This is a genomic window from Hyalangium gracile, from assembly GCF_020103725.1.
Lineage (GTDB): Bacteria > Myxococcota > Myxococcia > Myxococcales > Myxococcaceae > Hyalangium > Hyalangium gracile.
The window spans coordinates 113,246-170,916 of record NZ_JAHXBG010000008.1; the positions used below are offsets into that span (position 1 = coordinate 113,246).

General features: G+C 69.4%; 47 protein-coding genes (2 of these 47 running past the window's edge). 21 read left to right on the forward strand and 26 right to left on the reverse strand.

Annotated features, from left to right (window positions below; genetic code table 11):
• From pilM to KY572_RS17875, 15 genes are all read left to right on the forward strand, one after another.
• A protein-coding gene (gene pilM / locus KY572_RS17805; protein WP_224243978.1) for a type IV pilus assembly protein PilM crosses the window boundary here: on the forward strand, positions 1-1,053 show its 3' portion. 30 nt of this gene lie to the left of the window's left edge; 1,053 of the gene's 1,083 nt are visible here — the last part of the coding sequence; its start codon lies beyond the left edge, outside the window; it ends in the stop codon at positions 1,051-1,053.
• 38 nt (positions 1,054-1,091) lie between these two features.
• Complete coding sequence (locus tag KY572_RS17810) at positions 1,092-1,778, forward strand: PilN domain-containing protein (protein ID WP_224243979.1); 687 nt, start codon at positions 1,092-1,094, stop codon at positions 1,776-1,778.
• Between the two features lie 15 nt (positions 1,779-1,793).
• The gene (locus KY572_RS17815; protein WP_224243980.1) at positions 1,794-2,417 is read left to right on the forward strand and encodes a type IV pilus inner membrane component PilO; all 624 of its coding nucleotides are present in this window, start codon (positions 1,794-1,796) and stop codon (positions 2,415-2,417) included.
• A 21-nt stretch (positions 2,418-2,438) separates the two neighbouring features.
• Complete coding sequence (locus KY572_RS17820; protein ID WP_224243981.1) at positions 2,439-2,990, forward strand: pilus assembly protein PilP; 552 nt, start codon at positions 2,439-2,441, stop codon at positions 2,988-2,990.
• Between the two features lie 49 nt (positions 2,991-3,039).
• Entirely contained in the window at positions 3,040-5,898 is a 2,859-nt protein-coding gene (gene pilQ / locus KY572_RS17825) for a type IV pilus secretin PilQ (protein ID WP_224243982.1), read from the forward strand.
• A 32-nt stretch (positions 5,899-5,930) separates the two neighbouring features.
• On the forward strand, positions 5,931-6,551 hold the full coding sequence (locus tag KY572_RS17830) for a hypothetical protein (protein ID WP_224243983.1): 621 nt from the start codon (positions 5,931-5,933) through the stop codon (positions 6,549-6,551).
• 40 nt (positions 6,552-6,591) lie between these two features.
• Positions 6,592-6,954: a roadblock/LC7 domain-containing protein gene (locus KY572_RS17835; protein WP_224243984.1), complete on the forward strand. Its 363-nt coding sequence runs from the start codon at positions 6,592-6,594 to the stop codon at positions 6,952-6,954.
• A gap of 107 nt (positions 6,955-7,061) precedes the next feature.
• Complete coding sequence (gene efp / locus KY572_RS17840) at positions 7,062-7,640, forward strand: elongation factor P (protein ID WP_224243985.1); 579 nt, start codon at positions 7,062-7,064, stop codon at positions 7,638-7,640.
• Between the two features lie 32 nt (positions 7,641-7,672).
• On the forward strand, positions 7,673-8,269 hold the full coding sequence (accB, locus tag KY572_RS17845) for an acetyl-CoA carboxylase biotin carboxyl carrier protein (protein WP_224243986.1): 597 nt from the start codon (positions 7,673-7,675) through the stop codon (positions 8,267-8,269).
• Between the two features lie 51 nt (positions 8,270-8,320).
• Positions 8,321-9,706, forward strand: a complete 1,386-nt coding sequence (accC, locus tag KY572_RS17850) for an acetyl-CoA carboxylase biotin carboxylase subunit (protein ID WP_224243988.1) — start codon at positions 8,321-8,323, stop codon at positions 9,704-9,706.
• A 177-nt stretch (positions 9,707-9,883) separates the two neighbouring features.
• On the forward strand, positions 9,884-13,039 hold the full coding sequence (locus KY572_RS17855; RefSeq protein WP_224243989.1) for a tetratricopeptide repeat protein: 3,156 nt from the start codon (positions 9,884-9,886) through the stop codon (positions 13,037-13,039).
• Between the two features lie 18 nt (positions 13,040-13,057).
• On the forward strand, positions 13,058-14,002 hold the full coding sequence (locus KY572_RS17860; RefSeq protein ID WP_224243990.1) for an ExeA family protein: 945 nt from the start codon (positions 13,058-13,060) through the stop codon (positions 14,000-14,002).
• 50 nt (positions 14,003-14,052) lie between these two features.
• Positions 14,053-17,928, forward strand: a complete 3,876-nt coding sequence (locus KY572_RS17865; RefSeq protein ID WP_224243991.1) for a translocation/assembly module TamB domain-containing protein — start codon at positions 14,053-14,055, stop codon at positions 17,926-17,928.
• An 8-nt stretch (positions 17,929-17,936) separates the two neighbouring features.
• A complete protein-coding gene (locus KY572_RS17870) occupies positions 17,937-21,002 on the forward strand; it encodes a POTRA domain-containing protein (RefSeq protein WP_407659969.1) in 3,066 nt (1,021 codons plus the stop codon).
• Between the two features lie 10 nt (positions 21,003-21,012).
• On the forward strand, positions 21,013-21,555 hold the full coding sequence (locus tag KY572_RS17875; protein WP_224243992.1) for a hypothetical protein: 543 nt from the start codon (positions 21,013-21,015) through the stop codon (positions 21,553-21,555).
• 5 nt (positions 21,556-21,560) lie between these two features.
• Here KY572_RS17875 and KY572_RS17880 read toward each other — a convergent pair whose 3' ends face one another.
• Both KY572_RS17880 and KY572_RS17885 read right to left on the reverse strand, forming a co-directional pair.
• A complete protein-coding gene (locus KY572_RS17880; RefSeq protein WP_224243993.1) occupies positions 21,561-22,568 on the reverse strand; it encodes a TolB family protein in 1,008 nt (335 codons plus the stop codon).
• A complete protein-coding gene (locus tag KY572_RS17885; RefSeq protein WP_224243994.1) occupies positions 22,565-23,488 on the reverse strand; it encodes an arginase family protein in 924 nt (307 codons plus the stop codon). Before KY572_RS17885 ends, KY572_RS17880 begins: the two co-directional genes overlap by 4 nt.
• A gap of 196 nt (positions 23,489-23,684) precedes the next feature.
• Here KY572_RS17885 and KY572_RS17890 point away from each other — a divergent pair, with 196 nt between their 5' ends.
• A complete protein-coding gene (locus KY572_RS17890) occupies positions 23,685-24,473 on the forward strand; it encodes a helix-turn-helix domain-containing protein (protein ID WP_224243995.1) in 789 nt (262 codons plus the stop codon).
• Positions 24,474-24,659: 186 nt separating this feature from the next.
• Here the strand turns inward: KY572_RS17890 and KY572_RS17895 are convergent, their stop codons facing one another.
• The 3 genes from KY572_RS17895 to KY572_RS17905 are packed head-to-tail and all read right to left on the reverse strand — an operon-like array spanning position 24,660 to position 26,593.
• Entirely contained in the window at positions 24,660-24,944 is a 285-nt protein-coding gene (locus tag KY572_RS17895; protein WP_224243996.1) for an AzlD domain-containing protein, read from the reverse strand.
• Complete coding sequence (locus tag KY572_RS17900) at positions 24,941-25,654, reverse strand: AzlC family ABC transporter permease (protein WP_224243998.1); 714 nt, start codon at positions 25,652-25,654, stop codon at positions 24,941-24,943. The genes KY572_RS17895 and KY572_RS17900 overlap by 4 nt, the downstream gene beginning before the upstream one ends.
• 9 nt (positions 25,655-25,663) lie before the next feature.
• Positions 25,664-26,593: an AraC family transcriptional regulator gene (locus tag KY572_RS17905; protein WP_224244000.1), complete on the reverse strand. Its 930-nt coding sequence runs from the start codon at positions 26,591-26,593 to the stop codon at positions 25,664-25,666.
• Positions 26,594-26,702: 109 nt separating this feature from the next.
• Between KY572_RS17905 and KY572_RS17910 the strand changes: the two genes are divergently transcribed.
• Positions 26,703-28,028: a lysophospholipid acyltransferase family protein gene (locus KY572_RS17910; RefSeq protein ID WP_224244001.1), complete on the forward strand. Its 1,326-nt coding sequence runs from the start codon at positions 26,703-26,705 to the stop codon at positions 28,026-28,028.
• Positions 28,029-28,035: 7 nt separating this feature from the next.
• On the opposite strand, the gene KY572_RS17915 is transcribed toward KY572_RS17910, so the two are convergent.
• On the reverse strand, positions 28,036-29,472 hold the full coding sequence (locus KY572_RS17915; protein WP_224244002.1) for a sugar porter family MFS transporter: 1,437 nt from the start codon (positions 29,470-29,472) through the stop codon (positions 28,036-28,038).
• A 261-nt stretch (positions 29,473-29,733) separates the two neighbouring features.
• On the opposite strand from KY572_RS17915, the gene KY572_RS17920 reads away from it, so the two are divergent.
• Positions 29,734-30,633, forward strand: a complete 900-nt coding sequence (locus tag KY572_RS17920; RefSeq protein ID WP_224244004.1) for a serine/threonine-protein kinase — start codon at positions 29,734-29,736, stop codon at positions 30,631-30,633.
• A 62-nt stretch (positions 30,634-30,695) separates the two neighbouring features.
• On the opposite strand, the gene KY572_RS17925 is transcribed toward KY572_RS17920, so the two are convergent.
• From KY572_RS17925 to KY572_RS17965, 9 genes are all read right to left on the reverse strand, one after another.
• Entirely contained in the window at positions 30,696-31,619 is a 924-nt protein-coding gene (locus KY572_RS17925; RefSeq protein ID WP_224244005.1) for a trypsin-like serine peptidase, read from the reverse strand.
• 35 nt (positions 31,620-31,654) lie between these two features.
• Positions 31,655-32,611 (reverse strand): trypsin-like serine protease, encoded by a 957-nt coding sequence (locus KY572_RS17930; RefSeq protein WP_224244007.1) that lies wholly within the window; start codon positions 32,609-32,611, stop codon positions 31,655-31,657.
• Between the two features lie 81 nt (positions 32,612-32,692).
• Positions 32,693-33,955 carry a spinster family MFS transporter gene (locus tag KY572_RS17935; protein ID WP_224244009.1) on the reverse strand — a complete coding sequence of 421 codons (1,263 nt, stop codon included), beginning with the start codon at positions 33,953-33,955 and terminating at the stop codon, positions 32,693-32,695.
• The gene (locus KY572_RS17940; RefSeq protein WP_224244011.1) at positions 33,952-34,881 is read right to left on the reverse strand and encodes a Ppx/GppA phosphatase family protein; all 930 of its coding nucleotides are present in this window, start codon (positions 34,879-34,881) and stop codon (positions 33,952-33,954) included. Before KY572_RS17940 ends, KY572_RS17935 begins: the two co-directional genes overlap by 4 nt.
• A 15-nt stretch (positions 34,882-34,896) precedes the next feature.
• Complete coding sequence (locus tag KY572_RS17945; protein WP_224244013.1) at positions 34,897-36,084, reverse strand: aminotransferase class V-fold PLP-dependent enzyme; 1,188 nt, start codon at positions 36,082-36,084, stop codon at positions 34,897-34,899.
• Positions 36,081-37,355 (reverse strand): DPP IV N-terminal domain-containing protein, encoded by a 1,275-nt coding sequence (locus KY572_RS17950; protein ID WP_224244015.1) that lies wholly within the window; start codon positions 37,353-37,355, stop codon positions 36,081-36,083. Before KY572_RS17950 ends, KY572_RS17945 begins: the two co-directional genes overlap by 4 nt.
• Positions 37,352-38,122, reverse strand: a complete 771-nt coding sequence (locus KY572_RS17955) for a TonB family protein (RefSeq protein ID WP_224244016.1) — start codon at positions 38,120-38,122, stop codon at positions 37,352-37,354. The genes KY572_RS17950 and KY572_RS17955 overlap by 4 nt, the downstream gene beginning before the upstream one ends.
• A gap of 3 nt (positions 38,123-38,125) precedes the next feature.
• Positions 38,126-38,584, reverse strand: a complete 459-nt coding sequence (gene tolR, locus KY572_RS17960) for a protein TolR (protein ID WP_224244018.1) — start codon at positions 38,582-38,584, stop codon at positions 38,126-38,128.
• Between the two features lie 11 nt (positions 38,585-38,595).
• On the reverse strand, positions 38,596-39,303 hold the full coding sequence (locus tag KY572_RS17965; protein ID WP_224244020.1) for a MotA/TolQ/ExbB proton channel family protein: 708 nt from the start codon (positions 39,301-39,303) through the stop codon (positions 38,596-38,598).
• A 175-nt stretch (positions 39,304-39,478) separates the two neighbouring features.
• Here KY572_RS17965 and KY572_RS17970 point away from each other — a divergent pair, with 175 nt between their 5' ends.
• Together KY572_RS17970 and murI are read left to right on the forward strand one after the other, a co-directional pair.
• Entirely contained in the window at positions 39,479-40,477 is a 999-nt protein-coding gene (locus KY572_RS17970; protein ID WP_224244021.1) for a hypothetical protein, read from the forward strand.
• 114 nt (positions 40,478-40,591) lie between these two features.
• A complete protein-coding gene (gene murI, locus KY572_RS17975) occupies positions 40,592-41,404 on the forward strand; it encodes a glutamate racemase (RefSeq protein WP_224244022.1) in 813 nt (270 codons plus the stop codon).
• Positions 41,405-41,441: 37 nt separating this feature from the next.
• On the opposite strand, the gene carF is transcribed toward murI, so the two are convergent.
• Complete coding sequence (carF, locus tag KY572_RS17980; protein ID WP_224244023.1) at positions 41,442-42,284, reverse strand: plasmanylethanolamine desaturase; 843 nt, start codon at positions 42,282-42,284, stop codon at positions 41,442-41,444.
• A gap of 232 nt (positions 42,285-42,516) precedes the next feature.
• Here carF and KY572_RS17985 point away from each other — a divergent pair, with 232 nt between their 5' ends.
• Positions 42,517-43,059, forward strand: a complete 543-nt coding sequence (locus KY572_RS17985) for a hypothetical protein (protein WP_224244024.1) — start codon at positions 42,517-42,519, stop codon at positions 43,057-43,059.
• Between the two features lie 69 nt (positions 43,060-43,128).
• Here KY572_RS17985 and mxcL read toward each other — a convergent pair whose 3' ends face one another.
• The 10 genes from mxcL to KY572_RS18035 form a co-directional block, all read right to left on the reverse strand.
• Positions 43,129-44,394 carry a myxochelin B biosynthesis transaminase MxcL gene (gene mxcL, locus KY572_RS17990; RefSeq protein ID WP_224244025.1) on the reverse strand — a complete coding sequence of 422 codons (1,266 nt, stop codon included), beginning with the start codon at positions 44,392-44,394 and terminating at the stop codon, positions 43,129-43,131.
• A 77-nt stretch (positions 44,395-44,471) separates the two neighbouring features.
• Positions 44,472-45,695, reverse strand: a complete 1,224-nt coding sequence (gene mxcK / locus KY572_RS17995) for a myxochelin export MFS transporter MxcK (protein WP_224244026.1) — start codon at positions 45,693-45,695, stop codon at positions 44,472-44,474.
• Positions 45,696-45,745: 50 nt separating this feature from the next.
• Positions 45,746-46,471, reverse strand: a complete 726-nt coding sequence (locus tag KY572_RS18000) for an energy transducer TonB family protein (protein ID WP_224244027.1) — start codon at positions 46,469-46,471, stop codon at positions 45,746-45,748.
• A gap of 94 nt (positions 46,472-46,565) precedes the next feature.
• Positions 46,566-47,027, reverse strand: coding sequence for an ExbD/TolR family protein (locus tag KY572_RS18005; protein ID WP_224244028.1), 462 nt, complete (start codon positions 47,025-47,027; stop codon positions 46,566-46,568).
• A 2-nt stretch (positions 47,028-47,029) separates the two neighbouring features.
• Positions 47,030-47,785: a MotA/TolQ/ExbB proton channel family protein gene (locus KY572_RS18010; RefSeq protein WP_224244030.1), complete on the reverse strand. Its 756-nt coding sequence runs from the start codon at positions 47,783-47,785 to the stop codon at positions 47,030-47,032.
• A 100-nt stretch (positions 47,786-47,885) separates the two neighbouring features.
• The gene (locus KY572_RS18015) at positions 47,886-49,115 is read right to left on the reverse strand and encodes a hypothetical protein (protein ID WP_224244031.1); all 1,230 of its coding nucleotides are present in this window, start codon (positions 49,113-49,115) and stop codon (positions 47,886-47,888) included.
• Positions 49,116-49,198: 83 nt separating this feature from the next.
• Positions 49,199-51,733 (reverse strand): TonB-dependent siderophore myxochelin receptor MxcH, encoded by a 2,535-nt coding sequence (mxcH, locus tag KY572_RS18020; RefSeq protein ID WP_224244033.1) that lies wholly within the window; start codon positions 51,731-51,733, stop codon positions 49,199-49,201.
• Positions 51,734-51,735: 2 nt separating this feature from the next.
• Positions 51,736-53,109, reverse strand: coding sequence for a class II 3-deoxy-7-phosphoheptulonate synthase (locus KY572_RS18025; protein WP_224244034.1), 1,374 nt, complete (start codon positions 53,107-53,109; stop codon positions 51,736-51,738).
• Entirely contained in the window at positions 53,109-57,500 is a 4,392-nt protein-coding gene (gene mxcG / locus KY572_RS18030) for a myxochelin non-ribosomal peptide synthetase MxcG (protein WP_224244035.1), read from the reverse strand. Before mxcG ends, KY572_RS18025 begins: the two co-directional genes overlap by 1 nt.
• A 13-nt stretch (positions 57,501-57,513) precedes the next feature.
• Positions 57,514-57,671, reverse strand: partial view of an isochorismatase family protein gene (locus KY572_RS18035; RefSeq protein WP_224244037.1) — the final stretch only. The gene runs 724 nt beyond the window's last position; the window shows 158 of its 882 coding nt (coding positions 725-882); its start codon lies off the right edge, out of view; it ends in the stop codon at positions 57,514-57,516.

The following is a 57,671-nucleotide window of genomic DNA, read 5'->3' on the forward strand; positions in this document are numbered from 1 at the left end:
GATATCGGATCGACCTCTGTGAAGATGATCCTCCTCAAGGAACAGCGCAAGCGCGGCGAGGTCGGCTACGCGCTGCAGAGCTTCGGCATGAAGCCGCTGCCTCCGGAGGCCATCGTCGACGGCGCGCTGATGAACTCCACCGCCATCGTTCAGGCGGTGCAGGAGCTGATGAACGAGCTGAAGGTGAAGAACAAGGAGGTCGCCATCGGCGTCTCCGGCCACTCGGTCATCATCAAGAAGATCCAGATGCCCCGCATGAGCCAGGAAGAGCTCGAGGAGAGCATCCAGTGGGAGGCGGAGCAGTACATCCCCTTCGACGTCAAGGACGTGAACATCGACACGCAGATCCTCGACGCGGGCGCCAATGACGCCACCGGCCAGATGGATGTGCTGCTGGTGGCCGCCAAGAAGGACATGATCAACGACTACACCACCGTGGTCTCCGAGGCGGGACTTGCCCCGGTGGTGGTGGACGTGGACGCCTTCGCCGTCCAGAACATGTTCGCCGCCAACTACGACATCCCCGAGAAGGAGACCGTGGTCCTCATCAACGCGGGCGCCTCGGTGGTGAACATCAACATCATCGCCAACGGCATCACCGTCTTCACCCGCGACGTGACGATCGGCGGCAATCAGTTCACCGAGGAGATCCAGAAGCAGCTCAACGTCTCCTACGAGGAGGCCGAGGCGCTGAAGATCGGCGGCAACCGCAACGACGCGGACGCCGTGGTGCCTCAGGACGTGGAGCGCGTGCTGACCAGCGTCGCCGAGCAGGTGGCCGGTGAGATCCAGCGCTCGCTGGACTTCTACGCGGGCACCGCCGCCGACGCCAACTTCAGCAAGGTGTTCCTGTCCGGCGGCACCGCGAAGATCCCCGCGCTGTTCAAGACCATCGAGGCGCGCGTGGGCGTTCCGGTCGAGATCCTCAACCCGTTCCGGAAGATCGAAGTCGACAACCGCAAGTTCGATCCGGCCTTCATCATGGACGTGGCTCCCATGGCGGCCGTGGCGGTGGGCCTGGCGCTGCGCCGTCCGGGCGACAAGCTGAACTGAGACCCCTCTCTCCCTGATTATCGAAGGAACCGACGCATATGATGATCCGCATCAATCTGTTGCCCGTCCGGGTGACGAAGAAGCGAGAGATGGGCAGGCAGATCCTGGTCCTCTTCGCCATCATTCTGGTGGGCGCGTTCGTGGGTAACTACATGTGGTACGCGGACCGCAAGGCGGAGTTCGACCAGAACGCCCAGGGCATCGCCCAGGTCAAGGCGAAGATCACCGAGCTCGAGAAGGTCATCGGCGAGGTGAGCAAGATCAACGACCGCAAGGCCGAGGTGGAGAAGAAGCTCGGCGTGCTGGACAACCTGCGCAAGGGCCGCGCCGGCCCGGTGAAGATGATGGACGCGCTGGCCTCGTCCATTCCCAAGAAGCTGTGGCTCAAGGGCTTCACCGAGGAGAAGGGCGGCGTGAAGATCTCCGGAGCGGCCATCAGCCATGACGAGGTCGCCGAGTTCATGAGCAACCTGGGCCACATGGTGTGGACGCCCAAGGGCATGGGCCGCCTGGTGGAGTCTCGCAAGGACTCGCCCACCTCGCGCGTGGAGCTGCTCACCCCCGACGCCGCCATCGAGGAGTTCCCGGTGTCCGCGGTGAAGACGTTCTTCACCAACATCGAGCTGAAGGACGCGGTGCAGAAGACGTCCGGCAGCAGCAGCGACCCGAACTCGTTCCCCACGGTCGAGTTCAACATCAACCTTTCGGCCAACTACGCCATCTGAGAGGACCTGGCATTCATGGAACAGTACCTGGACAAGATTGCCAAGGCTCCGGCCGGCGTGAAGTACGGCGGCCTGGCCGCGGCGGTGGTGTTGCTCACGGCCGCCAACTTCTTCGCCCTCATCCAGCCGACCGAGGCGCAGATCAAGCAGCAGGTGGAGCAGCGCCGCAAGCTGGACACCGACCTGGCCGAGAAGAGCGAGATCGCCCAGAACCTCAACGAGCGCCGGCGCGAGATGGACGTGCTGGAGCAGAAGCTCGCCGAGGCGCTCACCGAGCTGCCCGAGAAGAAGGAGATCGACGAGCTGCTCGCGCAGATCAACGACATCGGCAAGAAGTCCGGTCTCGAGATCGCTCGCGTGGAGCCGGGCAAGGAGGCGCCGGGCGAGTTCTTCGCGCGCATCCCCATCAAGATGACGGTGAGCGGCAACTACCATGAGATCGCCATGTTCATGCAGGAGATCGCGAACATGCGCCGCATCGTGAACGTGAACGGGATCGACCTCGGCAAGCCGACGGTGAAGAACGAGAAGGTCATCCTGCAGAGCTCCTTCGTGGCGACGACGTTCCGGTTCGTGGAGCAACCGAAGACCGTTGATCCGAAGCAAAAAGGCCAGAAAGTTGCGCCGCCCAAGAAATAGGGTGACAAGAGGAACCAGAGGATGAAGACGCTCAAGTTCAAGATGACTACGGTTGCGCTGGCCTTGACGCTGGCCGCCTGCGGGGGCAAGCAGTCCGCCGCCCCCAGGCCGCCGCCGCCCAAGCCGCCCGCGACGACCGCGGCCGCGCCGAAGGACGCGCAGGCCGAATCCTCCGTCAATTACTCGTACAACCCGGTGGGCAAGCGCGACCCGTTCCGCAGCCCGCTGGAGGAGCTGGGTCGCTCGCGTAACGAGGGGCAGGTGCAGCAGTGCGGCGAGCCGCTGTGCGCGTGGGACCTCGATCAGCTCAAGCTGGTGGCCGTCGTCACGGGCGACGCCAACCCGATCGCGATGGTGGAGGACCCGCTCGGACGCGGGCATGTCGTGCGCCGCAATGCACGCATGGGAAGGCAAGGGGGCAGGGTGACCCAGATCCTTCGGGACTCGGTGACGGTGACCGAGTACATCCCGACGGAGGGAAAGGTCATCCCCAATCCCGTGAGCCTCCAGCTCAAGCAGGATAACAAGCGGGACCCGATGTACGACTTGTCCACGGGCAAGAACTGGGAGTAGCGCCGACGGGCCGGCAGCTCAGCCCGATTCCAACTTGTAGAGGGGTAGCATGCTCGGGAAGAGCGATGTGACGAGGGGCAAGTGGATGATTGCGGCCGCGTTTGCGGTCGCAATCTTGGGCGCCAGGGCCGAAGGCGCCGAACTCAACACGCTGAAGGACCTGAAGGTCATCCCGACAGGTTCTGGCGCTCAAGTGGTCGTCGCGGGGACCCGCCCGCCGACCTTCACCGTGTTCCGGCTCAGTGGGCCGGAGCGGCTGGTGGTCGACCTCTCGTCGACGGACGCCACGGGAATCAAGGGGCACCACGATGGAGCCGGCCCTGTGTCGGGCATCGTGGCCTCCCAGTTCTCGGACGAGCGCGCGAGCGTGGGCCGGGTGCTGGTGGCGCTCGACAAGGCCTCCCAGTACGACGTGCGCGCCGACGGCAACCGGGTGATCATCTCGGTGGACGGCGCCACGGTGGAGGCCATCACCGCCAAGGCGGACAAGCTCGAGGCCAGCCCGCAGGCGCCTCAGGCCCAGCCCGCCCCGGCCATCGCCCAGGCGCCGGCCGAGAAGGCTCCGGCTCCGCTGGCCGAGAAGGCTCCGGAGAAGGCGCCGGTGGCCGAGAAGGCTCCGGCCGTCGCTCAGGCGCCCGCGCCCGCGCCCGCCACGCCGGCTCCGGTGGTGGCGCAGGCCTCCGCGCCCCAGGCCGCCCCGGTGGTGGTGGAGGCCGGTGAGCCGCAGTCGGCTCCCGCGGCCGCGCTGCCCGAGAACGTGGTGGCGGCCGAGGCCGACGAGCGCGAGGTGGCGCACCCGGCCAGGCGCATCACGGGCATCACCTTCGCTCGCGACACGCTGGCCGTCCGCACCGACGGCGAGGTCGCCCGCTACGAGGTGCTCGAGCTGGCGGATCCGCCGCGCCTGGCGGTGGACGTCTACGGCGTGGATCTGTCCGCCAAGACGCCGCGCGTCCACGGCAAGACGCTGAAGGGCCTGCGCGTCGGCGCCCACGCGGAGAAGGTCCGCCTGGTGCTGGACGTGCCGGGCGGCATGCCCACCTACCGCGTGGATCGCGCCAGGCGCGGCCTGGAGATCCTCCTGGGCGCCGCGGTGGCCCGCAAGGCTCCGCCCGCGTCCGCTCCCGCCGAGGAGCCTCGCGAGCTGGTGGCCGAGAGCGCTCCGCTGCGCCCGGCGACCGCCTCCGCCGAGCCCGCGTCGTCCGCGGTGGTGGACGTCAAGGAGCTCACCTTCGACGAGAGCGACGGCGGCGGCCGCGTGCAGCTCAAGATGTCCGGCCCGGCCACATGGAAGGTGGACCGTCCGGATCCCCGCAGCGCGGTGCTGACGCTGGACAATGCCCGCCTGCCGCGCAAGCTGGAGCGCAGCCTGGACACCAGCGCGCTGAGCACCCCGGTGAAGATGATCAGCGCCTTCACGGTGCCCGGCGAGGGCAACCGCGTGCGCGTGGTGGTGGCGGCTGACGGCGCCATCGAGGAGTCGGTCATCCAGAGCGGCGGAGCGCTGAGCTGGAACCTGTCGGTGCAGGGCGTGAAGACGGAGCAGGTGGCCGTCACGCAGCGCACCGCCGGCTTCACCGCCGAGGCGCCGGCCTACGCCGCCGAGGGCGCGCCCCAGCAGGCCCGCTACCGCGGCAAGCGCGTGTCCTTCGAGTTCAAGGACATCGACATCCAGAACCTGCTGCGCGTCATCGCGGAGATCTCGAAGAAGAACATCGTGGTCGCCGACGACGTGAGCGGCAAGGTGACGATCCGCCTGCGCAACGTGCCCTGGGACCAGGCGCTGGACCTCATCCTGCGCACCAAGAACCTGGGCAAGGAGGAGGTGGGCAACATCATCCGCATCGCCCCGCTGAAGACCCTGGAGGAGGAGGCGCGCCTGCGCCACGAGCGCAAGAAGTCCCTGCAGCAGCAGGAGGACCTGCTCGTCAACCTCATCCCGGTCAACTACGCGGTGGCCAACGAGATGTCCCAGCGCGTGAAGGACATCCTGTCCGAGCGTGGTTCGGTGTCGGTGGACACGCGCACCAACGTCCTCATCGTGAAGGACGTGCGCGCCAACATCGAGAAGGTGCGCGCCCTGGTGCGCAACCTGGACACCCAGACGCCGCAGGTGCTCATCGAGAGCCGCATCGTCGAGGCGACGACTTCCTTCACCCGCCAGATCGGTGTGCAGTGGGGCGGTCGTGGCCAGGCCAACGCGGCCACCGGCAACACCACGGGCCTCATCTTCCCGAACTCGGTGAACGTGTTCGGTTCCGCGCCGGGCCAGGAGCCCCAGGGCTTCGACGTCGACCCGAACTTCGCCGTCAACCTGCCGGCGGCGACCAACCTCGGTATCGGTGGCGCGCTCGGCATGACGTTCGGCTCGGCCGGCGGCGCGCTGCAGCTCAACCTGCGTCTGTCCGCCGCGGAGAACGAGGGCTACGTGAAGACGATCTCCGCGCCCAAGGTGACCACGCTGGACAACAACACGGCGCGCATCAGCCAGGGCGTGTCCATCCCGTTCAGCCAGACGTCGGCCCAGGGTACCAACACCATCTTCGTCGAGGCGCGTCTGTCGCTCGAGGTGACGCCGCACATCACCCAGGACGGCAGCATCCTCATGAACATCACCGCCCAGAACAACCAGCCGGACCCGGCGAACACGGGCGCCAACGGTCAGCCCGCCATCCAGCGCAAGGAGGCCCAGACGCAGGTGCTCGTCAAGGACGGCGACACCACGGTCATCGGCGGCATCTACGTGCGCCGTGGCAGCACCGCGACCGCGGCCATCCCGTTCCTGTCGAAGATTCCGGTGCTGGGCTACTTCTTCCGTCAGGAAACGGAGCGTGACGATCGGCAGGAGTTGCTGATCTTCATCACTCCTCGCATCCTCAACCGGCAGACCATCGCGCAGTCCCTGTGAGCCGGGGCCCGCACACAATGGAGTCGATTCCTATGAAGCGCCTGTTGGTCATCGCGATCCTCTCGGCCGCCGCGACGGCCTGTGTCGAAGGCAACAACCCGGTCCAGCTCATCGGGGCCAGGCCGCTCAGCGCCACCGAGTGCGGCACGCGGGCGGGCGACATCGACCAGTACCGCGGCTCGTTGGACTTCGCCCTCAGCAAGCACTACTACATGACCTTTGGTCTGTACTCTCCGCTGAACCAGGAGCAGTCCACGGTCGGTACGGGCTTCATCGGTGAGGAGATCGTCTACAACTACGAGTCGCTGGGCGTGAAGGGCAGCTTCAAGGAAGAGACGCTGCCCATCTACTTCGTGGTGGGCGCGGGCGCGGACCCGGATGAGTCCTTCATCGCCGTGGATCTGATCGGCGCGGATGCGCGCACCAAGCTGGAGTCGCTGGTGCCCGCCGAGCCGGACGTCATGACGCTGCTGGCGACCATCAAGATCAAGGGCAAGCTGGCCTCCGGCCGGGGCGTGGAGACCAACGAGGTGACCTACCCCATCGAGCTCACTCGGGGGGTGGGGTGCCTGGAGAACCAGACCGCCAGGCCGACGGCGGACTTCCCGTGCGCCAACCCCGGTCAGGACGGCGCCCCGTACGTGTGCCAGTAGGCTTGACGGGCTCCTCTTCTTTGCCTAAGCGCACCCCGCCATGTCCTTCCGCGCACACCTAGAGTCGGTGGTCAATCAGGTCGACGGTGCCCTTGCGTGCAGTGTGATGGGCTTCGACGGCATCTCCGTGGAGACGTACCAGAAGGACGAGGCGGGGGAGCTGGAGCTCAACGGCGCCTGGGTCGAGTATGCCAACCTGCTCACCCAGCTGAAGAACGCCGCGGACGTGCTCAAGACGGGCGCCGTCACCGAGCTGAGTGTCAACAGCGAGAAAGTGTTGACCATCATCCGCATGGTGTCGCCCGAGTACTTCCTGGTGCTGGCGCTCAAGGCGGAGGGCAACTACGGCAAGGGCCGCTACGTGCTGCGGGTCACCGCGCCGAAGGTCCGCGCCGAGCTGTAAGGCGGGCAGGCGCTCGACGCGCCGCCCCACCGCTTTCCCCTTTCCAAAGGGGAGTTCCATCGGCTAGACACCCCGGACTTTTTCAGCAGTCCGAAGGAGCTGTTCCCATGGCCGGTGTCATTGATACCTCCGAGTTCCGCAAGGGCCTCAAGATCGAGATCGACGGCGAGCCGTTCGAGATCGTCGACTTCCAGCACGTCAAGCCGGGCAAGGGCGCCGCCATCGTGCGCACCTCCATCCGCAGCCTCATCTCGGGCCGCCTGCTGACACCGACGATGAAGTCGGGCGACAAGGTGGGCCGGCCGGACATCGAGGAGAAGGAGATGCAGTACCTCTATGTCCAGGGAGAGGACTTCTACTTCATGGACACCCGCAACTACGAGCAGACCTTCCTCAGTGAGAAGGAGCTCGGGGATGCGAAGAACTACCTGAAGGAGAACATCAACGTCTCGGTGCTCTTCTACAACGGGAAGGCCATCGGCGTGACGCTGCCCAACTCGGTGGACCTGAAGGTCACCAAGTGCGATCCGGGCGTGCGCGGCGACACGGTGTCCGGCGCGCTGAAGCCGGCCACGCTCGAGACGGGCTACACGGTCAACGTCCCGCTCTTCATCAACGAGGGGGACATCCTGAAGATCGACACGCGCGACGGGAAGTACCTCACGCGCGTGGCCACCGGGGGATAGTCCGGGCAGCTGCCCGGGTCGGGAGGGGACGCATGGCGACGAAGCGCAAGGCAACGCGGCCCGAGGGCGAGCCCACGCCGGCCGGTGGTAGCGGCCGCGAGCCGGGGGCGACGTCCCTGGACGTGGAGGCGCTGCGGCAGATCGTGGAGATGCTGGAGGCCTCGGACGTGACGAGGCTGGTGTGGCAGCGAGGCGAGGAGCGGCTGTACATCCGCCGCGGCCACGGGCCCGCGCCCACCATCGTCCACCAGGCCGCTCCGGTGAGCCCGTCGGTGAGCCCGGTGACGGTGCCGGCGGTGGAGTACGCGGCGCCTGCTCGGGCGGCGGCTCCCGCGGCGGCCCCGGCGGCGGCTCCCGCGGCGGCTCCGGCCAAGCCGGCCGAGAAGCCCGGCCACCTGGTGACGAGCCCCTTCGTGGGCACGTTCTACCGGACGCCCGCCCCGGACCAGCCTCCCTTCGTGGAGGTGGGCTCGGTGGTGAAGAAGGGCCAGGTGCTCTGCATCATCGAGGCGATGAAGCTGATGAACGAGATCGAGGCCGACGTGCCCGGGCGCGTGGCCGAGATTCTGCTGGAGAACGGCCACCCGACGGAGTTCGGTCAGGCGCTGTTCCGCATCGAGCCGGCGTAGTCCGTCAGGCCGGCCACGCGCCGGCCGCGGGGCCCACGAGGAGGGCAGGGCGTGTTCAAGAAGGTGCTGATTGCCAACCGCGGGGAGATTGCCCTGCGGGTCATCCGCGCCTGCCGGGAGCTGGGCATCGCCACGGTGGCGGTGCACTCCACGGCGGATGCCAACGCGCTGCACGTGCGCTTCGCCGACGAGGCGGTGTGCATCGGCCCTCCGCCGTCCAAGGAGAGCTACCTCAACATCCCGCAGCTGCTGTCCGCCGCGGAGATTACTCGCGCGGACGCCATCCACCCCGGCTACGGCTTCCTCTCGGAGAACGCCGAGTTCGCCGAGGTGTGCGAGAACTGCAAGATCCGCTTCATCGGCCCGCGCCCGGAGATGCTGCGGCTGATGGGCAACAAGGTGCGCGCCAAGCAGGCCGCGCGCGAGGCGGGCATCCCGCTGCTGCCCGGCAGCACCGGCGTGGTGAAGGATCCGAAGGAAGCGGAGGCCATTGCCCGCGAGATCGGCTTCCCCGTCATCATCAAGGCGGCGGCGGGCGGCGGCGGCAAGGGGATGAAGATCGTCCGCGAGCCCGGCGCCCTGGTGCAGGCGTTCTCCACGGCGGCGGCCGAGGCGGTGGCCAGCTTCAACAACGGCGACCTCTACATCGAGCGGTACGTGGAGAAGCCGCGCCACATCGAGATCCAGATCGCCGCGGACGAGCACGGCAACGTCATCCACCTGGGTGAGCGCGAGTGCTCGGTGCAGCGGCGGCACCAGAAGCTGATTGAGGAGAGCCCGTCGCCGGCGCTCACCCCGGAGCTGCGCGAGAAGATGGGGCGCACCTCCGTCGAGGCGATGCAGAAGCTGCGCTACAACAACGTGGGCACCATCGAGTACCTGCTGGACGAGCGCGGCCAGTTCTACTTCATGGAGATGAACACCCGCATCCAGGTGGAGCACCCCGTGACGGAGCTCGTCACCGGCGTGGACCTGGTGCGCGAGCAGATCCGCATGGCCTATGGCCACCCGCTGCGCTTCAAGCAGTCGGACATCCAGATGCGCGGCGCCGCCATCGAGTGCCGCGTCAACGCCGAGGATCCCGTCACCTTCGCGCCCTGGCCCGGCCGCATCACCGGCTACAGCGTGCCGGGCGGGTATGGCGTGCGTGTGGACTCCGCTGCGTATGAGAACTACACCGTGCTCCCGTACTACGACAGCCTGCTGGCCAAGCTGATCGTCCACGCGGAGGACCGGGAGACGGCCATCAAGCGGATGCAGCGGGCGCTCGGGGAGTACGTGGTGGAGGGCATCCGCACCAACATTCCCTTCCACCGGGCCGCCCTGGCGGACGAGAACTTCCAGGAAGGCCAGTACGACACCCGCTTCGTGGAGCGCCTGCTGGCCAGTGAGACGGGCACCCACCGCCTCAAGAAGGCCATCGAAGAGACGCCCTGAGCCCGCCTGCCCGGCGTCCGCTCGCGCAACCCCCTGATCCGCCTTGGGGCCGGGGGTGGCGATTTCTTGACCCGCGAGAGCGGATTCCGTTAGCCTCCAGTTTCCCTCGCTGGATCCCTGAAGGACGCAGGAAACCCCGAAGTTCCAAGGGGTTAGCCCAGTCGGAAGCCCTGCTCGATGGACAAGAACAAGATCATCGAAGCCGCCGCGAAGCTCGTCGCGAAGGGCGCCTACGACAAGGCCATCAAGGAGTACCAGAAGGTCCTCGAGGTGGACGCGAAGGATGTGCGCGTCCTGCAGAAGATGGGGGAGCTGTACCAGAAGAAGAACGACAACCCCCAGGCGGCGCACTACTTCACCAAGGTTGCCGAGAGCTACTCCTCGGACGGCTTCTTCCTGAAGGCCGTCGCGCTCTACAAGCAGGTCCTCAAGCTCAACCCGAACCTGCTGGACGTGAACCTGAAGCTGGCGGAGCTCCACCAGCAGCTCGGGCTGATGTCCGAGGCGATGGCGTACTTCCAGATCGTCGCCAACCACTACGACAAGCAGGGCGACACCAAGCAGCTGCTCGACACGCTCAAGCGGATGGTCGACCTCGACCCCGAGAACGTGGCGTCGAAGATCAAGCTGGGCGAGCTGTACGCCAAGGAGAACATGCAGAAGGAGGCGGTGGCCGAGTTCAAGCGCGCCGCCGAGTACCTCAAGCGCAACGCCCGCACGGATGACTACGTGCGCGTGGCCGAGCGCCTCGCCGCGCTGGAGCCGGAGAACATCGCGCTCTCCAAGGAGCTGGCGAGCACCTACCTGAGCAAGGGCGACCAGAAGCGCGCCCTGGCCCGGCTCCAGGTGGCCTTCAAGGCGGATGGCCGCGACGTCGAGACGCTGAACATGCTGGCCCAGGCGTTCCAGGGGCTGGGCCAGACGTCCAAGACGGTCTCCGTCTACAAGGAGCTGGCCAAGGTCTACCAGGACTCCGGCCGGACCCAGGATGCCAACGGCGTCTGGGACAGGATCGCCGAGATCGATCCGCAGGACGCGGACCTGCTCGCGCGCAGTGCTCCGGCCGCCGCGCCCGCGCGCGGTCCCGCTCCGGCCCGGGCGCCTGCTCGCGCCCCTGAGCCAGCGCCCGCTCCCGCGCGTGCCCCGGCCCCCGCGCCCGCGCCTGCTCCCGCCGCCGCTGCGCCCGCGCGTGCTCCTGCCCCTGCCGCGCGTGCGCCCGAGCCTGTCCGCGCGCCCGAGCCTGCTCGCCCGGCCGCGGTGGCGGCTCCCACGCGCCCGGCCATCGCCGCGCCGGTGACGGCCACGCCCGCGCCGGTGGGCCCGCTCACGCGCGAGCAGCTGGCCAAGCTGCTCACGGAGACCGACGTCTACGTCAAGTACGGCCTCCACGACAAAGCGCTCGAGCACCTGCGGAAGATCTTCGCCGTCGATCCCGAGAACCTCGACGCGCACGAGAAGGCCTACAACATCTACGTCGCCGCCGGGAACACGGTGCAGGCGTCCGAGCAGCTGCTCAACGTGCTGCGCCTGTGCACCCGCCGCGAGGAGGTGCGGCGCGCGCAGCCGTACCTGGCCACCATCCTCCAGCAGAACCCCGCCCACCCCGAGGTGCCCGCCTTCCTCGCCGTGCTGCGCTCGGATCAGGCCGAGGCGCCCGCGGCGCAGGTGGAGTCGCTCAGCGAGGACGAGATCCTCGTGGAGTCCAACGACGAGGAGATCGTCGTCGCCGAGGCCCCCGAGGATGCGCTCGCGCAGCCGCCCGGAGACGACCTGGCGCTGGCCACGCTCGGCGCGCCCGAGTCCGAGGAGATCGTCGAGGAGGGCTCCTCCGAGACGGTCATCAGCGACGAGGCGCTGGTGGGCGAGACGATCGTCTCCGGCGAGAGCGAGTTCTACGGCGCCGACGCCAACGCCGGGGCCGATGAGGCGCTGGTGGCCGACGAGACCACGTCCACCAACCTGATGGACGAGCCGCTCGTCGCGGGCGCCGCGGACGACGAGATGTCCTTCGCCGACGTGGCGACGGCGACGTCCTCCGAGTACGTGGTGGACGAGCCTGGCGTCGCCGTGGAGGACGAGCCCATCGTCGACGATCCGGCGCTGATGGGCACGGCGCTCGGCGACGACGAGCCGCCTCCCACCCGTCCGTCCATGCCCTCCGCGGAGCTGCTCCAGAGCTCCACCAACACCGGCAGACGGCACGCGCTGGGGGACGAGCAGGAGGTCCCCACTCGCGTCACGCGCCGCGTGGAGCCCGTGGAGGACGACTTCACCGACTCCGAGGTCACCTCGTCCGGCGCCGTGGCGTTCGAGCCCGAGGAGGCCACCGTCGTCGGCGCGGTGCTGGGCGTGGAGGCCGAGCCCGAGGCCCCGGTGGACGAGTCCTTCGCGACGGACTACTCCGAGCCCGAGGCCGTCACCCATCCCACCGAGGCGGTGGCGTCCTCCGCGCCCGAGGAGGAGCCGGCGTCCGAGGAGTGCGACGAGGCGAGCTTCTTCCTCGATCAGGGGCTGACCGAGGAGGCGCGCGAGATCCTCGAGACCGTGATGATCGCCTTCCCGGGCCACGCGCGCGCCAGCGAGCTGATGGCTCGGCTGGAGGCGCTCGAAGCCGGCGGCGGGGCCACGTCCACGACGGAGGAGACCGAGGCCGAGCCGGCGTCGGTGCCCTCCGTGGAGCCGATGGGAGAGGCGCCCGCGGAGAGCAGCGCGTTCGACCTGGCGGCGGAGCTGGCCGAGGACTTCGGCGGGCTGGCCGACGAGACGCCCGCGCCGACCTCGTCCGACGACGACTTCCAGTACTCGGTCGAGGAGGTGTTCGCCGAGTTCAAGAAGGGCCTGGAGAAGGTCGTCAAGCCCGAGGACGTGGACACGCACTACGATCTGGGCATCGCGTACAAGGAGATGGGCCTGTCCGACGACGCGCTGGGCGAGTTCGCCGTGGCGCGCAAGGGCTGTGCCGGCACCAAGCGCGAGCTGGACTGCATCACGATGATTGGCATGCTCCACGGCATGCGCGGCGAGCACGCGGAGGCCGTCAAGGTCTTCAAGGAGGGCCTGTCCAGCGAGCACGCCAAGGACGAGGCCGCCAAGGCGCTCGGCTTCGAGCTGGCCACGGCCTACGAGGCCATGGGCGAGCAGGGCAAGGCGCTCTACCACTACCAGCGCGTGGCCAAGCTGGACCCGAAGTACCGGGATGTGTCCGCGCAGGTGGCGCGGCTGGCGGGGGTCGAGCCCGAGGATGACCCGCCCAATCCCCCCGTGGCCGCTCCTCCGCCTCGGGCCGCCGCTTCCGCGGGCGCTCCGAAGGCGCGCAAAGTAGGTTACGTGTAGTCTCCCTCCGGCGAGCCCATGACGACCTACCTGGACTTTTTCGAGCTCTCGACGGAGCCCTTCTCCAACGCCCCGGTCAGCCGGTTCTATTACAACTCCACCCAGCACTCGCAGGCGCTGACGCGGCTGATGCACGCAGTGGGGTACATGAAGGGCCTGTCCATCCTGGTGGGGGACATCGGCGCGGGGAAGACGACGCTGGCGCGGCGCATGCTCGACTCGCTGCCCGAGTCCGAGTACGAGGCCGCGCTGCTCGTCATCATCCACTCGGGCATCACCGCCAACTGGCTGCTGCGGCGCATCGCCCTGCAGCTGGGCGTGGAGAACCCGGCCCAGGAGAAGCTGGCGCTCCTGTCCCAGCTCTACCAGCGGCTCCTGCAGATCTACGAGTCCGGCAAGAAGGCCGTCGTCCTCATCGACGAGGCCCAGATGCTGGAGACGCGCGAGCTGATGGAGGAGTTCCGCGGCCTGCTGAACCTGGAGGTCCCGGAGCGCAAGCTCATCTCCTTCGTCTTCTTCGGGCTGCCGGAGATCGAGAAGAACCTCAAGCTGGACCCGCCGCTCGCCCAGCGCGTGGCGTTCCGCTACAAGCTCGAGCCCTTCACCGCCGAGTCCACCGAGGCCTACGTCAAGCACCGCCTGCGGCTGGCCGGCTCGCCCCGGCTGCCCTTCACGCCCGAGGCGCTGCTGGCCATCCACAAGGCCTCCGGTGGCACCCCGCGCGTCATCAACACCCTGTGCGACAACGCCCTCTTCGAGGCGTTCCTGGCCCGCCAGGAGACCATCGGCGAGGACCTCATCCGTCGCGTCGCCGACAACCTGGGCCTGGTGGGCTCGGCGCTGCCGGCCGGTGAGGGCGCGGCGCCCGCGAAGCCTGCTCCCCAGGCAGCCAGCCGAGCAGCCGGCTCGAAGGTGGATCTCGCGGAGATCGACCGCTACCTCGAGGGGCTCGGTAAGCTGTAGCGGCTTTGGCCACGCAGAGCCGTCAGGGAGCGCTTCGGGCGCTTGCCGTCATGGGTGTCCTCCTGGTGGGGGCCATCCTGGCGCTTCGTACGACCGTGGCCTGGGACACTGCCTGCACGCTGGCGCGCAGGAACCTGCCGGCGCTGCTCGGGCTGGACGTGGGCATCGGCCACTGCGAGCTGGATCCGCTGGGGCAGAAGATCATCATCCGCGGCCTGTCCCTGTTCACGCCCGGCGCGGAGACGCCGCTGCTGGCCGCGGACCTGGCCGAGGTGCAGTTCGGACTGACGAGCCCCTTCTCCGGCAAGGTGGCGCTGGATCTGCTGCGCGTGCAGCGGCCGCGCGTGTCGGTGGATCTGTCCAGGCCGTCCAAGGGCACCCCGAGCGAGCCAGGGCCGTGCGCGCTGGAGCCGCTGGAGCGGCTGAAGATCTCCCGGCTGGCGCTCACCGGCGCGCAGGTGCGGCTGGTGCTGCCCGGCGGGCGGCGCGTCGAGGTGTCCGAGCTGGACGTGGGGTGGAAGGAGCGCTGGGGCGTCGCCGAGCTCGACGTGGAGGCCCGGCGGGGCGTGGTGGGGCTGGGGCCCGGCGGCGCGGAGCTGCTGATGGGGCGGCTGGTGCTCACTGGCGGCCTGGATGTGGACGCGCGCTCGCTGGAGCTCAACCGCGCGGAGGTGGCGCTGGACGACGCCACCGTGAGCGTCTCCGGGCGCGTGGAGCAGCTGTGCCAGCCCACGCTCGCGCTGGACGCGCAGCTGTTCTTCCCGCTGCGGACGCTGACGCAGGCCGGAGTGCTGTCCAAGCCGGCCTCGGGGCACGTCTGGTCCCGCTTCACGGTGAACGGCCCGCCCGCCGCGCCGAGCGTGTCGGTGGAGGTCACCGCCAACAACCTGGCCTATGAGAACTACGGCCCCACCTCGTTGACGGCGCGGCTGCACTACACGGGCGATCGGGTGCGCGTGGAGAAGCTGGCGGTGCCCGTGGGCAGCGGGCGCGTGGAGGCGCGGGGCACGGTGCGGCTCGTCCCCGGCCTGCCCGTGGAGGTGGAGGTGGAGACGCATGAGGCGTCCTTCGGGCGAATCATGGCGCAGGCGGGAGTGAAGGGCTCCTGGGTGGACTTCCCCGCGACGCTGACGGCGAGCCTGGACGGGACGATCCTCCCGCGGCCGCAGCTCTCAGGCGAGGCGGACCTGCGCACCGGCCACTTCGTGCTGGCCACGCGCGCCTTCGACGCGCCGGAGAAGGAGGGGCTCACGCTGCTGAGCTTCGAGCGGGGACGGGCGCAGACGGAGGTGAAGATCCTCGGGGATCGGGTGAGCTTCACGGGCGCGCAGGTGGAGTCGGGGCGCTCGAAGGTGGGCGCGGAGGTGACGCTCTTCTACGATCCGGCGCGCGGACTGGAGGTGCGTGGCCAGGGGGAGATGGAGCTCTCCGACTATGGCGCCGTGGCCGAGCTGCCGTGGGAGGGCCGCGGCTCGGCGACCTTCTCCGTGGTGGGGCCCTACGCCGACGTGCGCGTGGACGCGAACATGTCCATGCGCGACTTCACCTTCTGGGGCTTCGGGCTGGGCGTGGTGCAGGGCAAGGTGGCGTACGAGGACATGGTGCTGTCCTTCCCGTCCATCACCGGGCAGAAGGGCCGCACGCAGTACTTCGGCAAGGCCGCGCTCACCTTCGGCGCGTCGCTGCACGCCAAGGCCGAGGTGAACGTGCCGCAGGGCCGCACCGAGGATCTGCTGGACGTCATCGCCGGCCTCCACCCGAACATCGCGGTGATGCAGGGGACGATCGCGGGCCTGGCCTCGGGCCGGGTGGAGATCGACAGCCCGGTGGATCGCTTCGAGGGCCTGGCGGCGTTCGACTTCAAGGACACCACCTACTACGGGCGCCGCATGGGCGACGGCTCCAGCCGCCTGCGCTTCGTGGACGGCAAGGAGATGGTGCTGGAGCGCACCACGCTGGTGGGGCCGCTCGGCAAGAGCTGGGTCGACGGCACCTTCACCTTCGCGGGTGGGCTGGACTACCGCTTCGGCGGCGAGAACCTCTCGCTGGCGGAGATGATGGGGCCGGAGCTCGCCGAGCGCATGGGCATGCAGGGGAAGCTCGCGCTGGAGGGCTCCGTGAGCGGCAACTCCACGCTGCCCATCGTCGACGCGACGCTGACGAGCCCTCGCGTCACCTTCGCGGAGCGCGACCTGGGCGCGATGCACCTGGTGGGCAAGATGACGGGCCGGGAGCTGGAGATCACCGGCAAGCCCTTCCAGGACGGCAACGGCTTCCTCGAGATGACGGTGAAGGAGCCGTACCCCTTCGAGCTCTCCGTGGTGCTGGCGCTGCCGGAGATTCGTCCGCTGCTGCCCGTGAACGCGGTGACGCAGGGCATGTCCGGCGCGTTGTCCGGCACCCTCAGCGTCCAGGGCAACCTGCGCAACCTGGAGGGCGTGCAGGTGACGGCCCTGGTGGACCAGCTCGCCCTGGCGCGGGGCAGCTTCCGCGGCAGCAACGAAGGTCCCATCACCCTGAAATACGCGGGTGGCCGGCTGGGCGTGGAGCCCTTCACCTTCCGCGGGCCGGACACGGAGCTGTCCGCCTCTGGCTGGCTGGGGCCGAAGGCCGTGGACCTGGACGTGCGCGGCTCGCTGGACCTGCGCGTGGCGGAGACGCTGGTGCCGGAGGTGGAGCGCACCGGCGGCAAGGTGGAGTTCCAGGGACAGGCCACCGGCACCCTGGAGAAGCCCGCGCTGGTGGGCGAGGCCGCCGTGTCGGACCTCCGGCTCTCCTGGCGGGGCCGTCCCGTCACGCTGCGCGCCGTGTCCGGGGTGGCCATCTTCACGGAGCAGGGCGTGCTGCTGAAGGGCTTCCGTGGCCTGCTCAACGAGGGGCGCGTCACCGCCAGCGGCGAGGTCGTCCTCAAGCACTTCCTGCCGGACAAGCTGTCCCTGGTGGCCGAGCTGGAGGACGTCACCTACCGATACACGGACGACCTGCCCATCACCGCCTCCGGAGGCTTGCAGCTCACCGGCACTCCGGACGCCATGCTGCTCGCCGGCGACGTGGACATCCTCCGGCTGCGCTACCAGAAGGGCCTGGAGCTGGACTCCATGCTCAAGAACCTGGTGAAGCGCACCAGCGGCGGCATGGTGCTGCCCACCACCGCGGACAAGCCTCGCGAGTTCCTCACGTATGACGTGCGCGTACACCTCAAGGACGTGCGGGTGGACAACAACCTGGCCCGTGCCCGGCTGCTGGGAGACCTGCGGCTGACGGGGACCAACGTGCGCCCGGGTCTGCTCGGCCGGGTGGAGGCGGACGAGGGCAGCCAGGCCTTCTTCCGCAACAACCAGTTCGCCATCAGCCAGGCGCAGATCGACTTCCGGGACCGCTACGGCATCGACCTCGTCTTCGACGTGCGCGGCCAGACGCAGGTACGCGAATATACGGTGAAGGTGCACGCCACGGGCCGGCCGGAGGATCCGCAGGTCATCTTCTCCTCCGAGCCTTCCCTGGCGGAGGGTGACGTGCTCTCCCTGCTCACCCTGGGTGTGACGAGCACGGACAAGGACACGGCGGCCTCGGCCAGCGCGGGCCTGGCCGCCGAGGCGCTCTTCAACGTCTCGGGACTGGATCGGCAGGTGAAGCGGTTCCTGCCCAGCAACCCGGTGCTTCGGGACTTGTCCTTTCAGATCTCCACCACGTACAACGATGCGACCAGGCAAGCGGAGCCGACCGCTCAACTGGAGTCGAAGATCCTCAGCGATCAGCTTAAGATCGGCATGACGCAGCCAGTCAGCGGGCGTGGGACACGCGCCCGGGCCGAGTACCGCTTCGACAACCGCCTCTCCGCGCAGGCCCAGTGGGACAACGAGAACAGCGAAGCCTCGTTCGGCAACCTCGGACTCGAGCTCAAGCTGAGCTGGGAGGTCGAGTAACGCTCGTCGTGTGTCTGCTGGTGGCGGGCGTGGCGCTGGCGCGTCCGGGCGCCCAGGAGCCACCCATGGCCGCCGAGGAGCGCGGGGAGCCCCGGGCGCAGGCTGCTCCGGAGGTGGTGGCGGTGGAGCTCGTCCTCCCGCCCGGCTCGGACACGCAGGGCCTGTCCGCGCTGGTGACGGTCCGCCGAGGGCAGGTGCTGTCCCCGCTCGCGGTGCGCCGCAGCGTGGAGGGGCTGTGGAGCACCGGCCGCTTCACCAACGTGGAGGCCCGCGTGGTGGACGTGCCCGGCGGCGTGCGGCTGGTGTTCCACCTCACGCCTGTGCAGCAGCTGGTGCGGCTGGTCATCGAGGGCAACGTCGCCCTGTCCGACGAGGAGATCCGCCAGGCCAGCGGCCTGCAGGAGTACGCCCCGCTGGATCCGGACAGCGTGGACACGGCCCGCACCGCCATCGAGGAGGCCTACAGCCACAAGGGCTACGACCAGGCGCGGGTGATGGTGTCCTACGAGCCGTCTCCGGGCGGGGTGGTGCTGGTGCTCACGATGGACGAGGGCGAGCCCACCCGGCTGGGGCGCATGACGCTCACGGGGAGCCCCGGGCTGCCGCTGTCCCGGCTGCTGGAGACGCTGGGGCTGAAGCCGGGCGTGGTGTTCGATCAGGCGCGGCTGGACGCGGGCCTCGAGCGGCTGCGGGAGCTGCTGCGCAAGGAGCGCTTCTACCGGGCGCGGGTGGGGGCTCCCACGGTGACGCTGGAGGCGGGCCGCGCGACGGTGGCGCTGCCGGTGTCCGCCGGGCCTCGCTACAGCTTCCGCTTCCACGGCAACTACCACTTCCCGAGCTCCATCCTGGAGCGCGTGATGGCCTACGACGGCACGGAGCCGCTGGATCCGGGAGTGATGTGGAACCTCGTGCGGCGGGTGACGAACTTCTACCGCTACCGCGGCTTCCACGACGTGCGCGTCACGCCTCGCGAGGTGCGCAAGCCCGACCACTCGGAGGCGGTGCTCGTCTTCGACATCGAGGAGGGCCACCCGCTCACCGTGACGGAGGTGCGCTTCCAGGGCAACCGGGCGCTGCCCAGCGGCGTGCTCCGCGAGGTGCTCGCCGAGCGCATCCGCTCCAGCGAGCCGCTGCCCGACGCGCAGCTGCCGCTGAGGGACGATCCGCTCCAGCTCGACGGCCGTGAGAAGCTGGGCCCGCGCTCCCTGCCGCTGCCGCCGGACCCGCACACCGTCTTCGTGGAGGAGGCCTATGTGGAGGCCGCCGAGGTGCTGACGGAGGCCTACCGCGAGCGCGGCTTCCCCAACGCCCAGGTGCGCTTCCGCCGGCTGGAGCTGGACGTGAACGGCCGCACGGCCGTGGCGGAGTTCGAGGTGGAGGAGGGCTCGGAGGCGCGCGTCGGCGAGGTGGCCGTCGAGGGCCTGCCGCCCGGGACGAGCCAGCCGGACCTGGAGCTGAGCGAGGGAGACTCGCTGAGCGAGGAGGCGGTGGAGCGGGCGCGCCAGAACCTGGAGCGGGCGCTCGCGCGGGCCGGGTACATGTTCTCCCGCGTGGAGGTGGAGGCGCTGCCGGGAGGCGAGGACCCGCGCTACATGAAGGTCGTCCTGCGCGTGGAGCCGGGGCCCCAGGTGCGCGTGGGCCGCATCGTCGTCCAGGGACTGGGCCGCACGGACGAGAAGACGGTGCGAGCCATCCTGAACCTGGAGGTGGGCAAGACGCTGGATCCGGAGCAGCTGGCCGAGGGGCGGCGCAGGCTGGCGCGCCTCAACATCTTCCGGCAGGTGGAGGTGCAGCTGCGCGAGCCCAACCGCCGCGAGGAGATCAAGGACATCCTGGTGACGGTGCAGGAGCGGCCGCGCATCGACGGCGAGGTGTCCGGCGGCTACTTCCTGGTGGACGGTCCGCGCATCACGCTGGACACGGTGTTCCCGAACGTGGACGGACGCGGGCTCAACCTGCTGGCGCGCGGCAAGGTCAACTACGTGGGCTGGAGCCAGGAGGCGTTCTCCGGGCGGTACTCAGGCGTCCAGGACAGCTCGCTCCAGGGTTGGCAGGGCCTGGGTGGGCGCGGCAGCGTGGCGCTGACGCAGCCTCGCCTGAGCCTCTTCCTGCCGCAGGAAGTCGGCGCGCGGGCGGACCTCATCGTCGAGCGCGTCCACCGGCCCTCCTACCTGTCCACGCGGTTCGCGACGGTGGCGGGCCTGGACTGGGCGGTGACGCGGTGGCTGAACCTGTCGCTCCAGGGCGAGGTGGAGCACAACCGGCTGCGCTCGCGGGCTGGCGTGCTCAGCGTGCCGAGCCGCGCCGACCAGGAGCGCCTGCGCTTCCCGTACGGCAGCTTCACCCTGGTCTCGCTGCGGCCGTCGGCCACGCTCGACTTCCGGGATGAGCCGACCAACCCGCGCAAGGGCGTGCTGGTCTCCACCAGCGCCGAGTTCACGAGGGATCTGTCGGTGGCGCCCACGGATGCGCAGGGGAACTCCGCGCCGGACTTCCCCATCAACGGGGTGAAGCTGTCCGGCAACCTGAGCGTGTATGCCCCGCTGGGGCGGCGCGCGAGCGTGGCGATCTCGGCGCGGGCGGGCACCATCGTCCCGCTGGAGGCGGACGCCCAGTCCATCGGCTCCAAGCTCTTCTACCTGGGAGGCTCCTCGAGCCTGCGCGGCTTCCGGGAGGACGGCGTGCTGCCCGAGGACCAGCGCGCGGAGGTGCGCCGGCAGCTCCAGGACTGCCGCGCGGTGATCAACCCGGCGGGCTGCTCGTCGGAGCTGTCGGCGGTGATCGCGGGGCAGGCGCCGCTGAGCCAGGGCGGCGAGCTGTTCACGCTGGGGAAGGCGGAGCTGCGCCTGCCGGCCTTCTCCTCGCTGGACCTGGGCCTGTTCTTCGAGGCCGGCAACCTCTGGGGCGACCGGACGAACTTCGAGCCGACGGTGCTGCGCTACACGGCGGGAGCGGGCCTGCGCTACCTCACGCCGGTGGGGCCGCTGTCCTTCGACATGGGCTTCAACCTGGATCCGGACGAGACGTTCAACGAGCCGACCACCCAGTTCCACTTCAGCATCGGAGTCTTCTGAGGAGGTGCGTGTGTCCGAGGCTCGGAGCCTGCAGCAGATCCTCGTCGGGGCGCTCGTGGCGTGCCTGGGCGCCGGGTGCGTCAGCGATCCGGCCCCGGTGGTGACGACGCTGCGCCCCCAGTGGATGCCGCCGGTGATGACGTGCCCGGCGGATGCCCTCGAGCAGATGCAGCGGATGGGGCTGAAGGTGGGAGACCGCATCCCCGTGGTGGTGGACGAGACGCAGAACCGGCCGGGCTCGGCGCACTACAAGAGCCGGTTCGTCATGTCGCTGCCCAAGGTGGAGGAGGGCGAGCTCAAGGACATGAGCATCGCGGGCTACCTGTACGTGGCCAACCACCGCGTCTTCGGCCGGTACGACCGGGCCTACGTGCGCTACTACGAGGGCGGCAAGCTGCGCGACTTCTATGAGGTGCCCTTCTGCGGCGTCCTGGTGGACCCCCGGTGGGACAAGGACGGGGAGGGGATCATCGCCTATCCCGGGCCGGAGCGAGGCACGGCGGTGGTGCAGGACTCCAAGGGCATCATCCAGGTGGTGGACAGCTTCCCGTGAGCTGATCACAGGCCCAGGGTGCTCATCGGCACTCGATAGATGTCACCCGTGCCGTTGCCGATGCCTTGGAGCTTGCTGTCGTCCCTGGGGAGGTCGAACCGCTCGCCTGGCGAGCCCGTGAAGGGTCTGGTGCTGCTGAAGTAGAGCCACTTCCCATCCGGAGAGACGCTCTGGTTGTAGTCGCTGGCTCGCGAGTTGATGCCTCCTCCGAGGAGCTGCGCCTTTCCCCATCCGCCTTGAACCCTGCGACTGAGGAACAGGTCATATCCACCCACGCCGTCCGCACGCCTCAGCGCGCTGAAGAGGAGGTAGCTCTCGTCTGGCGCGATCCAGGGCTCGAGCTCATGCGCGCCGGTGTTGATGGCGTCTCCCAGGTTCTCTGGAGGCTGGTAGACGCCGTCCACGAGGCGGGAGACCCAGAGATCGCTCCCGCCGTGGGTGCCGGGGCGCTCGGCCCCGAAATAGAGGTTTCCGTTGGCGGCCACCGCCGGACACCACTCATCCAGGCTCGCATCGTTCACGGGGGCGGGCAGGCGCCAGGCCTCGCCCCACTCGCCGTCCTGCCCCAGCGACGCCGCCCAGATGTCGTAGCTCTCGCGGGGTGCGGTCTCTCCCGGGGCGGGACGGTTGGAGATGAAGAAGACGGTGCGACCATCCGGCGAGATGTGGGGGTCGGCGTTGCTCCACTCGGAGGCGAAGCGGGGCTTGAGGGGCTGGGACCAGGAGCCGTCGTCCTGGAGACGCGTCTCGTAGAGCTCGTAGTGTTGGAAGCGGTCATCCGCCCGGCCGAAGAGAACGCGGCGCTGGTCTGGCGAGAACGCCAGGAAGAAGTCCCACGCCCCCGTGGTGAAGAGCCCGGCTCCGTAGAGCTCTGGAGCCCCCGGTGCCTGCGCTCGCGCTCCGGAGCTGTCCACCTGTCCGACAGGTGCACGACACCCGGCCAGCAAGGCGCTCATCAGCAGCAGCAGGCTCCATGAGGCGGGGCCTGGAGTCCTCCGCGACAGCGTCCTCATCGGGCCGTTCCTCCGAGTCCCTCCAGCGCGGAGGCGAGGCACGCGACGATGCCGGAGGCATGCGTGCCCTTGGGGTCGAGGTCCGGGTCGTAGATCGCCACGTTGAGCCCCGCGATGCGCCCCGAGCGCAGCAGCGTGCCGACGAGGGTTGCCAGCTCCGGATAGGTGAGGCCGGGGCTGCCCGGAGAGTCCACCGCCGGCATCACCTTCTGGTCCAGGATGTCCAGGTCCAGGTGCAGCCACCCCCGAGTGATGTCGCGCTCGCGCAGGCGATGGAGGGTCCGTTCGATCGTCGCGCTCAGCCCTTCCGCCTGGAGCGTCTGCACGGTGATCTGCTCGATCTCGGTCTGCTCGATCTCCTGGTACGTGTAGTCCGCATCTCCGGCCTCGCGCTCTCCCACGTGGACCACGTCCGCGTCGGCCGCGAGGGTGCCCTCCACTCCGGGCCACTGCGTGAGGAGCGACTCCCCACGTCCGGTGGCGAGCGCGAGAGCCATCCCCGCGGCGTTCCCGAGGTGCGTCTGGAGGTCGAAGTTGCCGGCATGGGAGAAGTCGCTGTGCCCGTCGAGGTGCACCAGCCCTCGGCCACCGGTTCTTCGGAGCGCGAGCAGGCATCCCAGGAGGATGCTGCAGTCGCCGCCGACGACCAGGGGAATCGAGCCCCTGCGCAGGGACTGCTCGACCTCCGAGGACAGCTTCAGGTTGAAGTCTCGCAGGGAGACACCGTTGCGGATGCGCGTTCCGGCCTGGGCTTCCACGGAGTAGGGAGGCCTCGGAAGCCGGACGTGACGACTCGGGCGCAGCCGCTGGGACAGCCCTGCCTGCTCCAGGACGGCAGGGGCCCTCCAGGTTCCAGGCTCGACTCCAGGGGTGAGAGGCCTCAAGCCCAGGTTGTTGGGAGCTTCGATCAGGTCGAGCACAGGTGGCGTCTCCTCGTCCGGTTCATGAGCTCCGTTCTGGTAGCATCGGGCCGTGGCGCGAAACTTGGGGAAAGTTGCTGCGGTCCCACCTCACGGAGCAGCGGGTTCGGAGCTGCTGCCTGCCAGGCCGTGTGGGGTGCATCTGCTCGGGTGCGACGGGGCGTTCAGCGCGAGCGACTACGTCTGCCATGAGGGCATGCGCAGCCCCGTCTTCGAGGGAGAGAACCCGCGCGCCTGCATCTCCGTGGTTCTGGCTGGAACCTTCCACGCCCGCTCCAGCCAGGGAGCGGTGCTGGTGGGCCCGGGAGCCCTGCTGCTCGGCAATGCCTCGGGGGCGTACGAGTTCCGCCACGTCGATGATGGCGGAGATCGCTCCATCGTCTTCGACTACGAGGAGGCGCTGCTCGAGGAGGTGGCCGGCTCCCTGGGAGCTCGTTTCCAGAGAGGACGGGCCTTTGGCCGCGCGGGTGTTCCCGCCTCACCCGACTCGGTGGAGGCCGTGATGCTCGCGCACGAGGCCCTGCGCAGCGGTGAGGCGGAGGCCCTGCGAGAGGCCGCCCTGGCAGTCGCGGGAGTCGCGCTGGCCGCGGGTCGGGATGGCGTAGGCGTCGCGGTAGAGCCCTCAGCGCGACAGTTGCGTCAGGTGGCTCGGACGGTGCGGTACGTCGAGGCTCATAGTGCGGAAGACTGCTCGCTCGACGTGCTGGCCGACCACGCGGGCCTGAGCAGCTTCCACTTCCTGCGCGTCTTCCGCGCCATGACGGGGCAGACGCCTCGACAGTTCGTGATCGCCACCCGGCTGCGGGCCGCCGCGACAGCGTTGCGGATGACCCACGAGCGCATCACCGAGATCGCCATGGACGTGGGCTTCGGGGACCTGTCGCACTTCACGACGAGCTTCACGCGAGCGTTCGGCACCTCTCCGCGTGCCTATCGCCAGCAGGAGCGGGCACGCGTCAGGGCTCCAGCGCTGCTTCGACCGTGACGAGCTCCGCGTCTTCACCGATCACCTCGGTGTACACGGTGGCCTTCCGCCCTGTGGCCACGCTCGGGAGGTGGCAGTTGCGTTGGCAACGCATGTGCCATTGCCAGCCTTCGCAGGGCGGAACCGCGACGTTCCTGTCAGCGGGCAGCCATGACACGGATGCCCGAGGCCGCGGCCCGGAGGCGCTCAGCGCAGTCCCCAGTAGGCCGCCATGCCCACTGTGATGCCGAGCCAGAGCTTGCGAAACCTCCAGCTCGCCGCCGCCGCCAGCGCCGCCGCCAGGAGCCGCACTCCGGCCTCTCCCCGCTCGCCAGGGAGCGCGGGGACGACCAGGGCGGCGAAGACGGCGATGGGCACGAAGCGCAGGAAGCGCTCCCAGAACGGAGGCACCCGGGTGCGCAGCCACAGCCCCGTGAGGCGGGACGCATAGGTGACGGCGGCCATTCCCAGGATGATGGGCAGGGGGTTCATGTGGCCTCCGACGGGGTGGGAGTCCCCGAGGCGGGCCGTTCCGCGGACAAGGCCGCCCCGACGAGGCTGCCCACCACCCCCGCGATGAGGAGGGCCATCCCACCGGGCAGCACCCGGGAGAGGCCGAACGCGAGCCCGCCGGACAGCACGGCCACGGCGACCTCCACTTTGCCCCGCAGCATCGGCACGAGCAGGACGAGGAACGCGAGCGGGAAGACGAAGTCCACCCCGAGCCGCTCCGGATCCTTCAGTCCCTGTCCGATGAGCGCGCCTCCGAGCGTGAACAGGTTCCACGGGGCGAAGATGCTCAGCTCGGCGCCCAGCAGATAAGCGAAGGAGGGCTGAGACTCTGCGAGGACCACTCCATAGGCCTCGTCGGTGAGGAAGTGCGCGGCCACCCACTTCTCACCCGGGAGCAGGGGCAGGCGCTGCGAGAGCGACAGGCCGTAGAGCACATGGCGGGCATTGATCAGCAGCGTGGTGAGGACGATCTCCAGGCCCGAGGCCCCCGCCGCGAAGAGGCCCACCGCGCTGAACTGGGCGCCGCCGGCGAACACGAGCGCGCTCATGAGCTGGATGTCGAGCACTCCGAGCCCCGCCCCGCGCGCGGTCACCACATAGGCCAGGGCGAAGGGGACGACCCCGAGCCACAGGGGAATGACGGCACGGAAGCCCCGGAGGAAGTCATGGAGGAAGGGAGGACGACTCATGCCCCCAGGTTACGGAGCGTCCAGGCTGCCCGTCTTGAAGGATCCTGCGCTGGTGGCGTAGCGGCCCGGCGTCAGGCCGACGCGCCGCTTGAACTCGCGCGTGAGGTGGCTCTGGTCGCTGAACCCCAGGGCGGCGGCCACGTCGCCTGGAGGCAGTCCCTGTCGCAGCAGCGTGCGGGCCCGGCGCACGCGCAGCTCGATCTGATACGCGTGGGGCGGCAGGCCCACCTCCCGGCGGAACACGCGCACGAAGTGGAAGACGCTGAGGCCCGACAGGCCCGCGAGCTGCTCCAGCGTGACGTTCTCCCCGGGGTAGGCCTCCAGGTAGTCGCGGGCCTGGCGAACCGCCTCGTGCTCACCGCCCGAGTGGCTCACCTCGACGTGCGGCGCCGAGTGGCGGGCCAGGAGCAGGCTCAGGGCGGCGAGCAGCCGCGACTGGCGCTCCAGCGTGGAGGCGGGCTGCTCCACGGAGGCGTGCAGGGCTCGGATGCGCAGGGCGGCATCGGGATCGTCCACCACGGCGGTCCGGAAGAAGGGCGTGCCCCGGAGGCGTCCCCCCAGATCGGCGGCCACGTCCTCCAGCATCTGCAGCTCGGGATAGAGCATCCGGTACGTCCAGCCGCCCTCCTGGACGGCGTGCCCGGTGTGGAGCTCTCCCGGGTTTACCAGGACGACGCTGCCGGCGGGGGCGTACTGCATCTCGCCGCGGTACCGGAAGGCCTCCGTGCCTCGCTCGATGACACCCAGGGCGAACCCGTCATGGCTGTGCGGAGCGAAGGTGTGGGTGATGTACGTGGCCTTGAGCAGCTCCAGCCCCCCGAGCTCCTCGGAGCGCCAGAAGACGCTCTCCTCCTTCGGCCCGAGCCTGGCAGAGGCGGCCAGGCCGTGCGCGGCGCTGGCGCCCTGCTTGGGAGCGGAAGGTGGGAGGGAGGGAGGCATCCGGGCGCGTGCTCCATTGTGCCAGCCAAGGCTCGACCCGGGAACGTAGGCAGGAGGGAGCGTCGGGTCTTGAAGAATCTTGCTCCGGGGCCCGGTGTAGAGTGCGCCCGTGTTCTACGCGTTCATCCGTGGTCTGGTGTCCCTGGCGTTGCGGCTGTTCTACCGGGTGAAGGTGAATGCCCCGGCCGCCGAGCCCCAGGGGCCCGTCATCTTCGTGGGCAACCACCCCAACGCCCTGATCGATCCGGCGCTCGTCTTCGTCATCACCCACCGCGAGGTGACGTTCCTGGCCAAGGAGCCGCTGTTCCGGATGCCGGTCATCGGCTGGATCCTCAAGGGGCTCCACGCGCTGCCCGTCTACCGCAAGCAGGACAACCCCGGGCAGACGGTGAAGAACGAGGGGACGCTGGACGCGGCGCGCGCGGCGCTCGTGAAGGGGCGCGCCATCACCATCTTCCCCGAGGGCAAGAGCCACTCGGAGCCCACGCTCGCGGAGCTGAAGACGGGCACGGCGCGCATCGCGCTCGGAGCGGCGCGCGAGGGAGCCCCGGTGCGCATCGTCCCGGTGGGCTTCACCTACGGGGAGAAGAACGTCTTCCGCAGCACCGTCCTCATCGAGGTGGGGCCGGCCATCGAGGTGACGCCCTTCCTGCCGCCCCCGGGCGCTCCGGAGGCTGCGGAGAAGGAGGCCTCCCGCCAGCTCACCGAGCGCATCGCCTCGGGCCTCAAGGCCGTCACCCTGAACCTGGAGCAGTGGGAGGACCTGCCGCTCATCCACATGGCCGAGCAGCTCTACGCCTTCCGCCAGGGAGAGCAGGCGGACCGCGAGCGGCTGAAGCACTGGGCGCGAGGCCTGCAGCTCTTCCGCGCCGAGCAGCCCGAGCGCTTCGCGCAGGTGCGCTCCTCGCTCATGTCCTTCCGGCGCCGGTTGGAGCTGGTCCACGCGGATCCGAAGGACCTGACGCTCGTGTACAAGTCCGGGCTGGTGACGACGTTCGTGGTGAAGAACCTGGTGGCGCTGTGCCTGGGGCTGCCGCTGTTCGCGCTCGGGGTGGCGCTGTTCATCCTGCCCTACCAGGTGCCTCGGCTGGCCTCGCGCAACGCCGAGCTGGACACCCAGGCCACGGTGAAGTTCCTGGGCGCGCTGCTCATGACGCTGCTGTGGTGGCCCGGCCTCACGGTGGTGGCCTGGCTGCTGGGCGGGTGGAGCTGGGGCGTGGTGGCGCTGGTGGGCATTCCGCCGCTGGCGCTCTTCACGCTCTACTTCTCCGAGCGCTGGGTGGTGCTGAAGCGGGACATCGGCGTGTTCTTCACGTTGGGCAGCCGCGCCCGGCTCAAGGCCCTGCTGCTCCAGGATGGAGAGCGGCTGTCCGCGGAGGTGGAGAAGCTGGCCGGCGAGTACCGGCCCCGCGTGGAGCAGCCCGCCCCCTCGTGAGGGCGCGTCAGTCCTCTTGCTCCATCTGCTCCAACTCCTTGCCCTTCGTCTCGCGGATGAACTTGAAGGTGAACAGCAGCGAGAACACCGCCGCGGCGGTGTAGAGCCCGTAGGCCAGGCTCAGGCCCGCGGACTGGAGCGAGGGGAACGTGGCGGACACCACGAAGTTGGCCACCCACTGCGCCCCCGCCGCCAGCGACAGGGCCACCGCTCGGATGCGGTTGGGGAACATCTCCCCGAGCATCACCCACACCACCGGGCCCCACGAGAACCCGAAGCAGAAGACGTAGAGGTTGGCGGCGATGAGTGCCAACAGCCCCCGGCTGCCCTGCAGCATCGGGTTGCCCAGGGCGTCCATCCCCGCGGTGCCGAACAGGTACGCCAGCAGCCCGAGTGTCAGCGCCATCCCCACCGAGCCCGCGATGAGCAGCGGCTTGCGCCCGAACCGATCCACGCAGAGGATGGCCAGCACCGTGGTGACGATGTTGGTGATGCTGGTGATGACGGTGATGGCCAGCGAGCTCTGCTCGGAGAAGCCCACCGCCTGCCACAGCACGCTCGAGTAGTAGAAGATGACGTTGATGCCCACGAACTGCTGGAGCATCGCCAGGATGATGCCCACCCACACCACGGGCAGCAGCCCGAACCGCTTCCCGCGCAGATCTCCCAGGCTCGGCACCTTCAGGTTGGCCAGCGAGCGGCGGATCTCCACCACCTTGGAGGGCGCGGTGTCGCCGATGATGCCTCGGAGCACCGCCACCGCCTCCCGTTCGCGCCCGCGCGCGACGAGGTGGCGGGGGGACTCGGGGATGAGCAGCGAGCCGATGCCATAGAGCAGCGCCGCGGGCAGCTCGGACCAGAACATCCAGCGCCACGCGGGGAAGCCCAGCCAGGACACGGACATGGAGGAGCCGGCATGCGTGGCCAGGGCGTAGTCTCCCATCAGCGCCGCGAAGATGCCGATGACGATGGCCATCTGCTGGAGCGAGCCGAGCCGGCCGCGCAGGTGCGCCGGAGCAATCTCGGCGATGTAGGCGGGGGCCAGGACGCTGGCGATGCCGATGGCGACGCCGCCGACGATTCGCCAGAAGCCCAGGCTCCAGAGCGAGCCGGCGAACCCGGACCCCAGCGCGCTGAAGACGAAGAGCACGGAGGCCACCAGCATGGTGCGAGGCCGGCCGATCCGGTCCGCCATGTGGCCCGAGAAGAACGCGCCCACCGCCGAGCCCATGAGCGCGGAAGACACCGTCACGCCCAGCGCCCACTGGCTGGCCTGGAAGGTGTCTCGGACGGCGCCGATGGCTCCGTTGATGACGGCTGTGTCGAAGCCGAACAGGAACCCTCCGAGCGCGGCCACGGTGGACATGAGGATGGTGCGTGCCGCGGAGACCTGGGCCCGGATGGACGGTGGCCTCCCTGCTTGAGTCTCGACGGCGCCGGCCATGGCACTCACCTCCTCACAGGAGCCCCGTCAACGGATCGAACCCTCGTAAGGCAAAAGGTAGGCACCTCCCACTGGCGCTCGGGTAGGCAGTCCAGCAGGCCCCGTGTGCCTTGCCTCGGTGGCAAGCCTTCCCCGAGAAAGCCTGACCGTCTCGATTTCCTTTTTTCGCTTTCCTTTTTTCGCGGGGCGTCATAAAGGGTCGCTTACAGAGATATGGGAAATCTACAGCCAAGCACTCCCTGGAAGAGCCAGTTTCACTACATGGAAACGCTCATCGGGAGCGCCAACAGCCTGCCGACGCTGGCGGTGGGAGTGGCGGCGGAGAGCCGGCGGGAGGAGGAGGCGGGGCTGTTCGCCGGGCGCTACCAGCTGCGTCGCGTGCTGGGGCGAGGGGGCATGGGGACGGTGTACTTGGCGGACGATGAGTTCCAGGGCGAGCGGGTGGCACTGAAGGTGCTGGATGCCTCGGTGGCGCGGAACCCGGGGGCGCGGGAGCGGTTCGCCCGGGAGGCGAGGCTGGCCCGGCGCATCACCCACCGGAACGTGGCGCGGGTGTTCGAGCTGGGCAGCGCTCAGGGGCGGGCGTTCCTGACGCTGGAGTACGTGGAGGGGGAGGACCTGCGGGCGCGGCTGATGCGGGAGGGTGCGCTGAAGCCGGAGGTGGCGGCGCGGCTGGCGCTGGCGGTCTGCGCGGGGCTGGGGGCGGCGCACGCGGCGTCGGTGGTGCATCGGGACCTGAAGCCGGCCAACGTGATGCTGGAGCGAGGGGGGCGGGTGGTGCTGACGGACTTCGGCATCGCGCGGGCCATGGAGGATCAGGGCTCGGAGGGGTTGACGCACTCGCACGGCGTGGTGGGCACGCCGCAGTACATGGCGCCCGAGCAGCTCACCGAGTCGCCGGTGGATGCGCGCACGGATGTGTACGCGGTGGGGCTGCTGCTGCATGAGATGCTGGTGGGAGCGCCGGCCTTCGAGGCGACGACGTTGAAGGAGGCCTACGCGCGGCTGCGTCAGCCGCCGCCGGATCCGCGGGAGCACGCGCGAGTGCCCGCGGCGCTGGCGGAGCTGGTGATGCGCTGCCTGGCCCGGGCGCCGGAGGAGCGGCCCTCGGGAGCGACCGAGGTGGCACGGTGCCTGGAGGCGTGGCTGGCTCAGTGCTGACGGGGCACGGCCTCGCGGAAGAACTTCGCGCCGATGAGCAGCGCCACGCCGCCACGCAAGCTTCAGGGCATGGTGGAGGTGAGCCGGTCTGCCTGGCGGATCTCCTCGGCCAGCCACCCGAGGTAGCGGTAGGTGCTCGTGAAGGTCGACTTCCTGCCGGGCGAGGATCTCGAGCTGATGCCGACGAGCACAGGTCCGATGGCGTCCTCACGGAAGCAAGGGCCGCCGCTGTCGCCTGGCAGCGCCAGGGCCCCGGGTAGCTCGATGGTGAACGTATCACCCTGCACTTTCGCGACGGTGTTCCTGCCGAATCGGCGGACCGGTCTGGCGTCCGTATACGAGATGAGTCCACCCCTGACATCGTCTGCCCCATAGCCCGCCACGACGATGCGATCATTGACCTGGATGTCGGTGTCCGCGATGGCGGTGGGAGAGAACCGCCGCTCGACAGGCTGATTCAGGAGGACGACGGCGAGGTCCGCTCTGCTTTCGGTGACGACATCCAGGACGACATAGCGCCTTCCTCCTTCAACGAAGAAATGGTCGACCTTGGCTTCTGGTGGAAGCAGGAGCTTCTTCTTCTTGAGGAGCACCTTGAAGTCCCGATGAGGTCGAACCTCTCCGACGTAGGTCTTGAAGGTACCGGACTGCTCTCCTGTCTTGACGGTAGCGCTCTTCTCGCAGGTAGAGCGGTCGATGGTGGTCGTTCCCTTGTTCTCTCTTCCTCGACACAGGCAGTGCCCCGCCGTGAGGACGAGGCGAGGATGAATGAGCACGCCACTGCACTCCTCCGCTGCGGCAAGGGTGACGTACACGGTCGAGGGAAAGCGGTCCTGGAGGTCTCTCTCTCCCTGGAAGATGGTGAGGACCTCGTCCGAGGGTTGCACCTCGGACAGCGTCCGTTCTTCAGGGGACGGTCCTGGGACGGGAGTACTGGCAAGGCATCCGCTCAGCGCCAGCAGTGACAAGGACATCAGCCTGGGCATGGCCCTCTGCGCTCGTTGAAGAAGGCTCGGGCCGGTCATGGAATCGTGTCCTCGTCTCTTGGAGGGCTCCTTGAAGGCAGGCTGGCCCGTTGGAGTTCGGAGACCAGCCAGTCCCGGTAAGGGTAGATGCTCACGAACGCATCCCCTTCTTTCGAGCTCAGGGTTGTGATGCCCAGGAGCACGGCCTCTCCCTTGTCCTGGCGCAGACAGGAGTCTCCGCTTCCTCGGGTGAAGGGAGCTCCCGCCTGCGAGAACAGGATCACATCACCGTTGGGCGGCGCGGGCCTCGCGAGCTTCTTCCTGCCAGACCGGCGGCGCCCGAGGATCAGGTCATTTCTGCCATCGAGCCCATGACCCACAATCACGAAGGATTCTTCGGATGGGAGCTCCGAGGTTGGCAGGCGAATCGCCGGAACGGTGCCATCGATCGGGCGGTCCAGGACGACCACTGCGAGATCGGACTTGCTCGATATCGGTAGTCCCTGCTCATCCAGGAGAATCTCGAGGCCGGGATGAGGTCGCACCTTGCCGCTGGAGCTCCGATATTGCTCGTCCCAGGAGCGCTCGGACTGGATGTGCTTGGGGGTGTAGATGACAGTCTCCGCGGTAGCGGTTCGAGCACACCGAGAGCTGTCGATGACCGAGCGCGCCTTGCTGTTCGGTAGGGAGACTTCGTGTGCTTTGCAGACGCAGTGTCCCGCCGTCAGGACGAGGCGGGGACTGATGAGTGCGCCACTACAGGTGATGGAGCCATGGGGCTCGAAGGAAGCCTGGAGCATGACGGCAAACGAGTAGCGATTGGTGACGTCCCACTCTCCATCGGGGAGAGACATGCGCTCGCCAATGGGGAGTACCTCGTAGTCGTCGCCGTTGACGAACTCGGTGTCATCACCACCAACGCCGGCTTCGGTGGGGAGCGGCTCGACAGTTGCCGTCTTGGGCGAATGGGCGTGGCATCTCTCGCAGGACAGCAGGAGGCCGATGACCAGCATGGCCGCAGCGGAGAATGGACGGTGGTCTCGCACTGAGAAGAACCCTCCGGAAGGAGCACCGTACTCGCTTCGAGCGAACGCTCAGTGCTGACGGGGCACGGCCTCGCGGAAGAACTTCGCGCCGATGAGCAGCGCCACGCCGCCCAGGAGCACGGGCAGCGCGTTCACCTCGATGGCGGTGGTGAGGTCGGCGCTGTCGGCGATCTTGCCGATGAGCGTGGGGGAGATGGCGTCTCCCAGCAGGTGGATGCACAGCACGTTGAGCCCCATGGCGAAGGCTCGGAAGGCGGGCTGCACGCAGTTGACGATGGCCGCGTTGATGGGGCCGCTGTTGAGGAACACCAGGAACTGGGCCACGGCGATGGCGGCGAAGGTGGTCAGGTCCGAGTCCAGGTTCACCGCGACGTACATGGCGGGCGCGGCGAGCAGCAGCCCCAGGCCAGACACGAAGAGGCCGCCGCCCTCGCGCTTGCGGTCCATCTTGTCCCCGAGCCACCCGCCGGCCACCGTGCCCAGCAGGCCCGCCGTGGCGGTGATGGCGCCGAAGATGAAGCCCGCCTTGTCATCGGGGATGCCCCGCGTCCTCACCATATAGGTAGGCATCCAGAAGCCGAGCCCACCGATGGAGAACGTCATCAGCGTGTAGCCCGCCGTGGTGGCCCAGAAGGCCTTGTTGCCCGCGAGCCCCTTGAGGCCCACCTTGAAGGGCAGCTTCGTCTGGGCGTCCGGCCCGTCCATGGCGCCGCGCTGGGGCTCGGGCATGAAGAAGGCCATCGTCCCGAGGATGAGCCCCGGCACGCCGCCCGCGAAGAAGGCCGTGTGCCACGAGTAGGTGCTGCTCAGCCACCCGCCCAGGCCATAGCCGGCCGCCGCGCCCACCGGGATGGCGATGTAGAAGTACGAGAGCACCCGCGTCCGCTGCTGCCGCGGGTAGAGGTCCGAGATGATGGAGGGCGCCACCGCGCCATAGCCCGCCTCGCCGATGCCGATGACGGCCCGGGCGATCATCAGCATCACGAAGGTGGTGGCCAGGCCCGAGGCCCCGGTGGCGAGGCTCCACACGAGCACGCCGCCCGCGACGAGGAACTTCCGGGGGACGCGGTCGCCCAGGTAGCCGCCGATGGGCGAGGCCAGCATGAACACCACGATGAAGACGGTGCCGAGCAGGCCCGACTGGGTGTTGTTGATGCCCAGGTCCGCCTGGATCTTCGGCAGGGCGCTCGCGACGATGTACCGGTCCAGGTAGTTGACCAGGTTGATCAGCGTGAGGATGAAGAGCGCGTAGCCCGCGCGCACGGTGGGCGTCGCTGGCGAGGAGCTGGCCACGGCGGGGGAGAGGCTCATGTCCGAGGGGCTCCGAAGCGGTGGGCCATCAGCCCCCAGCGCAGCCCGCGGTCGCTCACTCGGCACTCCTCGAGCTGCAGGGCGCGCAGGGCCTCCAGCAGGATGAGGGAGCCGGCGGGGATGACGTCGGCGCGCTTGGGCTGCAGGCCGGGCAGCTTCTGCCGCTCGGCCAGGGGCATGGAGCAGAGCTGGCCCACGAGCTGCTCGAGCTGTGCCCGGGTGAGGGTGCCGCCGTGCACGCGCGTGGCGTCATAGGGATCGACGCGGTTCTGCACCGCGTAGATGGTCGTCACGGTGCCGGCCACACCCACCAGTTCCGCGGCGGGGGGAGGGGGAGGCAGCGTGGCGAAGGTGTCGCGGAGGAACGTGGTGATGGCCTGGCGCTCCTCGGCGGAGGGCGGATCCGAGCGGACGAAGCGCTCGGTGAGGCGCACCGAGCCCACGTCATAGCTGTGGCGGAAGTCCACGCGGCCGGCGCTGTTGCCGTAGATGAACTCGGTGGAGCCGCCGCCGATGTCGATGACGAGCAGGGGCCCCGCGGCCTGGCTGCCGAAGTCCATGTGGGCCGAGGAGAACGAGAGCTGGGCCTCCAGCTCGCCGGAGATGATCTCCACGGTGACGCCAGCGCGCTCCCTGGCGGCGGCGAGGAACTCCGCGCCGTTCTGGGCGTCGCGGGCCGCGCTGGTGGCGGACACGGCGATGCCCTCGGCGCCCAGGGCGCGCGCCTCGTTGGCGAAGGCCGTCATCGTGGCGAGCGTGGCCTCCATGCCTTCGGGGGACAGGCGGCGGCTCTTGTCCACTCCCCGTCCCAGTCGGGTGATCTCGGCCCGCTCCAGGACGGCCTGGAACTGACCGTCGGGAGTCCGGTCCGCGACCAGCAGGAGGACCGAGTTGGTGCCCACGTCGATGGTGGCAAATCGCGGCATTGGCCGGCAGCCTACTCAACGCAGCAGCGCTTCCAAAGCCTCCGCCAGGGTCTGGTACTCCGCGTGTGTGTTGTAGGCCTGGGCGGAGATGCGCAGGTGGCGCTGGGGCGGGCGGGGCCAGGCCGTCACGGGCACCTCGATGCGCCACTCGTGGAAGAGCCGATCCTGGAGCGGATCCAGGTAGTAGGGAGGGGGAGGCTCCGCCGGGAAGCCGTCCGGCAGGCCCACGGTGGCCATGGCGCCCAGCATCTCCTCCGGACAGTGGGGGGCGGTGCCGAGGCGCTCGCACAGCATCCGGCGCGCGGCCACGGCCTTGGCGTGGTTGTCGGCCATCAGCGCCGGCCAGCCCCCGGGCAGCAGGCCGCCCATGAAGCGCAGGGCGTGGGGGATGCAGAGCGCCGCGGAGGGGTCATCCGTCCCCGTCCAGTCGAAGTCCAGGCGGAAGCGAGAGCGGTCCTGGCGCTTGGAGTTGTGGCCATGGCTCACCGAGAGCGGCTTGATGCCGGCCTGGAGGTCCTTCCGGACGTGGAGGAAGGCCGCGCCCTTGGGGGCACAGAGCCACTTGTGGCAGTTGCCGGTGTAGTAGCCGGCGCCGAGCTCGCACAGGGAGAGGGGCACCTGCCCGGGGCCGTGCGCGCCATCCACGAGCGTCTCCACGCCCTCCTGGCGCAGGAGGCCGACGAGCTCCTTCAGCGGCATGACGAGCGCGGTCTGGCTGCTGATGTGGTCGACGAGCAGCAGCCGGGTGCGCGAGGTGACGTGCTCCAGCACGGCGTCGACCACGGCACGGGGGGAGGGCACGGGCCAGGGCAGCTGGGCCACCACCACCTTGGCCCCGGCGAGGCCGGCGACCCAGTCGAGCGCGTTGCGCGAGGCGTTGTACTCTTGGTTGGTGGTGAGCAGCTCGTCGCCGGGGGACAGGCGCAGCGAGCGCAGCACCGTGTTCACGCCAGCGGTGGCGTTGGGCACGAAGGCCACGGTCTCCGGGTCCGCGTCGACGAAGGCGGCCAGGGCGCTCCGGGCCTCGTCGAGCAGCGGCTCGAGCTCGCGCACGAAGAAGCGGACCGGCTCGGCCTCCAGGCGCGCGCGCACCTCCGCCTGCGCCTGGAGCACCTCGGTGGGGCAGGCGCCGAACGAGCCGTGGTTGAGGAAGACGATGTCCGGATCGAGCGACCAGCGAGCGCGCAGCGGCGAGGCGCTCATGGGGCCCAGTCGGGAGTGAGGCCTCCCGCCTTCTCCATGGGGAGGGGGAGCTGGTTGTTGCCGTCGGCCGTCATCACGTAGAGCCGGGGCGCGCCGTCGCGCGTGGAGGTGAAGAGGATGAGGCGGCCGTTGGGCGAGAAGACGGGCTCCTCGTTGTTGCCCTGGTCCTGGGTGAGGCGGCCGATCTTCCCGGTGTCCACGTTGACGGTGAAGAGGTCGAACGCGTTGCGCTCGTCGCGCGCGGTGAAGGCGATGAGGTCGCCTCGGGGAGACCAGTCCGGCGTCTGGTTGTAGTTGCCCTGGAAGGTGAGCCGCTTGGGGTTCGAGCCGTCCGCGTTCATCACGTAGATCTGCGGCGAGCCGCCCCGGTTGGACACGAAGGCGATGCGCTTGCCGTCCGGGGACCAGGCGGGGCTGGAGTTGATGCCGTAGGGCGTGTCGGTGATGGCCTTGGGAGAGCTGCCGTCCGCGTTGGCCACGTAGAGCTGGGTGCTCTCACCCTCGGCCAGCGCGTAGGCGATGCGCTTGCCGTCCGGGGACCAGGCGATGCCGGTGGCCATCTGGCCGTTCTGCACGACGGCGCGGGCGTCCTCGCCGGGCCGCTGCACGTAGAGGTCCGGGCGACCCTTGCGATAGGAGGTGAAGCCCACGGCGCCCCCGGGCCCCAGGGCCGGCAGCAGGTTGATGCCGCCGTTGGTGAGGGCGCGGGCGTTGTTGCCGTCCCAGTCGGCCACCCAGACGTCGCGGTTGGAGCCCGTCTTGCGCACGAAGGTGATGCGGGTGAGGAAGGGGCTCGACTCACGGGTGAGGTGCTTGTAGAGCGCGTCGGCGAGGAAGTGCGCCAGCTGGCGCGGCTCGTTGGCGGGCACGGCGTGGCTCGCCTTGAAGTCCTCGCGGCCGGTGCCCACGTTGAACAGGCGCAGCTCGCCGCGCAGCGTGGAGCCCTCGGCGCCCAGCTGCACCTTCACGAGCGACTCGGCGCCCACGTCCGCCCAGCGCGAGAAGTTGATGCTGCCCGCCGTCACGCCCTCCTTGGGATCGGCCGTGAAGCTGGAGCGATCCAGCACCTGGAAGATGCCGGAGGCGCGCAGGTCGAACACGAAGGGCGCGTCGAAGTCATTGGCGGCCTTCTTCCCGCCCTCGTCCACGGTGAGTGGAGCAGGGACGGCCAGGGGCAGCGGGCGGAAGTTGGCGCCGGAGATCTGGATGACCGGGGCCTGGGCGAGCGCCGCGATCGGGAGGAGCAGCAGCGAGAAGAGGAGGGCTTTCACGGGCGGAACTCCAGGACGATCCCCTGCTTCTGGAGCGACTCGCGCAGGTGATCGGGGGGAGGAGAGAAGGGCGCGGCTTTCTTCACCGCTGCCAGAACGGCGGCATCGAAGAGATCGTTCCCGCTGGGGGTCGTCAGCTGCGTCGCCAGCACCTCGCCAGCGCGCCCCAGGCGCATCTGCACCTGGGCCTTGAGGTACATGCGCTCGGCCTCGGGGATGGTGTCGGCGACGTTGTAGTTGCGGCGCACCTGGGAGGACAGCAGCGCGTAGTAGCGCTCGCCCTCGGCGGTGGCGGAGTCGCCGCTCGGGTCGCCATCCTCGGCGCCCTCCAGCTCCTCTTCGGGGACCTGCTTGGCCGTCTTGTCGAAGGCGCCGAAGAGCCGCTTGCGCCGGTCCTCGGCGGACGTGTCGCCCTTCTGCGGCGCGGGGGCCGGCTGGGGCTTCGGAATCACGGGCCCGGCCACCTTGTCCGGAGGCTTGGGCGCCTGGGTGGGCGGGGCGGGGGGCGCCTTCACCTCCTTGGGCGGAGGTGGCGGCTGCTCCTTGCGCGGCAGCAGCTTGGGGTCCCTCGGCTTGCCCTGGCGCACCAGGCTGGCCTTGATGACGGGGATGTTCGGGTCCACCTTCGGCCGGGCGGTGAGGGACGCGTAGACGAGCCCCGCGACGAGCAGCAGGCCGTGGCCCACCACGGACACGATGACGAAGAGGCCCAGCCGCGAGGGGCGGGCCACGAGCATGCTCTGGGTGACGGCCGGGTGAAGGGCCATGGGCTAGCGCTTCGCCTCCTTCTTCTTCTCCTTGGACGCGGCTGGGGCCGCCGCCGGGTCCGTGATCATCCCCACATTGGTGATTCCAGCGCGCTGGGCGGCGGCCATCACCTCCACCACCACGCCATAGGGCACGTCCCGGTCCGCGTGGAGGTAGACCTCCTTGTCGGCCTGCGCCTTGGCGTTGGCGGCCAGCTTCGTCTCCAGCTCGTCGAGCACCACCTCCGCGTCCCCGATGAAGACGCGGCGCCCCGCGTCGATGGAGAGCACCAGCTTCTTGTCGGCGGCCTCCACCGGCGTGGCCCTGGCCTCGGGCAGGTTCACCTTGACGCCCTGCTGGATGAGCGGAGCGGTGACCATGAAGATGATGAGCAGCACCAGCATCACGTCCACCATGGGCGTGACGTTGATCTCGCTCATGGTGACGCGGCCCTGGCCCTTGTTGCCTCCGCCCATGCCCATGGCCGCGCCTCCTACTTGAAGAAGTGCCGCTTGATGATGTTGAGGAAGTCCGCCGAGAAGTTGGACATCTCGGTGTCGAACACCTTGATGCGGCTGACGAACGAGTTGTAGGCCACCACCGCGGGGATGGCCGCGAACAGGCCGGCCGCCGTGGCGAACAGCGCGTTACCCACCGGCGCGGCCACCGTGGACAGCGTGGCGTTGCCCTTGTCGGCGATCTCGTTGAACGCGTTGAGGATGCCAATCACCGTGCCGAACAGGCCCACGAACGGCGCCGCCGCGCCCACCGTGCCCAGGAAGGGCACCCGCGCCTCCAGCTCGGTGATCTGCGACGTGGCGGCCCGGTTCAGCGCCCGCTCCACGTTCTCGATGCCGCCCAGCTTGTCGCTCATCGCCCCTTCCGAGCCCTCCTTCGTCTGCGCCAGCTTGCTCAGCTCCTCGTAGCCCGCGCAGAACACCTTCGACAGCGGCGAGCCCTCCAGCTTCTGCGCCGTCTGGTAGATGGCCTCCAGCCGCGTCGCCTTCCAGAACGTGTCCAGAAAGGTGAGCGACTGTGCGCGGGCCCGGGACAGCTGTGTCTGCTTCATGACAATGAGGGCCCAGGAGCTGACGGACACTCCCATCAGCAACACCAGCACGCCCAGCTCGATGAACGAGGCGTTGCGGATGATCTCCACGTAGTTCATGGCGCCGAGCGCCAGGGGCAGGTGCGACATCATGGGTGCAGGCCGTAACACTCCGATCCGAGGCGGTCAAACAAAGCTGGCGTGCCCGGTTGGGAGCCTCCAGAGGGGGCTCCGGTGGGGCGGTGAATAATTCCCGAAGGGTCCCGTCCGAGAGGGCACAACGGGTTGGATGCCCGGTCGCTTCCCTCAACGCCAAGCGGATGCCCCTATGAACTCCCGACTGCTACTCGCATTCCTCTGCATCGCGTCGCTCTCGACAGGCTGCATCATCGAGGACAACGGGTGTGACACCTGCAACCCCCGCCACCCCGGCGACGTGACGTTCCTCTGGACGTTCGACGGCCTGCGCTGCGACCAGGCGCGTGACGTGTACGGCGTCAACATCAACATCCCCGGTGAGTCGCTCTTCAACAACGGCAAGTACGCGTGCAGCACCGCGGACGTGGACGGCATCACCCTGCACGACTTCGCGCCTGGCTCCTACAGCTACAACCTGCAGGCGGTGAACTTCCAGAACCAGATCGTCTTCGAGGCCAGCGGCACCTTCGTCATCGACGGCAACCGGACGGTGAGGGTGGACCTGGCGCCGACGGGCGACCCGACGTCCTACGCGTACCTGAACTGGAACTTCCCGGGCGGCCAGAGCTGCTTCCAGGCCGGCGTGGCCTCGGTGGACATCATCCTGGATGACCTGGCTCCCCACAACGTGCCGTGCACCGCGGGTCAGTCCGTCCCCGGTCTGAAGACGCCGGCCCTGGCTCCGGGCGAGCACTACATCGAGTTCATCGCGCTCGACTCGCAGGGCCGTCCCCTCTACTACTTCAACGGTGGGCTGCTGACGCGTCCGTATGACCCGGTGGACGCCACCTACAACCTGTACACGATTGGTGGCGCCTCCATCGCCTGGCGGCTGTCGGATGGCGCGGTGACCTTCGACTGCCCGGCGTCCAACCCGATGGTGTACGTGAACTTCCGCGACCTCAACACGGGCAACTGGGTGTACCCGCTCCTGGGCGATGGTCACCGCTGCAGCCAGAAGCCCATCGTGTACGAGTTCCTGCGGCCCGGCGTCTACGAGCTGCGCATCACCACGACGTTCGATGGCTACGAGTACCGCTCCAACTCGAACATCAACGTGGAGGTCCGCCCCCACGTGTTCCCGGGGCCGAACTCCGCGCTGGACGTGACGCTCTTCAGGCGCTTCTGACCGAGCACGGCTGAACGTAGGGGCAGCGAGAGGGTCGGGGACACAACCCCGGCCCTCTTCGCTTTTGCGGGGGTGGGATGGGCGTTGGCATCAAATGTGATAGGGACTCCGGACATGCGGCAAGGCAGCCACGGTCCCATCGGTGTGTTCGACTCGGGCGTCGGAGGGCTCACCGTCCTCAAGGCGCTGATGGCGAGACTCCCCCACGAGAGCACCCTCTACCTGGGTGACACGGCGCGAGTCCCCTACGGCACCAAGTCCGGCGAGGTGGTGACGCGCTACTCGCTCAAGAACGCGCAGTTCCTCCTCGAGAGGGGCATCAAGCTGCTCGTGGTGGCCTGCAACACGGCCTCGGCGGTGGCGCTGCCCGCGCTGTCCTCGGCGCTCCCGGTGCCGGTGGTGGGGGTCATTGCCCCCGGCGCGCGCGCGGCGCTGCAGCGGACGCGGGGCGGCGGAGTGGGCGTCATCGGCACGCCGGGCACCATCCGCTCCGGGGCCTACCAGCGCGAGCTGCAGGCGGCCGATCCCCACGTCCGGGTGAAGGCGCGGGCCTGCCCGCTCTTCGTCCCGCTGGCGGAGGAGGGGTGGACCGTGGGCGAGGTGCCGCACCTGGTGGCGCGCGAGTACCTGGCGGACTTCGCCCGGGAGGGCGTGGACACGCTGGTGCTCGGCTGCACGCACTACCCGCTGCTCAAGGGCGTGATCGCCGAGGTGGTGGGGCCGAGCGTCGCGCTGGTGGACTCGGCGGAGGCCACGGCCGAGGCGGTGGCGGAGCTCCTGGCGCAGCGGGAGATGCTCGCCGCGCAGGGCGCCGCCACCACGCACGGCTACTACGTCACGGACGTGCCCGAGCGCTTCGTGGAGGTCGGGGCGCGCTTCCTAGGGCGCCCCATCCCTTCCGCCGAGCAGGTGGACTTGAGCTTCTGATGAAGGGGGGGGCGGGGCCCCCACCCTGGGCTCAGGCCTACGGGCGGGCGGAGGAGACGGACTCGTGCTCCTCGGTGCGCTCCAGCAGCGCCTTGGCGGCCTGCACCACGGGGGCCTGGCCCTCGGCGGTGGAGGCCATGACGGCCGCGGCCGCCTCCGTGCCGATGTCGTCCTGGCGCGGCAGCAGCCCGGTGGCCCAGGTGACGAGCCGCTCCAGCGTGGGGAAGAAGCCGATCATCAGCAGCGGCTTGTTCAGCCAGCCCACGGTGATGCAGTAGTACTTGTTGTAGGGCGCCGTGTGGTGGATCTGGTGGTGCGCCGGCGGCAGGATCAGGTGCACCCGCTGGAAGAAGGCGATGACCGGGGGCGGGTTGTCCAGGTGGGACCACTTGTGGAACTGGTTGGTCGCCATCACCCAGAAGATCATCGAGCCCAGGGAGGCCGCCAGGAACACCCACATGGAGCTGGTGTGCGGCATGGCCACGCACATGATGGCCACGGGGATGGAGATGGCGCAGTTGTTCCCGTTGGTCTCGATGAAGTCGTGGCGGGTGATGGCCTTCTCGTCCACATGGTGCTCGCGGAAGGGCCGGACGAAGGCCTTGCCCAGCACGGGCATGTTCGCCGAGCCCCAGGTGTCCGCCATCCAGTGGACGAAGCCGGAGACGAAGTCGGCGGCCAGGTAGCCCAGCAGCACCGCGCTCAGCAGCAGCCAGGGCCCGATGTGCGGGTTGCCCCACAGCTGGTACACCAGCAACCCCTCCAGGCCGAGGAAGATGGTGATGCTGCCGATGTCCATCATGCGGATGGCGCGCGTGTAGCCCTTGGCCAGGACCTGAGCGTCCTGATGACGGACCTTGTTGGTGACGTTGTTCTTCATCTCACACCTGGTAAGGAGCGCCGGGAGGCGGCTGTTCACGGCGGAACCTACGTAGCCTAGCCGGATTGTGGTTTTCAACGAATGGGCTGGGGCTCGGATGGACGGCCGGTGGGCCCTGGCGGGGGGGGCTGTACCAGGGGGTAGGCGGCCGGCCGTGAGACGGAGTGACGGAAGAGCTTGACGCTTACCTTGTGTCGCTCAAGGTGCACTGCTAGCTTCGGGCGTCTCTGGCATGGCGAAAACCTTCGAGAAAGCCGTCACCGGCTTCAACCACAACATCAAGCACAAGGGGAAGGTCTACCACGTCCAGACCGAGGACTCGGGAGTCAACAACCCCCACATCATCACCCACCTGTTCGTGGGTGGGAACATCCTCGCCTCGAAGAAGACGTCGTACGCCGACATCCTCAACGCCGAGAACCTCGCCGAGGTCGTCCGTGAGTTGATGGAGGAGCAGCACAAGGAGATGCTGCGCAACCTCATCAACGGCGTGTACGACAGCTACGAGGCTGGCGCGACGCGTCACTACCAGCCGGGCCAGCTCGCCACCGACGAGCCCGCTCCGGTGAAGCCGCAGGCCCCGGTGGTCAAGCCGGCTCCGCCGCCCGCCGCCGCGCAGCTGCCTCCCGAGGTGGCCGCCGCCCGCGCCATGAAGGTCCAGCCCAAGATCAACGAGGTGGGCGTGGAGACGCTGTTCGGCGAGGACCTCATCTCCGAGAAGAGCCTGGACGAGGTGATCCTCAGCTACCTGGCCGGAGAGGGCGAGCAGTCCTGAGCAGGCGAGCGCCGCCCCGGGCCTTCACGGCTCCGGAGCGGGCACCCGAGCTGCTCGGACGGCCGTGGCTCAGCTCGCGGAGAGGCTCCGCATCACTTCCTCGGCCATCTCGATCGTGTAGTCGATCTGCTCCGGGGTGTGCGCCGCGCAGATGAAGTTGACGTCGCGGCGCAGCAGGACGCCCCGGCGAGCCATGCCGGCCTGGAACGGCTGCATCTTCTTGGCGTGCTCCGCCGGGTCCTTGGAGAAGCGGAAGAACGGAATGGCGTCGTAGCCGAGCACGCGCAGCGCGGAGCCGGTCTTCTCGGCGCGGGCGTTGATGCCCTCGCGCAGGCGGCGGCCCAGGTGGGCGATGTGCTCGATGTAGGAGCTGCGGCGGTACTCCTCGAGCACGGCCTGGCAGACGTACAGGGACGGCAGCTCGCCGCCGAACGTCGTGGACACCTGGAGCTCTCCGAGCCGGCTCAGGTGCTTCGCCGGTCCGGCCACCGCCGACAGGGGCATGCCCGAGGCGATGGCCTTGGAGAGGCACACGAAGTCGGCCTTCACGTCGAAGAACTGCTGAGCGCCGCCCAGCGCGAGGCGGAAGCCGGTGACCACCTCATCGAGCACCAGCAGCACCTCGTGGGCGGTGCAGGTGGCGCGCAGCTGGTGGAGGAACTCGCGGCTCAGGCAGCGGTTGTAGGGCACCGAGAGCAGCACCACGGCGAGCTGCTTGCCGTTCTGCTCGATGCTGCTCAGCAGCGCGGCCTCGTCCGGCTCGGTGAAGAGCGGCATGCGCCTGGTGTACGAGGCGAACGCGGCGGGCACGCCCGGTGTGTCGAACATGAAGTGGTCGTGCCAGCCGTTGTAGCCCACCGTGATGATGTGCTCCTTGCCGGTGATGAAGCGGGCCAGGCGCACCGCGGCCGACGTCGCATCCGCGCCCGTCTTGAAGAAGCGCGCCATCTCCGCGCCGGGGATGAGCTCGATGAGCGTCTTCGCGGCGCTGACCTCGACGGGGGTGGGCAGGGAGTGGATGATCCCCTCATCCAGGTGCTTGCGCACGGGCTCCACGAGCGCGGGGTGCTGGTGGCCGAGCATGGTGGCGCCCAGCCCGCAGATGAAGTCGATGTACTCCTGGCCATCGGCGTCCTCCACGATGGCGCCCTTGCCGCGCGCCAGGAAGACGGGGAAGGAGCCGGGGGCGAACTGCTCGGGCCGCTTCATCAGCGACTGGGTGACGCCGGGGACCAGGCGCTTCGCCTCGGCCAGCAGGCGGTTCGAGTTCTCGAGCTTCATCTCGCCCAGAATGGGCTGGGGCAGTGACGGGTGTCTCTTGGCAGGCATCTCCATGGGATTCCTCGGGGGTGGTGGGTGGGTTTCACGACAGGGAAGCGGGCGGCCGGGACAGGGGTGCGCCCGGACAGGGCTCAGGTGGGTGCGGCCTTCAGCGGGACGGCGCTGCGTCCCAGCGTCCACAGGAGGCCGAGCGCGCAGGCGGAGACGCCCACCGCGATCCAGCCCGCGAGGCCGAAGCCGGTGAGGGCGCCCTCAGGCGCGGCGGTGATGAGCAGCCCGCTCGTCCAGGCCGCGAGCCCGGAGGCGCCATCGCTCGCGGCCATGTTGACGGCGAGGTAGCGCCCGCGCAGCACCGGGGGCACTCGGGAGGAGACGAGGGCGATGGTGGGAATGGCCCGGCTGGAGGTCAGCGCCATGAACAGCGCGAAGGCGCCGATGACCACCGGCAGCGGTGAGACGGGCAGGTGCGTGAACAGGAGGTGGGGGCCCATGGTGCCGACCAGCAGCCACGCCAGCACCTGCGAGGGGCCATGGCGGTCCGCCAGCTGGCCGATCCAGCGCGCGCTCGCGAAGGTGGCCAGGCCGCCGCACAGATAGACCCAGGGCAGCTCGGCCAGACGAAGGCCCAGGTTGCCCACCATGAAGGCGCCCAGGTACGGAATCAGGAGGAAGCTGGCGAACACCACCGTGAAGGTCAGCACCCAGCCCAGCGCCAGATGCGGCGTCCACACCGACGCGAGCGAGCCGCGGGAACTGGCCTCGCGAGGCTCGGCCAGGTGACGGTCGACGGCGGGCAGGGTCCGCAGCAGCCAGAGCCACAGCAGGCCCGAGAGGCCGCAGATGGCCCAGAACGGCGTCCGCCAGCCCCACCCGGAGGCCAGGGCCAGGCCCAGCGGCACGCCAGCGACCGCGGAGAGCCCGTACGACGTCATCACCGTGCCGATGGCGCGGCCCCGGCGCTCCGCGGGCACCAGGTCTCCGATGATGGCCATGACGACGGCGCCCATCAGTCCCGCGCAGGCGCCCGCCAGCGTCCGGGCCAGCAGCAGCCACACGTGGCCCTGTGCCGCGCCGCAGGCCAGGGTGGAGAGGATGAACCCGGCGTAGAGCAGCAGGAGCGTGCGCTTGCGGTCGAATCGATCCAGCCAGAACACCCCCAGCAGCCCCATGGCGGCGGAGGCCAGCGTGTACACGGAGACCAGCGCCCCGAGCCTCGCGGCGGAGATGCCGAACAGCCGCATGAGCTCCGGCCCCAGCGGCATCACGATCATGAAGTCCATGATGTGGGTGAACTGCACGGCGGCCAGCAGCCACGGCAGCTGGCGTTCCTGGCTCGGAGAGAGGGGGGCCGTCACGAACGACTCCAGGGAGAAACGGGGAAAGGCACGATGGCTGGGGCGCGGGCTCAGCGGCGCGTGAACCGGACCCGGATGGGAGGAGAGGTGGCTTCGTGGGGACGACCGTCTCGATCGAGCGCGGCGTCGAAGCGGACGTTTCGGACACAGGCGAGCGCGGCCCGGCCGAAGCCGTAGCCCGGGTCGGACACCAGCTCCGCCGAGGACACCCGGCCCTCGGCGGTGACGACGACGCGCAGCACGACGGTCTGCTCGTCGATGCGCAGCGCATCGGCTTCGCCCGGCCAGGGGCAGTTCCAGTGACGCGCCGGGAGCTGGACGGGACGCGCCCTGCTCGTGGCGGAGGCGCTCGTGTTGGAGGTGTTGCTCGTGATCGACTCGACGGCTCGGGCGGAGGTTCCGCTCGAGGCCGTGACGCCTCCGGCGTAGCGCTGGGCCTGGCCGGTCGTGATGTCGAAGCCGGTGAAGTCGAGGGGAGCCTCCGATGCCTTGGCTGCCACGACCGCGCCTGCCTGGGCGGGAGCGGGTGGTGGGGCGGGAGCCTTCGTTCGAGTCGCCGGGGGCTCGGCTCGGGCAGTCCGGGGAGGTGGCTGCGGTGGCGGAGTCGGGGGAGGCGGTGGTGGCTCGGGCGGCGCGGGGGGCTTCAGGTCCACGACGTGATCGATGCGCATCGCCTGCTTTGGCGCGGCCACCGGCGGAGCTCTCGAGGCTCCCTCCCGCATGGCTCGCCAGGCGAACGCGCCCGCGGCGGCGTGCAGCCCCACCGTTGCCAGCACGGCCCACACGGCGCTCCCCGGCGTCCTCACACGCGTGGACCCGAGGATGATCCCCGCGATGCTGTCGGTCCCGGCTGTGTGCTTGGGAGGTGGCTCAGCGCTTCTCACGCCCGTCCCCCTCTGACGCACTCTCCGCACTGCCCGGAGGGGCAGGCTCCGGAATCATCGTGCCGAAGGCCACGCGAGTGAGCCCCGCCTCCTTCAGCTGGTCGAGCACCGCGATCACCTGCCGATGTGGAACGGCGCCATCCGCCTGGATGACGGCGCGCAGCTCCGGATCGCGAGCGAGCGCCTGGCGCGCCTTGTCCCTCAGCACCGCTTCGTCGGTGTCCGCTCCGTCCACGAGGATCCGACCGTTCGCGGTGATGGAGATGGCGAAGATCGTCTGGAGCGACTCGCTCTGGGACGCCTGAGGCAGGTCCAGGGGCAACGCCGGGTTCTCGACGATCTTCGCGGTGACGATGAAGATGATGAGCAGCACCAGCGTGATGTCGACGAGCGGCGTCACGTTGATGCCTTCGATCAAGCCGCCTCGCGGTTGCGTTCCACCGGCCATGGCTAGACGACCTCCGACATCTTCCGGGGCTCGAGCTCACGGCTCGGAGCCAGGGACGCCTGGGCGTTCGTGCTGTCCGTTACCGGAGCACCCGCCGAGAGGCCGCGCTCCCGGGCGGACACGTAGGCCAGCACCAGGTTGCTGAGCGCCTCGGCCTCCGAGAGCATGCGAGCGATCCGCCGCTGGAAGTAGTTGTACGCGGCGACCGCCGGCAGCGCGACGCCGATGCCCACGGCTGTCGCCACCAGGGCCTCCGCGATGGCTCCCATGATGGAGCTCGAAGCGATCTGTCCCGAGCGACCGCTCGTCACGCCCGAGGCCCGGCTGAGCTCCTCGAAGGCGAGCAGCACGCCGATGACCGTTCCAAACAGCCCGATGAACGGCGCGTTGTTCCCCAGCGTTCCCAGGTAGGCCAGGCGGTTCTCCAGCTCGGCGCGCTCCAGGGCTAGCGCGCCCTGCATGCCCTTGTCGGCGGCGGTCAGCCCTCGCGGCGCGAGCCGGAGCCCCGCGCGCGCCACCATCGCTCCCAGGGACTTCTGGTGCTCGAGCTTCACCAGGGCCCCAGGGAAGTCTCCGCTCGCCAGCGGCTCCTCGAGGAGCGCGGACAGCCGGCGGATGTCATCCTGCTTGCCGCGGAAGACCAGCCAGCGCTCGACGATGATGCCGAGGCTCGCCAGCGAGAGCGCGCACAGCAGCCAGAGCACCCAGCTGGCTCCCCACTGCACGAAGACCTGCTTGATCATTTCGATGATGGGCATCGCCGAGTTCCTTCCTCAGGGGTGGTCCTTCGCTCGTCGGTACATGCCTGGCACCGGAAGGAGGAGTCCCTCCGGTGTCAGGCTCGGCACCCTGCCGGTGCTAGCGCACCTGCAGGAAGGAGAAGGCGAGGCCCGGCGTGGTGGCCGTCACCTTGCCGCTGTTGCCGGTCAGCTCGCGGAAGCTGGTCGCCGTCGAGCCGTTGGCGAACTCGGTGAAGAGCGTCCGATCCGGCACGTCGTGGAGGAAGGTGCTCCCGGTGCTGGCCGGCAGGCCGCTGACGGGAGTGGCGGTGAGGTTGTCGAACCGCAGCTGCCACCAGCTCCACGCGGGCGCGCTCGCCACGAGGCGGGGGTGGGTGCCCGAGCTCACCGCGAAGCGGCTCTCGTCGAAGACGCGCAGGTAGGCGGTGCCATTGGGGCCCGGCAGCAGCGAGCCGACGGTGCCGCCGTTGGCGAACGTGGAGAGATCCTTGTGGAAGGTCGCGTCGAAGGTCAGCGACGTGGGATCGAACCGCAGCAGACAGGGAACGGGCGTCTCGCCTCCCGCGACGCGCCGCACCGCCGCGCCGTACACCTCCGTCGCCAGGTAGACCATCCCATCCGGGCCCGCCACGCCGTCGCGCACGTAGCCGCAGCGGTCATCCAGCTTGACCGTCGCCGTGTCGTTCCGCGTGTCGATGACGACGACGCCCGCCTTCTTGGTGATGCCCACGCCCGTGGCCGGCCGCCAGCCGAGCGGCACGATGACCTGGTTCTCCCGGCGGATCGGCAGCGTCGAGAATGTGAGGATCGCCCCCTCGATGGTGATCCCAGGCAGGGGAATGGCGTTCGTGACGGACATGTCCTTGGGGTTCCAGACGATGGCCTGCGCCGTGCGCGAGTCGAAGTAGTAGGCCTTGGTCTCGGAGATGAACTGGAACTGGTGCTGGTACTCGCCGATGGAGGCCACGCCCCGGCCCTCGAAGCTGATGGTGGCGCCCTTCACGAGCCGGCCATCACTGCTGAGCTCGAAGCGGGTGACCGTGGGGTCCTCGCTGCCCGCCACGAAGAGGGCTCCGGACTTCGGGACGCCCACGCCCAGCGCGCGACCGGGGACCTCGATGGCGTTCTCCAGGGACAGGGTCTCGGTGTGGTCCACCGAGTCCGTCAGGATGACGTAGCTCTGGGGCTCGTCGCCCGTGATGATCTGCGTCGTGATGGCGTACAGCGGCTTGGTGTTGTCGATGGGATCGGGCTTGTCGTCGCCGTCGTCGCCGCAGCCGGCGAGGAGCGGGAGGGCCAGCGCCGTGAGGGCGAAGCGCAGGGAGCGGAGGGGAGTCGCGAGCTTCATGTGTGTGATGCCTTTCTGCGGTCTGGTGTCTGAGGAGGGCTTCTGCTTCGTGTCTCTGGGTTTCTCTGGCTCCGGGGTGGGGCTCAGGACTCGAGGTCCACCACGAGCTTGGCGAAGACGCTTCGGCCAGGGCGTTGCACGCCGAAGAAGTCGAAGGCGGCTGAGTCGGTCAGGTTCTGCACGTCCACGGTCCAGCTCAGCGTGGTGTCCGCCGTGCGGACGACGTAGGTGAGGGCCGCCGAGTGCAGCAGCTGGGAGGGGATGCTCTGCTTGCTGTCCTTCTGCCCGAGCTTCTCCCAGGCTCGGAAGAAGGAGTGGACGTAGCGCGTGTGCCACGTCAGTGAGAGCTCGTCGTTCGAGCGCAGCAGGTTTCCCAGCTGGAGGCGGGCGCTGCCGTTGGCGAGCAGGTAGGGACGGTTGGGGAGGCGCTGTCCGTCGAAGGCGCCGAAGGCACCCTGGTCGGAGATGTTGCGGAAGTCCTGCCACGTGGCGTTGCCGTCGAGGGCGACGTACTGCCCGGGCGAGGTCCACCCGGCCGAGCTGGTGACGCCCAGCGAGCGGGCCGAGAAGACGTTCTGGTAGGTGAAGAAGTTCTCCTGGCCGATGAGGACGATGAGCTGATCCGCGAGGCGTCCGAACCCGGTCGCGCTGGCGCGGAAGGAGCCCGCCCACGTCTGTCGGGAGTCGAGCGCCAGTCCGAGGTTGAGGTTGTGGCTGCGCTCGGGGTTCAGGTCGAGGTTCTCGTTGATGAGGATGCCATCTCCGAAGATCTCGTCGGGGCGAGGCAGGCGCGTGGCCCACTCGTAGGAGGCCTTCGCGGAGAGCGTGTCGGTGAGACGGAGCCGGACGCTGTCCCCGATGCCGACGCCGTGCGTATTCCGGTCGAGGTCCTCGAAGTCGCCGCTGGGCAGGAGCTTCTCGGTGCGCGCCAGCTGGAGGTAGTCCTTGACGAAGGCGATGTTCTCGACGCGGTCGCCGAAGGCATCGAGCTCATACTCGACGCCAGCGACCAGCGAGAACACGCCGCGCTCTCCCTCGAGCGGGTCCGGCTGCTCCCGAGCCTGGAGACGCACGTCCTGGCCATCGCGGCCCACGAGGGTGGGGGCCAGCGAGGCGCGCAGCGCTTGGGTGGGGGCCAGGCTCCACTCCAGGTTGAGTCGAGCGAAGCCGATGTGCTGGTGGACACGCCGCTCGACGGCGCGAGGCTCGAGCTCGCCCTGCTGCGGCAGCACGACGACGCAGCGGCCGAACCAGTCGTAGTCGCACTGGCCGAGGTCCATGAACTGGCTCCGGCGGTAGCTGTAGCCCGCGACGGCGTCGACCGAGAGCCCGCGGGAGAAGTCCTGCTCGAAGCGGAGCGTGGCGCCGCTCGAGAGCTCCCGGGCCGTCACCTCGCCGTAGACGGCCGACATGGTGACGTCGTTCTGGATGTCCCGGTCGTTCGCGCTGGCGAACACGCGCAGCAGCAGGCGCTCGGCCCAGGGGCGGTCCACGAAGCCCGTCTCGATGCCGATGCCCGCTGACCGGAAGGCGTCATGGAAGCGGGGGAGGCGCGCGGGCTGGAGCCGCCCCTGCGCGTCGGGGACCTCCACGTCCACGAGGTAGTTGTTCCGGGCGTAGTCGATGAAGCCGTTGGCTCGGACCAGGAGCCCCGTGGCGTCCACGAGGTGCCGGCCCCCGGCCGAGAGGCGGTGTGTGTCGTAGGATCCCAGCTCGTAGGAGGCGGAGACGGCGGTGCCACGAACCTCCGGAGCCGTGACGAGCTGGATGGCGCCTCCCAGCGCATCGGCGCCGAAGCGGATCGGCACGACGCCGTGGAAGGTCTCCACGCGGTCGATGAGGTTCACCGGGACGTTGACGAGACCCGCTCCGAAGCCCACGAACTCGAGCGGGACGCCGTCGATGAAGAAGCGGAGCTGCTCGTCCGTGAGCCCGGCGAGCGAGACGCGCGCGCGGCTGCCGAGCCCACCCGCGCGGCCCACGCCGATGCCTTCCGTGCGCGCCAGGGCCGTGCCCATGTCGGCGGCCTCGCGCTGGATGTGCTCGGTCTCGAGGACCTGCACCGCCTCGGCGGACTGGCGCCGGCGCTCCGCTTCGGACTCCCCTTCCGCGGTGACTTCGATGGCCTCGTCGGCGGATGCGCTCGGAGCCGATGCTGCGGGAGCGGGCTCCGTGGGGGCCGGCGGAGTGGGCGCGGGCGGAAGGACAGGCTCGGGGCTGGCGGGCGGAGCCGGCGGCGGAGGAAGGCGGAACTCGTAGGTGTAGACGATGCGCGAGGGCATCGGCGTCCCGTTGCGCTTCGCCGGCTCGAAGTGGAAGCGGAGCGCTGCCTCACGCGCGGCCTCATCGAAGCCATGGCCCACGGGCTCGAGCACCTCGGCCTCGGTGACGTTGCCCTGGGCGTCCAGGGTGAGGCGAAGCGGCACCTTCGCTTCGAGGCGCTCGCGCTCCGCCTGCTCCGGATAGGGAGCCTCGACGAAGTCCCGCAGACTGGGCGGCTCGAGCGCCGGAGCGGCAGTTGCTCCAGTCTCCTGAGGCTCCTGAGCGGGGAGCGCATGGGCCAGGCTCGAGACGAGGAGCCACGCCAGCATGGACGCGATGGGAGGTGAGGCACCCATGGTCATGCCGCTCGGGCCTGGGGCGCGCGCAGGGTCTGGAGCTTCTCGGTCAGCAGGAACGCGAGCTGCAGGGCCTGGTCCGCGTTGAGCCGCGGGTCGCAGTGGGTGTGGTAGCGGCTGGACAGGTCGTCCTCGGTCACAGCCTGGGCGCCGCCCAGACACTCGGTGACGTTCTGCCCCGTCATCTCCAGGTGGACGCCTCCGGGGTGGACGCCCTCGGCGCCGGCGATCTCCAGGAAGGACTTCACCTCCGACAGGATCCGATCGAAGGGACGCGTCTTGTAGCCGTTGCTCGCCTTCAGCGTGTTGCCGTGCATCGGGTCGCTCGACCAGACCACGGGGCGGCCGTCGCGCCGCGTGGCGGCCATCAGCCGCGGCAGGCAGTCGGAGACCTTGTCCGCTCCGAAGCGGCCGATGAGCGTGAGCCGGCCCGGGCGCCCGTGGGGGTTCAGCACGTCGATGAGCCGTAGCAGCTCGTCCGGCTCCATGGTCGGGCCGCACTTCAGGCCGATGGGGTTCTGGATGCCGCGCATGAACTCCACATGGCCGCCATCCAGCTGGCGCGTCCGCTCGCCAATCCACAGCATGTGAGCGGAGGTGTCGTACCAGTCGCCCGACGGGTGCTCGCGCCGCGTCATCGCCTCCTCGAAGTTCAGGAGCAGCGCCTCGTGGCTGGTGAAGAAGTCCACCTGGTGCAGGCTGCGCTGCTGCTCGGGACCGACGCAGAGGGCGCTCAGGAAGCACAGGGACTCGAAGATCTGATCCGCCAGCCGGCGGTAGCGGTCTCCCTGGGGGCTACCCGCCACGAAGTCGAGCGTCCACCGGTGGAGGTTGCAGAGGTCCGCGTAGCCGCCCTGCGCGAAGTTGCGCAGCAGCCCCAGCGTCGCCGAGGACTGGTGGTAGGCCTTGAGGAGCCGCTTCGGGTCGGGCATGCGCTCGGCCGGAGTGAAGTCCATGCCGTTGATGATGTCGCCGCGATAGGCCGGCAGCGTCACGCCGTCGATCGTCTCGACGGAGCTGGTGCGCGGCTTGGCGAACTGGCCGGCGATGCGGCCGACCTTCACCACCGGACGTCCTCCCGAGAACGTCAGCACCACCGCCATCTGGAGGATGAGCCGGAAGGTGTCGCGGATGTTGTCGATCGTGAATTCCTTGAAGCTCTCCGCGCAGTCCCCGCCCTGGAGCAGGAACGCCTTGCCCTCGGCGACCTGGGCGAGGCTCTCGGTCAGGCGCCGGGTCTCCGCCGTGAAGACGAGGGGAGGCAGGCGCGACAGCTCGCCTTCGACGCGAGCCAGCGCGTGGAGGTCCGGATAGTCATCCGGGACGTGTTTGACGGGCATGGCCCGCCAGGAGCGGGGAGTCCAATCTCGGGTCATCACAGGAAGGTCGTTTCGGTGGAGTTCGAGGAAGTGGGGCGCGCGTCTTTCCTGGCCTGGGACGGTCCTGGCAGGAGTCCCTGCTCCACACAGGAGTCCAGGTAGCGGTACAGCAGCTGGCGATCCGTCGGAGGGCAGGAGATGCCGCTGCCCTCCAGCGCCTGGAGCAGCTGCTCGCAGCGGATGTGGCCCAGACCGAAGGTGGGCTCCGCCGAGCCCGAGCGCAGGTCGAAGAAGGCCAGCGTGGTGCTCTTGTCGGCACTGCCGGAGCTGGCCGCCACTCGTGTGCGCCACTCAGGCACCGGGCACAGCTCCACCGGGTAGCCGTAGTCACGGGCCCAGCGGAACACCTCGGTCAGCCGCACCTCGGGCGTGGGCGCGAGGTTGAACACCGCGCCGGGTTGGGGCTCCAGCGAGAGCCGGACGAGCGCCCGCGCCACGAAGTCCACCGGCGTCCACACCTCGCCCACGTCGAGCTCGGGCAGGGCGCCCGCGGGGATGCCGGCCAGCAGGATGCGCCAGATCAGATCCTGCGTGTTGATGGTGCCGCGACCGGGCACGCCGACGACGCGCCCCAGCCGATAGACGGCCACTGGCAGTCCGCGCTCGGCGGCCTGTCGGACGAGCCGCTCCGCCACCCACTTGCTCTGCTGATAGCCGTCGCGCAGCCCCGGGTGCGGAGCCACGAAGGACTCGGGGACCTCGGAGCTGAGGTTCGCCGGGGGAGCCACCGCCAGCGTCGAGACGTAGTGCAGGGGCTTGGTGCGCACGGCCGCGGCCAGGCGCAGCAGCTCACGTGTGCCGCGCACGTTGACGGCCTGCAGGCTGCCGTACTCGCGCACGACGCTGACCACCGCGGCATTGTGGTAGACGGCGTCGCACTCGGCGGCCAGCGCGTGGAACCGCGAGGAGCCCAGCCCCAGCCATGGCTGAGCCAGGTCCGCGGGCAGCGCGAGCACCCGCTCGGCCAGGTTCGCGGTGGACAGCTGCTGGGCCGTCAGGGCCTCGCGAATGCGGTTGAGGGCCTGGGCCTCATCGCTGGCTCGCACCAGGCAGACGACCCGGGCGCCTGTCTGGCACAGGAGCTGATCGAGCAGGTGCGCGCCGACGAAGCCGGTGGCCCCCGTGAGCAGGACCTGTCGCGGCGCGGCGCGGGGCGTGTGGCTCGTGTTCTGCCCGCTGGCCGGTGTCGGGACGATCTCCTCGGGGAGTTCGGCGTCGGCGAGCATCGCGGGGGTGAGGCCGCCGGCAGCCGACTGGGCTTCCGAGCCCTGCTCGAGCGCCTGCGCGAGACCGGCCGCGGTGGGGTAGCGGAACACCGTGGCGACAGGCACCTCGCGGTTGAGCGCGACGCTGAGCCGGTTGGCCACCTGGATGGTCTGGAGCGACTGTCCACCGAGCTCGAAGAAGTCATCCTGCGCCGACACGGCGCTCACGCCCAGGACCTGCTCCCACACCTGAAGCACCACGCGCTCGAGCTCGGTGGCGGCGGCGATGGTGGAGGCATCCTCCGTGGGCAGCGCGCGGCGCAGGGCGTTCCGGTCGACCTTGCCCGTGCTGGTCCGGGGCAGCTGCTCGGAGAACACGAAGGTGCCGGGCACCATGGGCGCGGGTAGCTTCGCCAGGAGGTACCGGCGCAGCTCCGCCGCGGAGGGGACGGGGGACTCGGTGACGAGGTGCGCGCACAGCCGCCGCGCGCCGCCGGGTAGCACCTGGCCGACCACGGCGACGTCCCGGATGCCCGGGTGGGCGAGCAGCACGCTCTCGACCTCGGCCGGATCGATCCGGTGGCCGCTGATCTTGAACTCGTCATCGACGCGACCGACGAACACCAGCTGTCCGTCCTCGCGCAGCCGGGCCTTGTCTCCGGTGCGGTAGGCCCGTGGGCGGCCAGGGAGCGCGTCGAGTCGCGTGAAGCGCGCCGCATCCACCTCGGGGCGGTTCAGGTACCCCCGAGCCAGGCCACCGCCCAGCAGGCAGAGTTCGCCTTCGGTGCCCGGAGCACAGAGCCGACCGCGCTCGTCGATGAGCACCGCGCGCACGTCGGGGAGCGGACGGCCGATCGGGATCTCCTCGATGGTCGTCGGGGCCTCGGTGCCACCGCTGAGCGTGGCGGCCGTGGCCACCACCGTGGCCTCGGTGGGGCCATAGGTGTTGAGCAGGAGCACCTCGGGGCCAACCGTGGCGCGCCAGCGCGAGACGCGCTCCGGCAGCGCGGCCTCTCCGCCGATGATCACCGTGCGGATGGAGGAGGGCAGGCGGGCCGCGCCGGTGGAGATGCCGTAGGCCAGCTCGTGCCAGAAGGCGGTGGGCAGGTCGAGCACGGTGATGCCGTGCTCGGCGCAGGCGCTCATCAGTCGCGGCACCGACTGGAGCATCTCGTCGGTGCGCAGCACCAGCGTCCCTCCGATGCAGAGGGTCAGGAAGATCTCCTCCACGCTGGCGTCGAAGTGCAGGGGCGCGAACTGCAGCACGCGATCGTCGCTGCGCAGCCCATAGCGCTGTGTGGCGCTGGCCACGAAGTGGGCCAGGGCCCCGTGGTGGATCTGCACGCCGTTGGGCTGGCCCGTCGAGCCCGAGGTGTAGATGACGTACGCCAGCTCATCGTCCGTCATCCGCGCGGAGCGAGGGGCTTGTGGCGTGGGGGATGGTGACTTCGCCACAAGCCCCTCTCTCCTGCGTACGACCAGGTTGCCCGGAGCCGTCGAGCCGGAGGAGGTGATGACGAGCGCCGGCGCGGCATCCGCGAGGATGGCCTCCGTCCGGGTGGACGGACCGGTCGGATCGAGCGGGAGGTAGCCGGCGCCGGAGAACAGCACGCCGAGGTTGGCCACGATCGCGTCGATGCTCCGGGGCACCATCACCGCCACGGGGCTGTCGGGCTGAACGCCCTCGGCGATGAGCCGATCCGCCAGGGCGCGGGAGGCCTGGATCAGCTCGCGGTAGCTCATCCGGTGCTGGCCGTGCTCCAGGGCGATGGCGTCTCCATGCTCCTGGGTCCGCTCGACGATCAGCTCGAGAACCGGACGCGCGGGAGAGGAGAGGGGTCCACCGTCGAGTATGGAGGAGGGACGGGGCGCGGCATCCGCCGGGCCCTGCTCCCCGCGAACCTTCGACCGCGGCGCGCGGACCAGGGAGTCCAGGAGCTGGAGGAAGTCGCGCTGGTGCGCGTCCACCGCGTCGGCGGTGTAGCTGGCGGGGTTGGCATCGAAGTCGACCCGCAGCCCGTTGTCCTCGGCCCGGGCGTACATTCCGATCGAGAGGTCCTCGACCGGCCCGGCGGAGATGTTGTGCGCGGTGGCCGGAGCCCCGGCGAAGCGCAGCCCGTAGTCGAACGGCATGATGTTGACCACGGGGCCGAACAGCCGGCGCTGCCCGCCGATGAGGTGCAGATCCCGGCGAAGCTGCTCGTAGCGGTAGCGCAGGTGGGGCCGCACGGCGCGCAGCTCCGAGCCGACCTGACGGGCCAGCTCCAGGAACTCTCCCTCCGGGCTCACCAGCACGCGCAGCGGGACGATGTTCATCGCCATGCACGGCACCCGCAGCGCGGCCGAGCCAAGTCGAGACATCACCGGCAGGCCGAGCACCACCTCGGGTGCGCCGGTCCGCTGGTGCAGGTAGGCCGCCGTGGCCGCCAGCACGAGGTCCGGCCAGCTCAGCCCCGCCTGTCGCGCGGTGGCCTGCAGGCGCTCCAGGTCACCGCGGCTCAGGTGCCGCGTCTGGCGCACGAAGCGGGGAGACATGGGCGCCGAGGGAGCCAGGGTCACCGGGGTGGGACGGTCGGAGAGGTGCTCCAGCCAGAACTCACGGTCGAGCCGGCACTGCTCTCCGGCCAGGTAGGCCGCGTCCTCGTCCAGCACGGCGCGCAGCGAGCCGAAGCCACCCGTGGTGGGACGGCCCGCCACCCGCGCGGTGTAGAGCTCGGCCACCCGCCGGGCCAGCAGCGAGAAGCCATAGCCATCCATCGCGATGTGGTGGATGCGCTGGAACCAGAAGAACCGATCGGGCGCGGCCTTGAACAGGGCCTGCGCGAAGAGGGGCCCACGGCTCAGGTCGACGGTCCGGCCCAGGTCCTCCCGCATCCACGCCTGCGCCGCCGCCCAGGGATCGGTGGATCCGCTCAGATCCGCCATATGCAGCGACCAGTCCGCCGGGGTGCCGACGAGCTGCACGGGACCGTCCGCATCGGACACGAACCGGCAGTGCAGCGCCTCGGCCTCACTGATGGCCTGACGCAGCGCCGCCTCGAAGATCACCGGGTCGACGGGCCCGTGGATCTCGATGCACTCGCCGGCGTTGTAGATGGGGCTCTGGAGGTCGAGCTGCTGCCCCAGCCAGATTCCGTGCTGGGCCGCGCTCAGCGGCCAGCGGACATCCTGTGCGTCGCGCATGGAGAGAGCCTCCCTACGGGGAAAAGCGCGCGCTCGAGGACAGCAGCGCGTACCACTCGGACAAGGTCGGGCGCTCGGCCAGCTGGACGAAGGTGATCTCGGCGCCGGTGCGTCGCCAGCGCTCCACCAGGCTCATGATGCGCAGCGAGTCGAGCCCCTTCTCGAGCAGGT

What these genes read in the sequence shown, in the direction of transcription:
- KY572_RS17810 (WP_224243979.1), top strand. Translation starts at nt 1,092, where the DNA reads ATGATGATCCGCATCAATCTGTTGCCCGTCCGGGTGACGAAGAAGCGA.
- KY572_RS17815 (WP_224243980.1), top strand. Translation starts at nt 1,794, where the DNA reads ATGGAACAGTACCTGGACAAGATTGCCAAGGCTCCGGCCGGCGTGAAG.
- KY572_RS17820 (WP_224243981.1), top strand. Translation starts at nt 2,439, where the DNA reads ATGAAGACGCTCAAGTTCAAGATGACTACGGTTGCGCTGGCCTTGACG.
- pilQ (WP_224243982.1), top strand. Translation starts at nt 3,040, where the DNA reads ATGCTCGGGAAGAGCGATGTGACGAGGGGCAAGTGGATGATTGCGGCC.
- KY572_RS17830 (WP_224243983.1), top strand. Translation starts at nt 5,931, where the DNA reads ATGAAGCGCCTGTTGGTCATCGCGATCCTCTCGGCCGCCGCGACGGCC.
- KY572_RS17835 (WP_224243984.1), top strand. Translation starts at nt 6,592, where the DNA reads ATGTCCTTCCGCGCACACCTAGAGTCGGTGGTCAATCAGGTCGACGGT.
- efp (WP_224243985.1), top strand. Translation starts at nt 7,062, where the DNA reads ATGGCCGGTGTCATTGATACCTCCGAGTTCCGCAAGGGCCTCAAGATC.
- accB (WP_224243986.1), top strand. Translation starts at nt 7,673, where the DNA reads ATGGCGACGAAGCGCAAGGCAACGCGGCCCGAGGGCGAGCCCACGCCG.
- KY572_RS17855 (WP_224243989.1), top strand. Translation starts at nt 9,884, where the DNA reads ATGGACAAGAACAAGATCATCGAAGCCGCCGCGAAGCTCGTCGCGAAG.
- KY572_RS17860 (WP_224243990.1), top strand. Translation starts at nt 13,058, where the DNA reads ATGACGACCTACCTGGACTTTTTCGAGCTCTCGACGGAGCCCTTCTCC.
- KY572_RS17865 (WP_224243991.1), top strand. Translation starts at nt 14,053, where the DNA reads ATGGGTGTCCTCCTGGTGGGGGCCATCCTGGCGCTTCGTACGACCGTG.
- KY572_RS17880 (WP_224243993.1), bottom strand. Translation starts at nt 22,568, where the DNA reads ATGAGGACGCTGTCGCGGAGGACTCCAGGCCCCGCCTCATGGAGCCTG.
- KY572_RS17890 (WP_224243995.1), top strand. Translation starts at nt 23,685, where the DNA reads ATGCGCAGCCCCGTCTTCGAGGGAGAGAACCCGCGCGCCTGCATCTCC.
- KY572_RS17895 (WP_224243996.1), bottom strand. Translation starts at nt 24,944, where the DNA reads ATGAACCCCCTGCCCATCATCCTGGGAATGGCCGCCGTCACCTATGCG.
- KY572_RS17900 (WP_224243998.1), bottom strand. Translation starts at nt 25,654, where the DNA reads ATGAGTCGTCCTCCCTTCCTCCATGACTTCCTCCGGGGCTTCCGTGCC.
- KY572_RS17905 (WP_224244000.1), bottom strand. Translation starts at nt 26,593, where the DNA reads ATGCCTCCCTCCCTCCCACCTTCCGCTCCCAAGCAGGGCGCCAGCGCC.
- KY572_RS17915 (WP_224244002.1), bottom strand. Translation starts at nt 29,472, where the DNA reads ATGGCCGGCGCCGTCGAGACTCAAGCAGGGAGGCCACCGTCCATCCGG.
- KY572_RS17920 (WP_224244004.1), top strand. Translation starts at nt 29,734, where the DNA reads ATGGAAACGCTCATCGGGAGCGCCAACAGCCTGCCGACGCTGGCGGTG.
- KY572_RS17925 (WP_224244005.1), bottom strand. Translation starts at nt 31,619, where the DNA reads ATGCCCAGGCTGATGTCCTTGTCACTGCTGGCGCTGAGCGGATGCCTT.
- KY572_RS17930 (WP_224244007.1), bottom strand. Translation starts at nt 32,611, where the DNA reads ATGCTGGTCATCGGCCTCCTGCTGTCCTGCGAGAGATGCCACGCCCAT.
- KY572_RS17935 (WP_224244009.1), bottom strand. Translation starts at nt 33,955, where the DNA reads ATGAGCCTCTCCCCCGCCGTGGCCAGCTCCTCGCCAGCGACGCCCACC.
- KY572_RS17940 (WP_224244011.1), bottom strand. Translation starts at nt 34,881, where the DNA reads ATGCCGCGATTTGCCACCATCGACGTGGGCACCAACTCGGTCCTCCTG.
- KY572_RS17945 (WP_224244013.1), bottom strand. Translation starts at nt 36,084, where the DNA reads ATGAGCGCCTCGCCGCTGCGCGCTCGCTGGTCGCTCGATCCGGACATC.
- KY572_RS17955 (WP_224244016.1), bottom strand. Translation starts at nt 38,122, where the DNA reads ATGGCCCTTCACCCGGCCGTCACCCAGAGCATGCTCGTGGCCCGCCCC.
- tolR (WP_224244018.1), bottom strand. Translation starts at nt 38,584, where the DNA reads ATGGGCATGGGCGGAGGCAACAAGGGCCAGGGCCGCGTCACCATGAGC.
- KY572_RS17965 (WP_224244020.1), bottom strand. Translation starts at nt 39,303, where the DNA reads ATGATGTCGCACCTGCCCCTGGCGCTCGGCGCCATGAACTACGTGGAG.
- KY572_RS17970 (WP_224244021.1), top strand. Translation starts at nt 39,479, where the DNA reads ATGAACTCCCGACTGCTACTCGCATTCCTCTGCATCGCGTCGCTCTCG.
- murI (WP_224244022.1), top strand. Translation starts at nt 40,592, where the DNA reads ATGCGGCAAGGCAGCCACGGTCCCATCGGTGTGTTCGACTCGGGCGTC.
- carF (WP_224244023.1), bottom strand. Translation starts at nt 42,284, where the DNA reads ATGAAGAACAACGTCACCAACAAGGTCCGTCATCAGGACGCTCAGGTC.
- KY572_RS17985 (WP_224244024.1), top strand. Translation starts at nt 42,517, where the DNA reads ATGGCGAAAACCTTCGAGAAAGCCGTCACCGGCTTCAACCACAACATC.
- mxcL (WP_224244025.1), bottom strand. Translation starts at nt 44,394, where the DNA reads ATGGAGATGCCTGCCAAGAGACACCCGTCACTGCCCCAGCCCATTCTG.
- KY572_RS18005 (WP_224244028.1), bottom strand. Translation starts at nt 47,027, where the DNA reads ATGGCCGGTGGAACGCAACCGCGAGGCGGCTTGATCGAAGGCATCAAC.
- KY572_RS18010 (WP_224244030.1), bottom strand. Translation starts at nt 47,785, where the DNA reads ATGCCCATCATCGAAATGATCAAGCAGGTCTTCGTGCAGTGGGGAGCC.
- KY572_RS18015 (WP_224244031.1), bottom strand. Translation starts at nt 49,115, where the DNA reads ATGAAGCTCGCGACTCCCCTCCGCTCCCTGCGCTTCGCCCTCACGGCG.
- mxcH (WP_224244033.1), bottom strand. Translation starts at nt 51,733, where the DNA reads ATGGGTGCCTCACCTCCCATCGCGTCCATGCTGGCGTGGCTCCTCGTC.
- KY572_RS18025 (WP_224244034.1), bottom strand. Translation starts at nt 53,109, where the DNA reads ATGACCCGAGATTGGACTCCCCGCTCCTGGCGGGCCATGCCCGTCAAA.
- mxcG (WP_224244035.1), bottom strand. Translation starts at nt 57,500, where the DNA reads ATGCGCGACGCACAGGATGTCCGCTGGCCGCTGAGCGCGGCCCAGCAC.